Annotated in this window: 49 protein-coding genes, 2 tRNA genes and 2 pseudogenes (1 of these 53 running past the window's edge); 11 read left to right on the top strand and 42 right to left on the bottom strand. The window is 70.9% G+C overall.

All coding sequences use genetic code 11. From position 1 onward, the window contains the following. Positions 1–29 precede the first annotated feature (29 nt). A tRNA-Ala gene (locus tag ACFXI4_RS37370) sits at positions 30–102 on the bottom strand. Between the two features lie 113 nt (positions 103–215). Here ACFXI4_RS37370 and ACFXI4_RS37375 point away from each other — a divergent pair. Further along, on the top strand, positions 216–1,427 hold the full coding sequence (locus tag ACFXI4_RS37375; protein ID WP_384999915.1) for a glycosyltransferase 87 family protein: 1,212 nt from the start codon (positions 216–218) through the stop codon (positions 1,425–1,427). Here ACFXI4_RS37375 and ACFXI4_RS37380 read toward each other — a convergent pair. The 3 genes from ACFXI4_RS37380 to ACFXI4_RS37390 all read right to left on the bottom strand — a co-directional run bounded on the left by ACFXI4_RS37380 (position 1,406) and on the right by ACFXI4_RS37390 (position 3,354). Next, positions 1,406–1,639, bottom strand: coding sequence for a hypothetical protein (locus ACFXI4_RS37380; RefSeq protein WP_362714679.1), 234 nt, complete (start codon positions 1,637–1,639; stop codon positions 1,406–1,408). The two genes, ACFXI4_RS37375 and ACFXI4_RS37380, sit on opposite strands and share 22 nt — an antisense overlap. 3 nt (positions 1,640–1,642) lie before the next feature. Next, positions 1,643–1,816, bottom strand: a complete 174-nt coding sequence (locus tag ACFXI4_RS37385) for a hypothetical protein (protein ID WP_351319477.1) — start codon at positions 1,814–1,816, stop codon at positions 1,643–1,645. A gap of 68 nt (positions 1,817–1,884) precedes the next feature. Continuing rightward, entirely contained in the window at positions 1,885–3,354 is a 1,470-nt protein-coding gene (locus ACFXI4_RS37390; RefSeq protein ID WP_384999918.1) for an MFS transporter, read from the bottom strand. A gap of 94 nt (positions 3,355–3,448) precedes the next feature. Between ACFXI4_RS37390 and ACFXI4_RS37395 the strand changes: the two genes are divergently transcribed. Next, on the top strand, positions 3,449–4,390 hold the full coding sequence (locus tag ACFXI4_RS37395; RefSeq protein WP_385000019.1) for a helix-turn-helix transcriptional regulator: 942 nt from the start codon (positions 3,449–3,451) through the stop codon (positions 4,388–4,390). Between the two features lie 60 nt (positions 4,391–4,450). Here ACFXI4_RS37395 and ACFXI4_RS37400 read toward each other — a convergent pair. The 7 genes from ACFXI4_RS37400 to ACFXI4_RS37430 form a co-directional block, all read right to left on the bottom strand. Continuing rightward, a tRNA-Ala gene (locus ACFXI4_RS37400) sits at positions 4,451–4,523 on the bottom strand. A 137-nt stretch (positions 4,524–4,660) separates the two neighbouring features. Further along, positions 4,661–5,329: a histidine phosphatase family protein gene (locus tag ACFXI4_RS37405; RefSeq protein WP_362714682.1), complete on the bottom strand. Its 669-nt coding sequence runs from the start codon at positions 5,327–5,329 to the stop codon at positions 4,661–4,663. Then, positions 5,329–5,772, bottom strand: a complete 444-nt coding sequence (rsfS, locus tag ACFXI4_RS37410; protein ID WP_362714685.1) for a ribosome silencing factor — start codon at positions 5,770–5,772, stop codon at positions 5,329–5,331. The genes ACFXI4_RS37405 and rsfS overlap by 1 nt, the downstream gene beginning before the upstream one ends. A gap of 102 nt (positions 5,773–5,874) precedes the next feature. Beyond that, positions 5,875–7,599 carry a LytR C-terminal domain-containing protein gene (locus ACFXI4_RS37415; protein ID WP_384999923.1) on the bottom strand — a complete coding sequence of 575 codons (1,725 nt, stop codon included), beginning with the start codon at positions 7,597–7,599 and terminating at the stop codon, positions 5,875–5,877. Between the two features lie 16 nt (positions 7,600–7,615). Further along, a complete protein-coding gene (gene nadD, locus ACFXI4_RS37420) occupies positions 7,616–8,308 on the bottom strand; it encodes a nicotinate-nucleotide adenylyltransferase (RefSeq protein WP_362714691.1) in 693 nt (230 codons plus the stop codon). A 70-nt stretch (positions 8,309–8,378) separates the two neighbouring features. Further along, positions 8,379–8,546, bottom strand: a complete 168-nt coding sequence (locus ACFXI4_RS37425; RefSeq protein WP_362714724.1) for a hypothetical protein — start codon at positions 8,544–8,546, stop codon at positions 8,379–8,381. Positions 8,547–8,722: 176 nt separating this feature from the next. Then, positions 8,723–8,884: a hypothetical protein gene (locus tag ACFXI4_RS37430; protein ID WP_384999927.1), complete on the bottom strand. Its 162-nt coding sequence runs from the start codon at positions 8,882–8,884 to the stop codon at positions 8,723–8,725. A 101-nt stretch (positions 8,885–8,985) separates the two neighbouring features. Between ACFXI4_RS37430 and ACFXI4_RS37435 the strand changes: the two genes are divergently transcribed. Continuing rightward, positions 8,986–10,134 carry a M48 family metallopeptidase gene (locus ACFXI4_RS37435; RefSeq protein WP_385000022.1) on the top strand — a complete coding sequence of 383 codons (1,149 nt, stop codon included), beginning with the start codon at positions 8,986–8,988 and terminating at the stop codon, positions 10,132–10,134. An 87-nt stretch (positions 10,135–10,221) separates the two neighbouring features. Here the strand turns inward: ACFXI4_RS37435 and ACFXI4_RS37440 are convergent, their stop codons facing one another. From ACFXI4_RS37440 to proB, 5 genes are all read right to left on the bottom strand, one after another. Further along, positions 10,222–11,292 (bottom strand): hypothetical protein, encoded by a 1,071-nt coding sequence (locus tag ACFXI4_RS37440; RefSeq protein ID WP_384999930.1) that lies wholly within the window; start codon positions 11,290–11,292, stop codon positions 10,222–10,224. An 89-nt stretch (positions 11,293–11,381) separates the two neighbouring features. After that, entirely contained in the window at positions 11,382–11,984 is a 603-nt protein-coding gene (locus tag ACFXI4_RS37445) for a hypothetical protein (protein ID WP_384999933.1), read from the bottom strand. A 124-nt stretch (positions 11,985–12,108) separates the two neighbouring features. Further along, the gene (locus tag ACFXI4_RS37450) at positions 12,109–13,395 is read right to left on the bottom strand and encodes a glutamate-5-semialdehyde dehydrogenase (RefSeq protein WP_362714700.1); all 1,287 of its coding nucleotides are present in this window, start codon (positions 13,393–13,395) and stop codon (positions 12,109–12,111) included. A gap of 87 nt (positions 13,396–13,482) precedes the next feature. Continuing rightward, on the bottom strand, positions 13,483–13,911 hold the full coding sequence (locus ACFXI4_RS37455) for a hypothetical protein (protein WP_189261483.1): 429 nt from the start codon (positions 13,909–13,911) through the stop codon (positions 13,483–13,485). Positions 13,912–14,035: 124 nt separating this feature from the next. Beyond that, a complete protein-coding gene (proB, locus tag ACFXI4_RS37460) occupies positions 14,036–15,142 on the bottom strand; it encodes a glutamate 5-kinase (protein WP_385000025.1) in 1,107 nt (368 codons plus the stop codon). A 257-nt stretch (positions 15,143–15,399) separates the two neighbouring features. Between proB and ACFXI4_RS37465 the strand changes: the two genes are divergently transcribed. Further along, the gene (locus tag ACFXI4_RS37465) at positions 15,400–16,797 is read left to right on the top strand and encodes a polysaccharide pyruvyl transferase family protein (protein WP_384999936.1); all 1,398 of its coding nucleotides are present in this window, start codon (positions 15,400–15,402) and stop codon (positions 16,795–16,797) included. Between the two features lie 27 nt (positions 16,798–16,824). Here ACFXI4_RS37465 and ACFXI4_RS37470 read toward each other — a convergent pair whose 3' ends face one another. The 7 genes and pseudogenes from ACFXI4_RS37470 to ACFXI4_RS37500 all read right to left on the bottom strand — a co-directional run. Further along, the gene (locus ACFXI4_RS37470) at positions 16,825–17,985 is read right to left on the bottom strand and encodes a glycosyltransferase family A protein (protein ID WP_362732299.1); all 1,161 of its coding nucleotides are present in this window, start codon (positions 17,983–17,985) and stop codon (positions 16,825–16,827) included. Positions 17,986–18,365: 380 nt separating this feature from the next. Continuing rightward, positions 18,366–20,447, bottom strand: a complete 2,082-nt coding sequence (locus tag ACFXI4_RS37475) for a hypothetical protein (protein WP_385000028.1) — start codon at positions 20,445–20,447, stop codon at positions 18,366–18,368. A 182-nt stretch (positions 20,448–20,629) separates the two neighbouring features. Beyond that, entirely contained in the window at positions 20,630–22,129 is a 1,500-nt protein-coding gene (locus ACFXI4_RS37480; protein WP_362729219.1) for a bifunctional cytidylyltransferase/SDR family oxidoreductase, read from the bottom strand. Positions 22,130–22,457: 328 nt separating this feature from the next. Then, a complete protein-coding gene (locus tag ACFXI4_RS37485; protein ID WP_384999940.1) occupies positions 22,458–23,234 on the bottom strand; it encodes a hypothetical protein in 777 nt (258 codons plus the stop codon). Between the two features lie 609 nt (positions 23,235–23,843). Next, entirely contained in the window at positions 23,844–25,394 is a 1,551-nt protein-coding gene (locus ACFXI4_RS37490; RefSeq protein ID WP_384999943.1) for an alkaline phosphatase D family protein, read from the bottom strand. A 244-nt stretch (positions 25,395–25,638) separates the two neighbouring features. After that, positions 25,639–25,878: a hypothetical protein gene (locus ACFXI4_RS37495; RefSeq protein ID WP_385000032.1), complete on the bottom strand. Its 240-nt coding sequence runs from the start codon at positions 25,876–25,878 to the stop codon at positions 25,639–25,641. Between the two features lie 559 nt (positions 25,879–26,437). After that, positions 26,438–26,617: pseudogene (locus ACFXI4_RS37500) on the bottom strand (LysR family transcriptional regulator); the annotation flags it as partial. A 116-nt stretch (positions 26,618–26,733) separates the two neighbouring features. Between ACFXI4_RS37500 and ACFXI4_RS37505 the strand changes: the two are divergent. After that, positions 26,734–27,042: pseudogene (locus ACFXI4_RS37505) on the top strand (NAD(P)H-binding protein); the annotation flags it as partial. 377 nt (positions 27,043–27,419) lie between these two features. Here ACFXI4_RS37505 and ACFXI4_RS37510 read toward each other — a convergent pair. The 7 genes from ACFXI4_RS37510 to ACFXI4_RS37540 all read right to left on the bottom strand — a co-directional run bounded on the left by ACFXI4_RS37510 (position 27,420) and on the right by ACFXI4_RS37540 (position 36,287). Then, positions 27,420–27,602, bottom strand: coding sequence for a hypothetical protein (locus ACFXI4_RS37510; RefSeq protein ID WP_384999946.1), 183 nt, complete (start codon positions 27,600–27,602; stop codon positions 27,420–27,422). Positions 27,603–27,660: 58 nt separating this feature from the next. Beyond that, positions 27,661–29,103: a GTPase ObgE gene (gene obgE, locus ACFXI4_RS37515; protein ID WP_362728491.1), complete on the bottom strand. Its 1,443-nt coding sequence runs from the start codon at positions 29,101–29,103 to the stop codon at positions 27,661–27,663. A gap of 157 nt (positions 29,104–29,260) precedes the next feature. Further along, entirely contained in the window at positions 29,261–29,515 is a 255-nt protein-coding gene (gene rpmA, locus ACFXI4_RS37520) for a 50S ribosomal protein L27 (RefSeq protein ID WP_020940020.1), read from the bottom strand. Between the two features lie 14 nt (positions 29,516–29,529). Continuing rightward, on the bottom strand, positions 29,530–29,850 hold the full coding sequence (rplU, locus tag ACFXI4_RS37525; RefSeq protein WP_007381993.1) for a 50S ribosomal protein L21: 321 nt from the start codon (positions 29,848–29,850) through the stop codon (positions 29,530–29,532). Positions 29,851–30,118: 268 nt separating this feature from the next. Continuing rightward, positions 30,119–34,300, bottom strand: coding sequence for a ribonuclease E/G (locus ACFXI4_RS37530; protein ID WP_384999951.1), 4,182 nt, complete (start codon positions 34,298–34,300; stop codon positions 30,119–30,121). Positions 34,301–34,577: 277 nt separating this feature from the next. Next, positions 34,578–35,342 (bottom strand): TIGR03936 family radical SAM-associated protein, encoded by a 765-nt coding sequence (locus tag ACFXI4_RS37535; protein WP_362728277.1) that lies wholly within the window; start codon positions 35,340–35,342, stop codon positions 34,578–34,580. A 108-nt stretch (positions 35,343–35,450) separates the two neighbouring features. After that, the gene (locus ACFXI4_RS37540; RefSeq protein WP_384999954.1) at positions 35,451–36,287 is read right to left on the bottom strand and encodes a hypothetical protein; all 837 of its coding nucleotides are present in this window, start codon (positions 36,285–36,287) and stop codon (positions 35,451–35,453) included. A gap of 187 nt (positions 36,288–36,474) precedes the next feature. On the opposite strand from ACFXI4_RS37540, the gene ACFXI4_RS37545 reads away from it, so the two are divergent. Then, positions 36,475–36,828 carry a DUF805 domain-containing protein gene (locus ACFXI4_RS37545; protein WP_362728273.1) on the top strand — a complete coding sequence of 118 codons (354 nt, stop codon included), beginning with the start codon at positions 36,475–36,477 and terminating at the stop codon, positions 36,826–36,828. Positions 36,829–36,880: 52 nt separating this feature from the next. Here ACFXI4_RS37545 and ACFXI4_RS37550 read toward each other — a convergent pair whose 3' ends face one another. Beyond that, the gene (locus tag ACFXI4_RS37550; protein ID WP_384999958.1) at positions 36,881–37,384 is read right to left on the bottom strand and encodes a hypothetical protein; all 504 of its coding nucleotides are present in this window, start codon (positions 37,382–37,384) and stop codon (positions 36,881–36,883) included. A gap of 87 nt (positions 37,385–37,471) precedes the next feature. Further along, positions 37,472–37,708: a DUF6400 family protein gene (locus ACFXI4_RS37555; protein WP_384999961.1), complete on the bottom strand. Its 237-nt coding sequence runs from the start codon at positions 37,706–37,708 to the stop codon at positions 37,472–37,474. A gap of 205 nt (positions 37,709–37,913) precedes the next feature. Between ACFXI4_RS37555 and ACFXI4_RS37560 the strand changes: the two genes are divergently transcribed. Continuing rightward, on the top strand, positions 37,914–38,525 hold the full coding sequence (locus ACFXI4_RS37560) for a DJ-1/PfpI family protein (RefSeq protein ID WP_384999964.1): 612 nt from the start codon (positions 37,914–37,916) through the stop codon (positions 38,523–38,525). A 25-nt stretch (positions 38,526–38,550) separates the two neighbouring features. Here the strand turns inward: ACFXI4_RS37560 and ACFXI4_RS37565 are convergent, their stop codons facing one another. The 3 genes from ACFXI4_RS37565 to ACFXI4_RS37575 all read right to left on the bottom strand — a co-directional run bounded on the left by ACFXI4_RS37565 (position 38,551) and on the right by ACFXI4_RS37575 (position 41,438). Continuing rightward, positions 38,551–39,774 carry a cytochrome P450 gene (locus tag ACFXI4_RS37565; RefSeq protein ID WP_384999967.1) on the bottom strand — a complete coding sequence of 408 codons (1,224 nt, stop codon included), beginning with the start codon at positions 39,772–39,774 and terminating at the stop codon, positions 38,551–38,553. A gap of 216 nt (positions 39,775–39,990) precedes the next feature. Further along, positions 39,991–40,608: a VOC family protein gene (locus ACFXI4_RS37570; protein WP_384999970.1), complete on the bottom strand. Its 618-nt coding sequence runs from the start codon at positions 40,606–40,608 to the stop codon at positions 39,991–39,993. A gap of 71 nt (positions 40,609–40,679) precedes the next feature. Beyond that, a complete protein-coding gene (locus ACFXI4_RS37575) occupies positions 40,680–41,438 on the bottom strand; it encodes an SDR family oxidoreductase (RefSeq protein ID WP_384999972.1) in 759 nt (252 codons plus the stop codon). 701 nt (positions 41,439–42,139) lie between these two features. Here ACFXI4_RS37575 and ACFXI4_RS37580 point away from each other — a divergent pair. The 4 genes from ACFXI4_RS37580 to ACFXI4_RS37595 all read left to right on the top strand — a co-directional run bounded on the left by ACFXI4_RS37580 (position 42,140) and on the right by ACFXI4_RS37595 (position 45,662). Next, positions 42,140–42,844: a hypothetical protein gene (locus ACFXI4_RS37580; RefSeq protein WP_384999975.1), complete on the top strand. Its 705-nt coding sequence runs from the start codon at positions 42,140–42,142 to the stop codon at positions 42,842–42,844. Further along, positions 42,783–43,988, top strand: a complete 1,206-nt coding sequence (locus tag ACFXI4_RS37585; RefSeq protein ID WP_384999978.1) for a cytochrome P450 — start codon at positions 42,783–42,785, stop codon at positions 43,986–43,988. Before ACFXI4_RS37580 ends, ACFXI4_RS37585 begins: the two co-directional genes overlap by 62 nt. 180 nt (positions 43,989–44,168) lie before the next feature. Beyond that, positions 44,169–44,846 carry a GAP family protein gene (locus ACFXI4_RS37590; RefSeq protein ID WP_384999981.1) on the top strand — a complete coding sequence of 226 codons (678 nt, stop codon included), beginning with the start codon at positions 44,169–44,171 and terminating at the stop codon, positions 44,844–44,846. A 126-nt stretch (positions 44,847–44,972) separates the two neighbouring features. Beyond that, on the top strand, positions 44,973–45,662 hold the full coding sequence (locus tag ACFXI4_RS37595) for a DUF899 domain-containing protein (protein WP_384999984.1): 690 nt from the start codon (positions 44,973–44,975) through the stop codon (positions 45,660–45,662). Positions 45,663–45,705: 43 nt separating this feature from the next. On the opposite strand, the gene ACFXI4_RS37600 is transcribed toward ACFXI4_RS37595, so the two are convergent. From ACFXI4_RS37600 to ACFXI4_RS37630, 7 genes are all read right to left on the bottom strand, one after another. Then, on the bottom strand, positions 45,706–47,682 hold the full coding sequence (locus ACFXI4_RS37600) for a TIGR03960 family B12-binding radical SAM protein (protein ID WP_384999987.1): 1,977 nt from the start codon (positions 47,680–47,682) through the stop codon (positions 45,706–45,708). A gap of 101 nt (positions 47,683–47,783) precedes the next feature. Beyond that, a complete protein-coding gene (locus tag ACFXI4_RS37605) occupies positions 47,784–49,289 on the bottom strand; it encodes a CHAD domain-containing protein (RefSeq protein WP_384999990.1) in 1,506 nt (501 codons plus the stop codon). Between the two features lie 164 nt (positions 49,290–49,453). Next, on the bottom strand, positions 49,454–50,653 hold the full coding sequence (rodA, locus tag ACFXI4_RS37610) for a rod shape-determining protein RodA (protein WP_362718448.1): 1,200 nt from the start codon (positions 50,651–50,653) through the stop codon (positions 49,454–49,456). Positions 50,654–50,681: 28 nt separating this feature from the next. Continuing rightward, the gene (gene mrdA, locus ACFXI4_RS37615) at positions 50,682–52,931 is read right to left on the bottom strand and encodes a penicillin-binding protein 2 (RefSeq protein WP_384999993.1); all 2,250 of its coding nucleotides are present in this window, start codon (positions 52,929–52,931) and stop codon (positions 50,682–50,684) included. A gap of 94 nt (positions 52,932–53,025) precedes the next feature. Then, the gene (mreD, locus tag ACFXI4_RS37620) at positions 53,026–53,703 is read right to left on the bottom strand and encodes a rod shape-determining protein MreD (RefSeq protein WP_384999996.1); all 678 of its coding nucleotides are present in this window, start codon (positions 53,701–53,703) and stop codon (positions 53,026–53,028) included. Between the two features lie 15 nt (positions 53,704–53,718). Then, the gene (gene mreC / locus ACFXI4_RS37625) at positions 53,719–54,744 is read right to left on the bottom strand and encodes a rod shape-determining protein MreC (protein WP_384999999.1); all 1,026 of its coding nucleotides are present in this window, start codon (positions 54,742–54,744) and stop codon (positions 53,719–53,721) included. Positions 54,745–54,907: 163 nt separating this feature from the next. After that, positions 54,908–55,754, bottom strand: the 3' portion of a protein-coding gene (locus ACFXI4_RS37630) for a rod shape-determining protein (protein WP_004001297.1). The gene runs 173 nt beyond the window's last position; 847 of the gene's 1,020 nt are visible here — the last part of the coding sequence; its start codon lies beyond the right edge, outside the window — the gene reads right to left on this strand; it ends in the stop codon at positions 54,908–54,910.

The raw sequence follows: 55,754 nt of genomic DNA on the forward strand, positions 1-55,754 counted from the left end.
ACGTCCGGATGGTCCGCCTTCGACTTCTGTGGAGCTAAGGAGAATTGAACTCCTGACCTCCTGCATGCCATGCAGGCGCTCTACCAACTGAGCTATAGCCCCGCGTTTCGCTCCGCCCGGCTTCCCTGGCGGCGACGCCAACATTACACGGTCGACAGGGTGCACCACCAAATCGTTTCCGTTCTGTGTGGATACGGGCACTAGTGTCGGTCTTCGTGACCGTGATCGCGTTCTCCGAGACCCGGCGCCGGATGCCGGTTGCCCTGGGGGCCTGCCTCTTGTCGTTCACGGCGTTCTGGGCGGCTCAGCGAGCCGCGCACGTGTCGATGATCGACCTGATGGTCTACCGGGCGGAGGGCGCGACCGTCCTGGCGGGCGGCGACCTCTACGCGCTGCGTACGACGGCCGCTCATCTGCCGTCCACCTACCCGCCGTTCGCGGCACTGCTGTTCACCCCGCTGACGCTGCCGGACGTCACGACCATGCGGGCGCTGGCGACGGCCGGGAACCTCGTTCTCCTGGTCGTGTTCGTGGCGCTGTCGCTGCGGCTCGCCGGGCACGCGCGCGTGGAGGGTGTGCTGTGGGTCGCGGCGGCGGCGGTCTGGTGCGAGCCGGTGTGGACGACCGTGCGCTACGGGCAGGTCAATCTGCTGCTGGCCGTGCTGGTGCTGTGGGATCTGTCACGACCCTCGGCCGAACGTCCGGGACGCTGGGCGGGGGTGGGTGTCGGGCTCGCGGCCGCGGTCAAGCTGACGCCCGCCCTGTTCGCGGTGTTCCTGCTCGCCACGGGCCTGGTGGCGCGCCGCGGGGGCCGGGACGGCGGGCCGTGGCTGCGGCACGCGCGCGGGGCGGCCGTCACCTTCGCGGGGGCGACCCTGCTGGCGGCGGCGGTCCTGCCGTACGACTCGTGGCGGTTCTGGACGGGGATGGTGTTCCGGACGGGGCGTGTGGGACGCGCCGAGGAGACCGCGAATCAGGCCCTGCGCGGTGTTCTGGCGCGGTTGCTGCACACACCCGAGCCGGGAGCGCTCTGGACCGCCGCAGCGGCTCTGACGGCCGTTCTGGGGCTCGCGGTGGCGGTCGCGGCGGAGCTGCGCGGCCGGCGGGGGTGGGCGGTCACCGGGTGTGCGGTGACCGCGCTGCTGATCAGTCCGGTGTCCTGGTCGCATCACTGGGTGTGGTGCGTGCCCGCGGTCATGCTGCTGTGGACGCGCGGACACCGGGCGGCGGCCGTCGGCACCGCGCTGGTCTTCTGCTCTTACGCCCTGTGGTGGGTGCCACACCAGGAAGGGCGGCCCGAATTGCACCAGAACGCGGTCGACTTGACGCTGTCGGCTCTCTACACGGTCACCGGGGTGCTGTTCCTGGCGCTCGCCCGGACATCGTTGCCGAAGCCGGGCGCCGCTCAGGCCGTGACGAACGAGTAGAACCGTTTGAGGGTGCAGTGGTCCTCGAGAAGACGGCCGTAGATCGGCTCGCCCTCCAGCTCACGGTAGGTCTCGATCGGGTCGCCTTTTATGATCAGCGCCCGCGCGCATTCCTCGCACCAGTACTGGTAGTCGGGGTTGATCGGCTCCATGTCGCGGACGATCGGGGTGCCACTTCCGCACCAGTCGCACTTCCGCCTGTGTGCACCCATCGATCAGCTCCAGCTGTGGCCGCAGGCCGTGCACACGTAGGAGATCCCGCCGTTGTCGCCCAGTACTTGGGCCACATGTACGGAACCGCAGGAAGGGCAGAGCAGCCGGGTGGTCGTGTCCTGTATCAACGCCGCACCGAGGAGGTGGCCGCCCTCCTCAAGGATGCTCGCAGGCATCGCTACTCCTCCCGTCGGGCCGCGCCCCCTTCCGGCCGTTTGATTCTGCCACGGCCGGACCAATACGGTCAGCGACGCCTCAGTACCAGTCCGGACACGGCGCCCGCGGCCGCCGTCGCGGCAAGCGCCCATGCGCAGGCTGACAGCGCCTCCGCAGAGGTATACGCCCGTGGTGCCCCAAGTGACTCAAGCCGGTTCAAGAACAGTGTGCCGAATGCGGCGATGCCTATGAGCTGGCCTAGCTGGGTGACGGTCGCCAGGAGACCGCTGGCGTCCGCCGCGTCCTCGGGACGCACCGTTGCTAGCGCCGCGGTGAGGGTGGGACTGAAGGCGAGTGCGAGCCCCGCGCCCACGCCGGCGTACACCACATAGAGCCATGCGCCCCCGTCGCCGCCGCCGTGGAAGACGAGCCCGACGCCTGCGACGGACACCGCGGTCAGGGCGAACCCGGCCGGGGTCAGCACCCGCTGCCAGGCCCTGGGCCACCTGCGCCAGGTGAGGGCGACCGCACCGAAGACCACGGCGGTCGGCGCGAAGGTGAGTCCGGCGCGCTGTGCGCCGTAGCCGAGACCGCTCTGGACGTGCAGAGTGAGGGTGAACAGGAGCCCCGCGTTGACGGCCATGACGGCGAGGATGCGGAAGACGGCCAGGCCCATGCCGGGGTGGCGCAGCACCCGGGGTGCCACGATCGGGGCACCGCCCCGCCGGGCGAGCCGCATCTCATAACCGCAGAACAGCGCGAACACCAGCACGGCGGCGGTCAGGGACAGCCACGACCACAGCGGCCAGTCCTCCTCCTGGCCGAGCACCAGCGGAATCGTGAGCAGCGACACAGCGGCCCCGAGCAGGACCAGGCCGGGCAGGTCCAGGCCGCGCGCACGTTCCGGCCCGGATCCGGTGTCCCGGGGCAGGACTCGCCTGCCGAGGACGAGGAGTACCGCACCGACCGGCACGTTGACGAGGAACACCGGCCGCCAGCCGGTGCCGAACAGGTCCGCGCCGACCAGGACGCCCCCGATGATCTGGCCGGCCGCGGCGCCGACCGCGAGGACCGCCGAGTAGGCGCCGAGCGCGCGGACGCGGGCCTCGCCGGTGAAGGTGCGCTGGATGATGCTGAGGACCTGCGGGATCATCACCGCCGATCCGGCACCCTGCACCAGCCGGAACACGATGAGCTCGGTGGCGCCCTGGGCCAGGCCGCAGGCGAGCGAGGCCCCCGTGAACAGCACCAGTCCGGCGAGGTGGACGCGGCCGTGGCCGAGCCGGTCGCCCAGGCGGGCGCCGGTGATCAGCAGCACGGAGTAGGTGATGGCGTAGCCGGCCACGACCAGTTGCAGGTCGGCGCCGGAGGCGTGGAGTTCTGAACCGATGGTGGGGGCCGCGACGTTCACGATGAAGACGTCCAGCACGGCCATGAACAGGGCCGCGAGGACGACCGCGAGGAGCAGCCGGGGCCGGGTGTCAGTGCCGGGTGCTTCACTTTTCGCAGGGGTTCGAGCGGGTGTGGGACCTGGTCCCGTCCGGGATGTCGTCGTCATGGTGTCGAGCGTGGCGAGCATCCGGTACGGGTGCGGAGAGCCCGCCGATGCTGGTACTGGCAGCACCTGGCAGGCGGCGGGTGCTGCGCCCACGATGGAGGACGTGACGACGGGGGACGTGACGATGACGACGACAGCACACCGCCGCAGGCCTGAGCTGGCCGCTTTCCTGCGCAGCAGGCGGGCCCGGGTGACACCGGCCGACGTGGGGATGCCACCGGGGCTGCGGCGCCGTACTCCGGGGCTGCGCCGGGAGGAGGTCGCCCAGCTGTCGGGCGTGGGGGTGACCTGGTACACGTGGCTTGAGCAGGGCCGGCCGATCAACGCCTCGCCGCAGGTGCTGGACGCGGTGGCACGCACGCTGCGGCTGGACACGCCGGAGCGGGAGCATCTGTACCGGTTGGCGGAGGTGCCGTACGCGGCGGCGCCCGAGGGACTGTCCCGGTCGGTCGGCGCGGAGGTGCAGGGCATCATCGACGCCTTGGATCCGCTGCCCGCGGTGGTGTACACGTCGCGGTACGACGTGCTGGCCACCAATCCGGCCTACCGGGATCTGTTCCTGGTGCCGGAGACGATGCGGATCGGGGTTCCGAACGTCCTGTGGACGTTGTTCACGGTGTCGGAGGAGGCCTGCCCGGTGGTGCACCGGGAGCGTGAACTGCCGGTGATGGTGGCGACCCTGCGCTCCAGTTACGGCAGACATGTCGGCGAGCCGGCCTGGGAGGAGTTCATACGGGCGTTGTCCGGGACGAGTGCGTACTTCGCCCGGTTGTGGGCGAGCGGCGCGGTGGCGCAGCCGGGGCCGCGGGTGAAGACGTTCCGTCATGAGGCGGTGGGCGAGCTGCGGATGACGTCGCAGTCGCTGTCGATCGACGGGATGCCGGAGTCGCGGATCGTGGTCTACACGCCGGAGAACGAACGGACGCGGGAGCAGATCGCGTTGCTGCGGGAGCGCCGACAGCGGCTGTGGCCGGTGACGGACGACGAGGCCGCCGAGATCATTCGGGAGTGGAACACGAAAAATCCCGCCCCGTGAAGAGGGCGGGATTCTCTCGTCGATCTTTGACAACTCGACAGTGTGTGGAGTGTCGATCTGTGGAGCTAAGGAGAATTGAACTCCTGACCTCCTGCATGCCATGCAGGCGCTCTACCAACTGAGCTATAGCCCCTCGCGTTCTTCCCGTGTTTCCTCTCGGCGGGCCGAACAAGAAGAACTTTAGCCTGCGACCTGCCGGAAAGTGAAATCCGGGTCCCGGCACGGAGTGCGCGGGCCGGACGGTCACCGGCCGGCGGCCGGAAAGGGCTCTCAGTCGTCGTCGCCGAGGACGGGCTCCGGGAGGGTGCCCGCGTTGTGCTCCAGGAGCCGCCAGCCGCGGGCGCCCTCGCCGAGCACGGACCAGCAGCAGTTGGTGAGACCGCCGAGGCTCTCCCAGTGGTGGGAGTCCAGGCCGAGCAGTCGGCCGATGGTGGTGCGGATGGTGCCGCCGTGGCTGACGACCACGAGGGTGCCGTCCTCGGGGAGTTTCTCGGCGTGCCGGAGCACGACGGGAGCGGCCCGGTCGGCGACCTCGGTCTCCAGTTCGCCGCCGCCGCGGCGGACCGGCTCGCCGCGCTTCCAGGCTGCGTACTCGTCACCGTGGCGGGCGATGATCTCCTCGTGGGTGAGGCCCTGCCACACGCCCGCGTAGGTCTCGCGCAGCGCCTCGTCGCGGATCACGTCGAGGCCGGTGAGCTCGGCGAGCTGGGCGGCCGTGTCGGAGGCGCGCCGCAGGTCGGAGGAGACGATCGCGTCCGGTCCCAGGGAGGCGAGCAGCCGGGCCGCGCGGCGGGCCTGGCCGATCCCGGTCCCGGTGAGCTCGACGTCGGTGGAGCCCTGGAAGCGGCGCTCCACGTTCCAGGAGGTCTGGCCGTGCCGCCACAGGATGATGCGGCGGCCGCGTCCCGTGCGGTCGGTCACCTCGCCCGTGGCGCTCATCACCACTCCCTGCCCGGCTCGCTGTCGGTTTCAGCGGCCTGCAGCTCGGCGTGCTCGGCGGCCTTGCCTCGGGTGGCCTTGGCGTCGGCGGGCAGCTCGATCTCGGGGCAGTCCTTCCACAGCCGTTCCAGGGCGTAGAAGACCCGCTCCTCGCTGTGCTGGACGTGGACGACGATGTCGACGTAGTCGAGCAGGATCCAGCGGGCCTCACGGTCGCCCTCACGGCGCACCGGCTTGACGCCGAGGTCCTTCTGGAGGCGCTCCTCGATCTCGTCGACGATCGACTTGACCTGGCGGTCGTTGGGCGCGGAGGCCAGCAGGAAGGCGTCCGTGATCGACAGGACGTCGCTGACGTCGTAGGCGATGACGTCGTGGGCGAGCTTGTCGGCGGCCGCCTGGGCGGCGGCGGTGATGAGCTCGAGGGAACGGTCGGTGGCGGTCACTACTTGGCTTTCCGTCGGCGGTCGATTGACCTCAAGGGTCTCACGGACCGCCGGGCGCACCCCACGTGATTACCGCGTCACGTGGGGTGCGGCGGGCCCGGCTCAGGAGGAGGACGGTTTGTAGTCCTGGCCGAGGACGACCGATACGTCGGCGCCCGAGCCGACCGTGCCCTTGGTCACGGCTCCGGTGCCGAGGCCGAGGGTCTTCGCGACCTCGGTGGCCTTCTCCTTGTCGGCGGCGTCGGAGTACAGCACCTTGGAGGCCGCCTGGGTGCCGGACGCCGTGCCTCCTTCCAGGAAGGTGTAGCCGCCGTTGACGAGGACCACGCGGGCCTTGTCGGTGTTGTCCTTGACGCCGGTGGCGTTCTGGACGGAGACCCGGACCGCGGAGTCCGCCGAGGGGCTCTTGGCGGTGCCGCCGAGGATGTCCTTGACCACGCTGGCACTGGTCTGGGCGCTGAGGGTGCCGTCGCTCTGCACGGGCAGCAATGCGGTCTTGTAGTCGCCGCCCTTGGCGAGGTCGGCGAGCCTGGCGAGGAAGGTGCCGAGGTCCTTGTCGGTGAGCGAGGGGTCGAGGATCTGCGCGAGGGTCTGGACGGTGACCGTGGCGGCCGAGGAGTCGGAGGACATCTTGCGCAGCACGCCCTGCATGACCTGTCCGAACCGTTCCAGCTGGGCGTTCTGTGCCTCGCCGGACGCGCGGTAGGTGGCGTAGGCGACGGCGGCCTTGCCGCTGAGGGTCTGGTCCTTGCCCTTGTGGACCAGGGGGGCCTGGCCCTTCTTCTCGGCGTCCGGGTCGGGCACGTCGGCGTTGGTGTCGATGTCGATGTTGCCGACGAGTTCGACCAGGTTCTGCAGGTAGGGGGTGTCCAGGCGCCAGGTGCCCTCGATGTTGGTCCCGAGGACGGTGTCGAGCTGGTCGCGGGTCCCGGAGGAGCCGTCGTCGGCGACGGACTTGGCGAGGGTCGTCGTGGTGCCGTCGTCGTCGGTCATCCCGAGCGAGTTGGGCAGCAGCACGGTGGTGCCCTGCTTGGTGGTGGTGTTGTCGACGAGCAGCGCGGTCGAGGTGCCGCCGCCGCTGGTGTTGTGCAGGTGGACGACGACCACGTCGCGTTTCTGCGCGGCCGCGGACGTCGTCGTACCGCCCTTGGCGGCGGAGGAGGACAGTCCGGGCAGCTTTCCGGCGTACCAGAGGTAGCCGGCGCCGCCCACGGCGACCAGGGCGAGGACGACGACCAGGGCGATCATGCGGCTGCGGGCTCGGCGCTTGGCCTCTTCGCGGCGTTCGGTGCGGTTCTCGGTGAAGTTCAGCCAGTCGATGACGTCCTCGGAGTCACCGTCCGGGGCCTCGACGAACGCGAACTGCCCGGTGTGGTAGTCCCGTTCGTCGCCGGGTACTTGCCGGGGGTCGGCGGGTTCGTGGACGGGTCCGGCCTGCTGCGGGATGTGCGCGGTCTGCTCGGCGACCCGGGGCTGCCGTCCGCTGGTGGCAGCCTGCCCGTAGGGGTCGTAGCCGGGCCGGCCGCCGGTGCCGTACGGGTCGTAGGCGGGCGTGACCGGTTGCTGCCCGGTGTCGTGGACGGGGGGCACGGGGGCCTGCTGCCCGGTGTCGTACGCCGGTGGGCCCTGCCGTGCGGGGTCGTACGGGGGCGCGCCCTGCCGGCCGTCGTCGGCGTACGGGTCGTACCCGTAGCCCTGTCCGGCGTACGGGTCGTACGTCTGCTGTTGTTGTGCGGGGATCTGGCGGTACACCGGCTGCCCGTACTCGTCGTACCCGACGAGTTCGTACTGGTCGCTGCCGTAGCCCGCGTCGTATCGGTCGTTCACCGGTGCCCCTCTCGGCTCACTCGCCGCGGTACAGCTCGCGCTTGTCGATGTAGCGCACGACTCCGTCCGGCACCATGTACCAGATGGGGTCGCTCTTGGCGACTCTCGCACGGCAGTCTGTGGAGGAGATGGCGAGTGCGGGAACCTCCACCAGCGAGACGCCGCCCTCCGGGAGACCGCGGTCGGTCAGTTGGTGCCCGGGCCGGGTGCAGCCGATGAAGTGGGCAAGGGAGAAGAGTTCCTCCGAGTCGCGCCAGGTGAGGATCTGGCCGAGGGCGTCGGCGCCGGTGATGAAGAAAAGGTCGGCGTCGAGGTTGAGGGCGCGCAGGTCGCGCAGCGTGTCGGCGGTGTAGGTGGGGCCGCCGCGGTCGATGTCGATACGGCTGACGGAGAACTGCGGGTTCTCCGCGGTCGCGATCACCGTCATCAGATAGCGGTCCTCGGCCGGTGAGACCTTGCGGTGGGTCTTCTGCCACGGCTGCCCGGTGGGCACGAACACCACCTCGTCGAGGTGGAACTGGGCCGCGACCTCGCTGGCCGCCACGAGGTGTCCGTGGTGGATCGGGTCGAACGTCCCGCCCATGACACCGAGGCGGCGTTTGCCGGTCGGCGCGGGGCCCGCCGGTGTGTACCGCGGGGTCGTCACCGTGTCGTCGGCGGCGTCGGCCGCGTCGTTCGCCGGACCGGTAGGCATGTCCTGCTCTCCCATGCGTGCAGACCCTACCGGCCCGGTCCGTGGGCCCTGCCCCCGAGGACGGGTGCCGGGCTCGGCCGCCGGCTCAGCGGTCGCGGTTGAAACGGGTGGTGATCCACAGCAGGAGCATCAGGACGATGAACGCGCCACCACCGGTGACGAGCGGGTTGAGGCTGTTGTGGTTGCCGCCGTGCTCCTCGCCTTCGGCGGCGAGGGTGACGAACTGGGCAGCGGCGCTGTGAAGATTCATCATCTGCGGCAGGACCTATCGCGTGTGGACGGGATAAAGACGTCGGCCCATCGTATGCGGGCAGCCCGGCGACGATCACGCCGACTCCTCCGTCGGGCCGACTCGCCGGTTCCGTCGTGCCGGCTCTTCGGTCGCGGCGGCTCCGTCGGTCACACGGGGCGGGGAACGATCCCCGCGGCTCAGTCGTCCTTCTGTCTGTACCCGCGCAGCAGGAACCAGGCGGTCAGCACGCAGCCCAGGAACATGACGATCAGGACGACCCGCAGCAGGTCGCCCGAGCCTTGTTGCTGAGCGGCGCTCGCGGCCTGGGGGAGCCAGGCGGCTGGGGGGTTGTGCTCCATGAGGCACTCCTTCGGCTGTACTGCCCGACCACGGTATCTCCGCCTAGGCTGGGCCCTGCTTCGGGGGCATGGTGAGCACACTCACGCACATGGGGGATGACATGTCCGACGACGGCCACGAGCGACACGGGCACGAGCGGGTGCCGGGCAGGCAGCGCAGGCGGTTCCCGGGGATTTCCTCGCGCGCGTACGAGCATCCGGCCGACCGTTCGGCCCTGGTGGCGCTGCGCAAGCTGAGCGGCTTCGACACCGTCTTCAAGGCGCTCAGCGGGCTGCTTCCGGAGCGCAGCCTGAGGCTGCTGTTCCTGTCCGACTCGGTCCGCGTCTCGGACCAGCAGTTCGCACACCTGAACGACATGCTGCGGGACGCCTGTTACATCCTGGACCTGGAGAAGGTCCCCCCGATGTACGTCAACCAGGATCCGCAGCCCAACGCCATGTGCATCGGCCTGGACGAGCCGATCATCGTCGTCACCACCGGACTCGTCGAGCTCCTCGACGAGGAGGAGATGCGGGCGGTCGTCGGGCACGAGGTGGGACACGCCCTGTCCGGGCATTCGGTGTACCGGACGGTCCTGCTGTTCCTGACGAACCTGGCGCTGCGCGTCGCCTGGATCCCGCTGGGCAATCTCGCGGTCATGGCGATCGTGACGGCGCTGCGGGAGTGGTTCCGCAAGTCGGAGCTGTCCGCGGACCGGGCGGGGCTGCTGGCCGGACAGGACCTGCGGGCCTCCATGCGCGGGCTGATGAAGATCGCGGGCGGCAACCATCTGCACGAGATGAACGTGGACGCGTTCCTGCAGCAGGCCGAGGAGTACGAGGCCGGGGGCGATCTGCGCGACTCGGTGCTGAAGATCCTCAACGTGCTGCCGCGCTCGCACCCCTTCACCACGGTCCGCGCGGCCGAGCTGAAGAAGTGGGCCGAGTCCCGCGACTACCAGCGCATCATGGACGGTCACTATCCGCGGCGGGACGCGGACAAGGACACCTCGGTCGGCGACTCCTTCAAGGAGTCGGCGGCGAGCTACGCGAGCGACGTGAAGAGTTCCAAGGATCCGCTGATGAAGCTGGTCTCGGACATAGCGGGCGGCGCCGGCGGCCTGGGTGGCCGGGTGAAGCGCGGCTTCGACGGGTTCACGAGCCCGGCGCCCAGCAAGGATGCTTCCGCGAAGGACGCTCCCCCGCGGGACACTCCGGCGCGGGACGAGGACGGTCCCGCGCAGGACGCTCCGCCGCGTGACGGGGAGTAGACGCTCCGCCGCGTGACGGGGAGTGGCGCAGGACGAGGTGCGGCGCGGGACGGGGTGCGGCGACCGACGACGAGCAGGGCGGGCTCGTCAGACCGTCGGTTCGGCTTCGGCCGCCAGCGTCCCGCACAGGGCGGCGGCACTGTCCGTGGCGTACGGGTCGGTGCCCGCCGGGCCGCCCGCCCTGGCCGTCTCGCCGGCCAGCAGCGGCCGCAGGTGATCGGCGGAGTCCTCGGCGCAGGACAGCGGCCCGGCCTGGACGTAGGAGGCGGTCAGCTGGGCCTGGCGCAGCCGCAGGTCGTCCCGGTCGAAGCGGAAGGTCAGCTCGCGGCGGACGGTGAACAGGGAGACCTGGGAGCCGGCCGGTGCGCCGGTGGCCCGCAGCGCGTAGACGAGGGTGTGGTCGGCGGTGACCTCCAGGGTGGCCGAGTCGGTCTCGGCGGCCTGCATGCTGCCCTGGACGCGGATCCTCGGATCGGCGAGTTGGGCACGGGTGGGGTCGAAACGGACCAGCCATCCGGTGGGCGCGTGCCGGCCGTCGGACGCGGGGTGGTCGAGGCTCTGGTCGAACTGGTCGAGCTGTCCGGGGTCGAGCAGGACACGGGCGGGCCGTACCTCGCTGCTGTCGAGGACCTCGGGGTAGAGCGCGGAGCGGACGATGTAGTCCTTGGCCGTGGTCAGGGCGGTGACGACCTGGCTGTCGGAGAAGTGCGAGGTGCTGCGGACGGCCGGCAGCGGTATCCCCTCGGCGCCGACCTCGTACTTCGCGGCGGGGCTGTGCGCGAACAGGGTCTCGGCGTCGGCGGCGCCGGGCACTTTGCCCCGGGGAGCGAGCGGGACGACGGTCATCCGCAGCGGCTCGACGGGCTGCTGGGCCTCCTGGGTGCCGTAGGGGTGGCGGACACCCATGTAGACCGCGGTACCGAAGGCGACGAGGATCAGCAGGACGAGGATCAGGGCCTGTCGTGTGAGGCCCCGGCGCAGGGGCGGGCGGCGGCGTACGGCGGGCGCGTGGTCGGACATGCGTTCGCGCGCGGAGGACTCCTGGAGGCGGGCAGCGCGGACGAACGATTCGTCGAAGACGACGGATCGGTACTCGTCCTCTCCACCCACGGGGCCGCCCTCGGGTGTCCCCTCAGGTGGGTCCGCAGGCCCGCCCATACTCTCAGAGTAGGTCTCGGGAGCCTCAGGTAAACGCCCTGCTACACGACAACTTCTGACAGGTTCTCACCAGAACGGGCAATGGCCGCTCAGGGGGTGTGCGGGACCGCGGAGACCGCCGACTGGGCCGGACGGGAGTACTCGGCGGACGCGGAGGGTGCCGCCGCGGTGCCTTGCTGTTCCAGGCCCGTGGAGGGGGGCCGGGGCACCTGGTCGCGGCTGCCGCCCGAGGAGGCGCCGCGGTAGACCGCCGCGAAGGCCAGCGCGACCATGCCGATGCCCATGACGACGGCGAGCACCCAGGCGACGGGCCGGTGCCAGCGGACGTGCTTGCCGTACGCCCCTGGGGCGCCGTAGCGGTGTTCGAGTACGTCGCCGTCGTCCAGGTCGTCGAGATCGGCGCTGTGGCCGACGTCGTGGCCGTCGGGGCCGTAGCGCTCGCCTGTGGCGCGGGCACGGCGGGCCTCGGCCTCGGAGGCCTCGGCTCTGGCCTGTGCTGCGGCCAGGAGACGCTCGACGGCGGTCGGCTCGTGGATCACGGCCGCCTTGATGAAGGCCTCGTCGAAGACCACGGCGTCGAACTCTTCGTCCGACATCCCGCGGTCATGGTCGTCGTCGGGCTCCCAGCCGTCAGGGAACGGCGTGCCCCCCACGTCCTCCGGCACGGGTCCAGAGTAGACCTGGGGGGTCAATTTGGGCAGACGGTATGGAAATTCGTAGGCCCCGTGAGACACCCCTCACGCCCGCGGGGGGCCGCGTACGCCCCCTCCGCGCGCCCGCACGCCGTAGAGCGAGCGCGGTTGGGCCGTACGGGTGTCAGCGGCGGATGTGACCGTCGCCGGTGACGATGTACTTGGTGCTGGTCAGCTCCGGCAGGCCCATGGGGCCGCGGGCGTGCAGCTTCTGCGTGGAGATGCCGATCTCGGCGCCGAAGCCGAACTGGCCGCCGTCGGTGAAACGGGTGGAGGCGTTCACGGCGACGGTGGTGGAGTCGACCAGCTGTGTGAAGCGGCGGGCCGCCTGCTGGGAGGTGGTGACGATCGCCTCGGTGTGCCCGGAGGTCCACAGCCGGATGTGCTCGACGGCCCGGTCGAGGGAGTCGACGACGGCGGCGGCGATGTCGTACGACAGGTACTCGGTCTCCCAGTCCTCCGGGACGGCCTCGACCACGGTCGCCTTGGAGTCCTTGGCGTGGGCGAGGACGCGTTCGTCGCCGTGCACGGTGACGCCGGCCGCGGCGAGGGCCTCCAGCGCGCGCGGCAGGAATTCGGCGGCGATGTCCTGGTGCACGAGGAGGGTCTCGGCGGAGTTGCAGACGCTGACCCGCTGTGCCTTTGAGTTGATCAGGATGTCGATCGCCATGTCGATGTCGGCGTGCGCGTCGACGTAGACGTGGCAGTTGCCGGTGCCGGTCTCGATGACGGGGACCTTGGACTCCATGACGACGGTCTGGATGAGGGAGGCGCCGCCGCGCGGGATGAGCACGTCGACCAGGCCGCGGGCGCGCATCAGCTCGTGGACGGACTCACGTCCCTCTCCGGGAACCAGTTGGACGGCGTCGGCGGGCAGCCCGGCGCCGCCGACGGCGTCGCGCAGGACGCGGACGAGGGCGGCGTTCGACTCGTAGGCGGAGGCGGAGCCGCGCAGCAGGACGGCGTTGCCGGACTTGAGGCACAGTGCGGCCGCGTCGACGGTGACGTTCGGGCGGGCCTCGTAGATGATGCCGACGACGCCGAGCGGGACGCGGACCTGGCGCAGGTCGATGCCGTTGGGGAGGGTGGAGCCGCGGACCACCTCGCCGACCGGGTCGGGCAGCTTCGCGACGTCACGGACGTCGGAGGCGATGGCACGGACCCGCTCCGGGGTGAGGGTGAGGCGGTCGACGACGGACTCGCTGGTGCCGTTCTCGCGGGCCTTGGCGATGTCCTTGGCGTTGGCCTCGACGATCTCGCTCGTACGGACCTCCAGCGCGTCCGCGATGGCGAGCAGCGCGTCGTCCTTCGCGGCACGCGGCAGCGGCGCGAGGTCGGCGGCGGCTGCCTTGGCACGGTAGGCGGCCTGGGTGACCGGGGACATGGCGTCGTACGGCGAGAGCGTGGTCATGGGGGAAGGGTAGTGCGCGCGGGCGGCCCGTTCATGGGTTGTTCCACACCGCGAGACGGGATCAAAAGGGGGCATTCACGGTCATCGTCAGAACGGGTGGATACCGACCGGCGTCGCCGGTGGCGGACCGTAGCCCTCGGCGATCCGCTGGTGGTAGGTGGTGCGGTCGATGACTTCGAGGCCGACGATCTCCCAGGCCGGCAGTCCGGCGGTCTGGCGGTGCTCGCCCCACAGGCGCAGGGCCACGGCGGCGGCGTCGTGGAGGTCGCGGGCCTCTTCCCAGTAGCGGATCTCGGCGTGGTCGCACGCGTACCGGCTGGTGAGGAGGAACGGGTGGTCGTGGGCCAGTTGCTCGAGGCCGCGGCGCAGTTCCGGCAGGGGGACCTCGGCACCGCAGACGCTGAGGGTGACGTGCCACAGACGGGGCAGGTCCTTCGGCTCCTCGTAGGTGTCCCCGGCCGCGACGCTCGTCAGAGCACCGCGGGACGCCGCAGCCCCAGGGCGCACTCGTCTCACGACGGCCTCCTTCAGCTGTGCTCGTGCGGAACGTGGTCCTGAGACAAAGTTGAGCAGGCCGCAAGAGTTCGCGTGGCGGTTTTACGGAACGTCCCCCACCGGGGTCCGTCGTTATGCCCCGTTTTTACGGGTGGAGGATCACCAGGTCGTCCCTGTGTACGACCTCCCGCTCGTACGCCGGGCCCAGTTCGCGCGCCAGCTCCCTGGTCGAACGCCCGATCAGCTGGGGGATCTCCTTGGCGTCGAAGCTGACCAGGCCCCGGGCGACCGCGCGGCCCCGGGCGTCGCGCAGTTCGACCGGGTCACCCGCGGCGAACTCGCCCTCCACGGCGGCGATCCCGGCGGGCAGCAGTGATTTCCGGCCTTCGACGACGGCACGGACGGCGCCGTCGTCGAGGGTGAGGGAGCCCTGCGGGGTGGAGGCGTGCTGAAGCCACAGGAGACGGTCTGCGGACCGTTTGCCGGTGGGGTGGAAGTAGGTGCCGGTGTCGCCGCCGCAGAGCGCGTCGGCGGCGTGCACGGCGTTGGTGAGGACGACGGGGACGCCCGCGGCGGCGGCGATCCGGGCGGCTTCCACTTTGGTGACCATGCCGCCGGTGCCGACGCCCGCCTTCCCGGCGCTGCCGATCTCGACGCCCGCGAGGTCCTCCGGGCGCCTGACCTCCGCTATCCGCGAGGTGCCGGGCCTGCTCGGGTCACCGTCGTAGACGCCGTCGACGTCGGAGAGCAGCACCAGGAGGTCGGCGTGGACGAGGTGGGCGACGAGGGCGGCGAGACGGTCGTTGTCGCCGAAGCGGATCTCGTCGGTGGCGACGGTGTCGTTCTCGTTGACGACCGGGAGGGCGCCCATCGCCAGGAGTTTGTCGAGGGTGCGGGAGGCGTTGCGGTGGTGGGCGCGGCGGCTCATGTCGTCGGAGGTGAGCAGGACCTGGCCGACCCGGACGCCGTAGCGGGCGAAGGAGGCGGTGTAGCGGGCGACGAGCAGTCCCTGGCCGACGCTGGCGGCGGCCTGCTGACGGGCCAGGTCCCTGGGCCTGCGGCGCAGGCCGAGCGGGGCGAGGCCGGCGGCGATCGCTCCCGAGGAGACGAGGACGACTTCCTTCTCCCCGCCGCCGCGGCTCTTGGCGAGGACGTCGACGAGTGCGTCGACCCGGTCGGCGTCGAGGCCGCCGGAGGCTGTGGTCAGCGAGGAGGAGCCCACTTTGACGACGATCCTGCGGGCCTCGCTCACGGCCTGCCTTGCGGTTGCCACGTCCTGTACCCACTTCCTTGCGCGTGGCAGCAATCTACGCGAACGGGACCGTCGTCCGGCCGCCCCGTCCAGCCTCCGGACACGGCACGGACGCCGTCCGGACGTCACGACGGCCACGGCGGTGCGTAGTCCTATGATCACGTACCGAACACAGCAAAAAAGTTGTGTTGACTGTCCATGGAAATTGAAACGAACTTAAAGTTAACTTGAAGTTTGTGTCATCTAAAGATCGCAGCGTGAAGCGCATTCTGCTCAGGTCGGGCAAAAGTCCCTACGACGCCATCAGCGTCGAGGAAGCCCTGTACCGGGACGTCATAGCCACCAACTCGGGCAACCTGATCTTCAGCGATGCCGCGCACAAGATTCTCGAGACTCCGGGCACCGAGGTCGTCTCCAACGGCATGCCCTCCGATGTCTCCGCCGCCGGACGGATCAACGAGGAGTACGACGCCTTCGTCATCCCGCTGGCCAACGCCTTCCGCCCGTCCTTCGAAAGCGCGTTGAAGCGGATGACCCGGCTGATCTCGAAGCTGAAGATCCCGGTGGTCGTGCTCGGCGTGGGCGCGCAGACCGGAGTCGGCTACAACCCGGACCGGCTCAAGCGCATCGAGCCGACCGTGCGGGACTTCTGCGCGGCGGTACTGGAGCGCAGCGCGTCGATCGGTGTACGGGGCGAGTTCACCGAGCAGTACCTGAAGGACATGGGATTCAAGGACGTCGAGACCATCGGCTGCCCTTCCCTGTTCCTGTACGGCGACCAGCTTCAGGTGCACAAGAAGGCGCTGGAGTTGACGCCGGAGTCGCGGATCGCGATCAACGGCTCGCACAGCGCGGTACGCGCGCAGGGCCTGGACCGGATCATCACACGCACCCACGAGCGCTACCCGCACCTGCGGTTCGTGGGCCAGAACCTCAGTGACGCGCGGCAGTTGCACTGGCGGGACCTGTCGGACCCGAACGCCGCGGTGACCGCGATGCCGACGCACCCGGACCACCCGATGTTCCGCGAGGACAAGGTGCGGGTCTACGTCGATCCCATCACCTGGATCGACGACCTGCGTTCCTTCGACTTCTCCTTCGGTTCGCGCATCCACGGCAACATCGCGGCGCTGCTCGCCGGCACGCCGGCCACCGTGCTGTGCGGTGACTCGCGGACGCTGGAGCTGTGCCGTTACTTCGAGATTCCGCACCGACGGCTGGACCAGGCGGTCAAGGACCTCGATTCGGCGGACCCGGCGAAGCTGTACGCGGAGGCGGACTTCGGCGGGCTGGTCGGCGGCCACCGGGAGCGCTTCGAGCGGTTCACCGGGTTCCTCGACCGCAACGGTCTGCAGAACACCTTCACGCACGGCGACGGCGGCGCCGCCTTCGACGAGCGAATGCGCGCGCTGGCGTTCCCGGCGGGTATCCGCCCCTGGAACGAGGCGGACATCGCCTCGCTGAGCGGGCGGTTCGGCTGGCTGCACAGCCGTATCGACGAACTGTCGCTGGACAACGCCCGGCTGCAGAAGGAACTGGCGCGCTCGGGAGCCCGTGCCAAGGCGGCCGCCGTGCCGCCGCAGGCCTCGGTCTACCGGCGGGCCCGGCGGGCCGTGGGCAGGCCGATACGGCGGGCGCTGGGGTCGGGCCAGTAGGCGCCGGGCCGGACGCCCGGCGCCCGGTCAGGCCGCCGCCGCTTTGACCTCCCGGGTCGGCAGCGATCTGCGGAGCCTGCGCAGGGCGCGCCGCAGGAAGGTGTTGGCCGCGTCCTCGCGGTAGCCCGCGACGGTGCGGGCCTCGCGGGGCTCGGCGAGGTAGATCCAGTCGGGAACGCCCGCCGCCCTGGCGCGGAAGTGCGGGTAGGCGAAGTAGACGCGGGTGCCGCGCTTCTCCACGAGGGCCCCGGCCTGCTTCTTGGCGCGTACGAACTCGACGACGTCCAGGAGGAGGTCGGGGCGCTGTACGGCGACCAGGTGGAGCCGCAGCCGTTCGTGGACCCTGAGCCGGCGGGCGATCTCCGGATTCCAGTGGGCGTCCATCAGCGGCTTGGCCAGCTCCATTTTCCTGCCGCGCACTTCGTCGCTGTCCTTGAGGAACCTGGGGCCGAACTGCGGGAGCAGGGTGACCAGGAAGGGCCGGACCATGAGTGCGTCACGACGCGGTCCGGCGGGGACCATGTCGGCGATCAGGTTCATCAAGGCGCGTGCCGAGTCGAAGCGGAGGGTGTAGCTGCCGCTCTTGGTGACGTGTTTGCCGTCCTCGCGGCCGACCAGGTAGTAGCAGGGGTAGTCGGCGACCACGGAGACGCCGTCGGCGCGCAGGTAGGCCTCCATGGTGAACAGCGCGTCCTCGCCGGTCCACAGGGACTCGTCGAAACGCATGCCGTGCTGTTCGAGAAGCGCGCGGCGGAACAGCTTCTGCGCGCTGAGCGTGAACTTGACGTTGGAGGAGAAGACGTCGGTACGGTCGAGCGTCTTGCCCCACATGGACCGCGGGGGTTTGCGGTTGATCCCCTCGACCTTGCCGAGGACGACGTCCGTGCTGTTCTTGTCGGCCATGGCGACCATGCGCGCGAGGGCCTCGGGGCCGAGCCGGTCGTCGGCGTCCAGGAAGAACACGTACCGGCCGGCCGCCTTGCCGAGGCCGACGTTGCGGGGGCCGCTGGGGCCGCCGGAGTTCTCCTGCCGGATCACGGTCACCGGCATGGCCGCGCGGGCCGCGAACTCCTCCAGGTACTCCCCCGTGCCGTCGGTCGAGCCGTCGTCGACCGCGATGACCTCCATGCGTGCCGGGTCGAGGGTCTGGCGCTCGACGGAGGCCAGGCATTCGACGAGATACGGCATCGCTTCGTACGCCCCGATGATCACAGTCACATCAGGCTGCGTAGCCACGGTCACGTTTCCCCCTAGTCAATGATGCGTTCCCCCTGCGTCATCTCGATCGCAACGTGTCAGATGACCGACCGGCGCAACCGGTTGCCTTGGGGCGCCTCTCCAGTGATACACGTCACATGACGGGCAGCAAGCCGTGCGGTGTACAGCGGGTTACGTCGGACAGTACGGACGCCCGGTAAGAGCTGCTCACCGAAGACTGCGAAGCATGGGTAAGAAGAACGGCGCCCATGACTAAGCAGAGGTAAGACGTGACGCCCGGAGAAATGCCGACGGGCTCGGTCCCGGGATTCCTCCCGGGACCGAGCCCGTCGGCGGCGTGGTGCGAGCGGTCAGCCGGTCGGCGTGCCCTCGGCCTCTCCGGCGGCCTTCACCGGGTCGCCGGGCAGCACCTCGGCGAGTTCGGCCGCCTCGGGGTCACCGGCCGCGATCCGGGCCTCCTGGCCCAGGTTGCGGGTCTCGGCCTTGCGGGCGAGCGCGGCGACCGCGGCGTTGAACTGTTCGATGGAGGTCGGCTCGTCCGGTCCCAGCAGGTACTGCTTGAGTTCGTCCCGTTCCAGTGCCAGGGGATCGGCCGACGGGTCGCGTACGGCGTCCAGCAGGGCGTCCAGTTCCCTGGCGCTGTTGGAGAGGATCACGGCGGCGCGCACGGCGGTGTTCGCCAGCTTGAACTCCTCCTCGCCGACTTCGGCGGAGTCGGTGACGGCGTACGGCTTGCCGCTGGCGATGAAGTCGGAGACGACGCTGGAGATGTCGGAGACCATCGCGTCGGAGACGTTGAAGCAGTCGTACAGGTGCGGTTCGGCGCCGGTGACGACCCGGTGCTGGTGGTCGGGGAAGGAACGCCAGTGGGCGTCGTTCCACTCGGCCCGAAGCCGCGCGATCTCCTCGTGCTTCTGCAGGTCGACGACGTCGTCCCGGCTGGCCTCGGCCTCGTCGCGCTTCTCGCCGCCGACGCCGGCCAGCTCGGCCAGGCGGGCCTCGATCCGCGTCAGGTCGGCCTGTGCCGCCGTCTGGGCGGCCGTGTCGGCGGTGAAGCGGGGGTCGGTGGCGCGCTTGGCGGCGGCCTTCTCCAGGAGGGCGGTGACGCGCCGGTGGGCGGCGCCGGCCTTGGCGCTGACGGTGCCGGTGAAGGGGTGCGGCTTGTAGAGGACGCGGACCGGCGGGTCCGCCTTGACCAGCTTCTTCACGATGTTCTCGCCGGCGAGAACCAGGGAGGTGTTGCCGGGGTTGCCGTCCCAGCCCTCCCAGGTGGGCGCGTAGAGGATGGTGGGGCAGCGGTCCTCGGCGGCGGCCGGACGGCTCTGGATGGGGGCCAGCTGCGGGCGGCCGACCTCGACGATGTCGTCGTCGCGGACACCGACGTCGGCGATGGCGTAGCGGTCGCGGCCCGCGCGGCCCGCGGTCCACACCTCGTCGTAGACCTTGCTGAACGGGTTGACGCTGGCCAGCTTGTCGCTGTCGCCGTGGCCGATGAAGACGTGCTTCATGGTGGGCACGCGCAGCAGGTGGATGTTCTTGCCGACGTTGGCCGCGTAGAGGGCGACACGGACCGTGGCGAGGTCCAGGTTCATCAGGTGCACACCGCCGGGCACGCAGATGACGGGGACCGTGGTCGGGGCGAGGTTCTGCAGGATGACCCGCTCGCGCAGCAGGACCAGCGGGCGGGAGTCCAGCTGTTCCATGGTCTCCAGCCACATGTTGACCTGGTAGGCGGAGTCCTTGGAGCCGGAGAAGTACAGCACGGTCTCCGGCTTGTACTGGCTCATCCAGTCGTCGACGGCCGCGAGCACCGCGTCCGCGTCCGGCGGGGTCTTGCGGCCGCGCACGTACGGCATCAGCACCAGGACGTACAGGCAGCCCAGGGCGAGGGTGAGGCCGATGCCGACGAAACCGGCGATCGCGTTGTCCGTGATCGCCGAGACGAGCAGGCCGACGACGGCCGCGAGGTCGAGGTGGAGCATCTTCTCGGCGGAGCGGTCCAGCAGTCCCTGCGGCGGGGCGTCCGGGATCCGGATGCGGGACTTCAGGTCGACGTTGCGGGTGGCGACCGGCATCCGGCGGCGGTTGCGGATCAGCTGGACGAGCGCGCCGTGCGGGGCCTGCAGGCCGTAGAAGGCGATGAAGCAGGCGATCGCGCCGTAGAAGATCAGGTCGTTCGACAGGGCCATCCGGGCCAGCAGCAGGATCAGCAGCAGCTGCCGGATCAGGAACCGGATCGACAGACCGGCCCGGACCTTGCTCAGGCGGTTGATGAGGTAGCTGCCCTTGCGGTGCAGGTAGTGGTCCGCCAGGTACGTGACGGCGGCCGCGGCCGCGAAGGCGTAGACGCTCGGGACGAGCGCGGCGACCATGAGGACGGGGAAGCCCAGCATCATGAGTGCCGCCGCGGCCAGCTCGGCCGCGCTGCCCACCCGGGCGACGCGAATAGCGGTGGATATCACGGAGAACCTTTTGCTGACAAAAAGGCCGGAATTGACCTTGCGGGCAATCTGGATGGTCGTCGATCGGGGATTCTTACGGTTCAGGCCCCTGTGATTGCTCCGCGAACGCGCAGCCACAGAGGCCTGAATTACAGATGACTAAGGGACGTCGATTATGCCACGCCGTCCTGTCGGTCCAGGACACTGGCCAGCGCCTGCTCGAACCCGGAGGCCTGACCGGCGGCGGCCGTCGGGTCCTGCTGCCGGACGTCGATGACATGGCCGGTGAGTTCGGACAGCAGCACGTCGAGGGAGGTGCGGGCGACGGCCTCGGAGGAGAGCAGCGAGCCCGACGGCTCCTGACCGAACGCCTTGGTGCGCATCGGGGTGGCGGTGCGCTCGGGGTTGATGCAGTTGACGCGGATGGCGTCGCCGGCCCACTCGTCGGACAGCGCCTGGGTGAGGTTCACCATGGCGGCCTTGGTCGAGGAGTAGAGGCTGTACTCGGCGCGGCCGCGGGTGTAGCTGCTGGAGGTGTAGAGCAGCAGCTGACCCTTGGTCTCGGCGAGGTACTTGTAGCTGGAGCGGGCGATCTGCACCGGGGCCAGGTAGTTGACCTTCAGCGCCTCCTCGATGGTGGCGTTGTCGGTCTCGGCGAGCTTGCCGATGCGCAGCACGCCCGCCGTGTTGACGACGTAGTCGATCCGGCCGGTCTCGGCGTACGCCTTGGAGAGCGCGTCGTCGACCTCCTCCGGGTTCTCCACGTGGGTGCCGGTGGTGGAGCGGCCCAGGGCGTAGACGTTCGCGCCGTAGGACTCGGCGAGTTCGCCGATGTCCTTGCCGATGCCGTACGAACCGCCGAAGATCACCATGGTCTTGTTGGTGAGCAGCGCGCGGTAGTCGTCCTCGCCGTTCTGCTCGGGCGCGGCCGTGGAGGCGAGCTGGAAGAGCTTGTCGGCGATGAAGACGTCGACGGGCTGAGTGACCTTCATGTTGTACTCGTCGCCCGCGACGACGTGGATCGGCACGTCCGGCAGGTACTTGAGGACGACGGAGCAGTCGTCGGTGGCCTGGAAGTTCGGGTCGCCGTCGGCGACCTGGTAGGCCCGCTTGATCGTGGACAGCTTGAACGCCTGCGGAGTCTGGCCGCGGCGCAGCCGGGAGCGGTCCGGGATCTCGGTGATGAACTCGCCGTCCTGGCCGTGCGTCCGCGTGACGATGATGGTGTCGGCGGACGGGATGGCGACGTCCACGGCCTGGTAGCGCTCCAGTGCGGCCACGCAGTCGTCGATGACGCGCTGCGACAGCAGGGGGCGTACGGCGTCGTGGAAGAGGACGTTGAGGTCGTCGCCCTCGGCCAGGCCCTCGCCGAGGGCCGCGATGGCGCGCTCGGTGGTCTCGTTCCGTGTGTTGCCGCCCTCGATGATCTTCTTGATCTTCGTGAACCCGGCCTTGGCGACGATCTTCTCGACGTCGGGGACGTAGCCCGGCGCCATCAGCACGATGATGTCGTCGATCGAGTCGGCCTTCTCGAAGGTGGTCAGGGTGTGCTCGATGACTGCCTTGCCGGCGATCTTCAGCAACTGCTTGGGGATCGACAGACCCACCCGCTGGCCGGTGCCACCGGCCAGGATCACTGCGGTGGTTCGGGGCTTGGCTATGTGCTGTGACACAGGTGACCTACCTTGAGGCATCAGGGAACCTGGAAATGGTCCCACTTCCGGTTACCGGTGTGCAAGGTGAGCGCCGTCCGGTGCATATGTGCCCGCAACCTTTCATTCACCTTGCGGCGCTGGTGATGGGCGTCGCCCCTCAGGCATACAAGAAAGTTCCGTGAATTTGCTGTGAGTAACTGCACAAGTCATTCCGATTGCTGTGAGTGATGCGTGGCACGTCACAGCGGAGCTAAGACGTGCAGCGTGCACGCCTTAGCGCAGCTGACTCGACCCGCTCGGGACCCTTTGCCGTGCCGCAACCAGGCTGTCCGCGCACAGGACCGGCTCAGCCCCGTCGCAGCTTCTTCAGACATCGGTGCCCCAGCACCCGTATGAGTTCCTTCGACGACGTCTGGTGCACCGTGCGGGATTTCGCCTCTGCGGTGTGGCGCACCGGGGCCGCGGCCGCCGCGGCGAGTGCGCCGTACAGGGCCTGGGCGGCGGCCTCCGGCGCGATGCGGGCCTCCGCGACGGCCGGGCCGGCGGTCCCTGTGCGCTGCCGGGGATCGGCGGAGAGCAGGGACGGGTCGCCGACGACGCGGACGCCCGTGGCGCCGATGTGTTCCACCATCTCCGCGCCGATGCGGCCGGCGGCCTCGACGGCCCAGTCGGGGGTGGAGATCTTCACGTCCTCGGCGGTGGGACTGCACGTGTTCTTCATATGCATGACGGCACCGTTGCGGACGAGCTTGGAATAGAGCTCGTCCGGCAGCCCATTGCCACGGAATTCCACGTTGAGCTTTCGCAGCATTTCCGTCTCGGCGAGGGTCAGGGAGCGGTTCGCCGTGTCCGGGACGGGCCGGAGGAGGTTTTCGGGCAGGCCGAGCAGCGCCTCGAAGGTGCGCATCAGGCCGTCGCGGTCGCGGTCGTCGACCACGACGACGGTGAGCCGGTCGGCGCCGACCGCCCGGATCCAGCGTTCGACGAGCCGGTCGTGCCGGTGCCGGCGCCAGAAGCTGGGGGTGGGCTTCTCGTAGGGGGCCTTGCGCAGCATGTGGTCCAGCCAGCCCTCGTAGCCCATGCGCAGCCCGTTCTGCACGTACTGCTGCCACTGCGAGGGCATGATCCGGGCGATCGGGCGCAGGGTGACGAGGACGTGGACGCGGTCGCCGCCGAGCTGCTCGACGACGCGGGCGACGGTCTCGTCGTCGCAGGCGTCGGCGAAGAACTCGCTTACTGATCACGGAGGACCGGGAGCCGGTGGCCTCGACCTGCCCGATCAGTCGTGTCCAGTGCTTCTCGGTGGGCGCGATGTCGCCCATCATCGCGGGCCGGGCGCAGGCGGCCAGGGCGGCCTCCATGGGGTGCCGGCTGGTCGCCGGGAACTCCACGCCGTGCTCGGGCAGCTTGCCCTTCGCGGCGAACAGGGCGCCCTGGACGGCCGTGGTGCCGGTCTTGTGCGGGCCGATGTGCAGCAGGCGGGTGCCTGCGGGCACGGCGACCAGGGGACCGGTGGGGCTCACGGGGCCTAGGGGGCCTAGGGGGGCGTTGTTCACCGGGCTTCGCCTCTCGTGCAGTCCGTCTCCATGGTCAACGAAAGGTAAGAGGTTCACCTTGGGTTCACCTGAGAGAAGCCTGGGACACAGATGAGTCCCAGGCTCCCGTTTCCACGGACTTCACTGTCGGCGCGCCCGGTTCACCCGTCACAGGGACCGCATGCCGGACGCGCCCGTCAAACGACCTGTACGGCCGGCTCGTCCGACTCGACACGCAGGGACGCGAAGGTGCTCGCGGTGGCCTGCGGCCTGACGACGGTGTCGACGACCCGCACGCGCGCGTCGATGCCGTCGCGGCGGATGTCGAAGAGGTGGTAGCCGCGGTGGGCGTCGATGACCTTCCAGTGCGGGTTGTCGGGCTTCAGCGGGTCGAACTGGGCGTGGAAGGCGGCCTGGTCCTGGTCGCCGTTGCTGGAGACGGAGGTGCCGACGAACTCGGCGCCGACCACGTCCGACGACGGGTCGGCGAAGTCCTTCTTCAGGTCGCTGATCATCGTGAGGTGCCGGTCGCCGCTGAGCACGACGGGATTGCGGATCGAGGCGAACTCGCCCAGCAGGGCGTTGCGCTCGGCCTGGTAGCCGTCCCAGGCGTCGTAGTACCAGAGCTTTCCGTCACCGGGCAGGATGTCGGTCTCGGCCATCATGATCTGCGAGGCGATCAGGTTCCAGCGGGCCGGTGAACGGTGCAGACCGTCCAGGAGCCATCGCTTCTGCGCGGCGCCGAGCATGGTGAGGGAGGGGTCCTCGGCGGCCGCCTGGCCGGTGACCTGGTCGCTGCGGAACTGCCGGGTGTCGAGGACGTTGAGCCGGGCGAGGCGGCCGAACTCCAGGCGGCGGTACATCTGGATGTGCGGTCCGTCGGGGATCGCGGTGGCGCGGACCGGCATGTGCTCGTAGTAGGCCCGGAAGGCGGCGGTCAGCCGGGCGACGAACGCGTCGTGGGACTGCTTGTCGGGGTCCTGCGGGACCTGGCCGGCCCAGTCGTTGTCGACCTCGTGGTCGTCGAAGGTGACCACCCAGGGCGCGTTCGCGTGCATCGCGGCGAGGTCGGGATCGCTGCGGTACTGGGCGTAGCGGTTGCGGTACTGCGCCAGCGTGTAGGGCTCTCCGGTCCCCTCGTGGCGGCGCGGGCCGGCCGAGGACGGTGTGGACTCGTAGATGTAGTCGCCGACGAAGAGGACGACGTCGGGGTCCTGGGCGAGCATGTCGGCGTACGGGGTGAAGTAGCCGTGCTGCCAGTTCTGGCAGGAGGCGAGGGCCATGCGCAGGGAGCCCCCGGCGGCGTGGGGGTGGGGTGCGGTGCGGGTGCGGCCGGCCGGGGAGATCCGGCCGCCGGCACGGAAGCGGTACCAGTAGGTGCGGCCGGGACGCAGTCCTCGTACGTCCACGTGCACGCTGTGCCCGTACTCGGGCCGGGCGTGGGCGGTGCCCCGGCGGACGGCCCGGCGGAACCGCTCGTCCTCGGCGACCTCCCAGGCGACGGGGACGACGGTGTCGGGCATGCCGCCGCCGTCGAGGGGGTCGGGGGCCAGCCGGGTCCAGAGCACGATGCCGTCGGGGAGCGGGTCGCCGGAGGCGACACCCAGGCTGAACACGCCGTCGGGCAGGGGGGTTTCGGCCGCCTGTGCCGAGGCGGGCAGCCAGAGCTGGGCGGATGCGGCGGCCGTGAGGACGGCGGCACCGGCGGTCAGAAAGCGGCGACGGTCGGGCGATGGTGCTCCGGTCATGCGCGGACTCCCTTGCCACAGTGGCCTCGTGAACGGTCTGGCCTTCGGAAGCTCCCACGGGCGGACGTCCCCCGCGCTGAACGAAAGCATTCGTGCGCATGACAACTAGGGGGACAGCGGGCGACCCCGCTGCCAGAGGAACAGGCCTCTGGAGCCTCGAAGCTGACGCCGTCTCGGCCGCGTCACCTAACGTCGGTCCCCGTCGCCCCGCGCGGCCGAGACCCTGGCGACCCGTCACCCCAGGTCAGCCGCAGCGGGGGACGGCCTCCGTGGGGACGGTGGCCGTGACCGCCGACGCCAGCCGGTCGCGGAACCAGCGGTGGCCTGGGGCGGCCGAGTTGCGCGGGTGCCAGGCCATGCCGAAGTAGAGGGGATCCAGGTCGAGCGGGATCGGGAAGGTGCGCAGGCCCAGCGCCTCGATGGTGTCGTCGAGCCAGCCGGCGACGGTGAGCGCGACGAGGTCGGTGGTGCGGGCGAGCATCATCGCGCTGAAGTGGCTGGGGACGACGACGGCGATACGGCGTGGGAGGCCGAGTCCGTCGAGGGCGCGGGATGGGGCCGAGGCGTCTGCCGTGCCGGGAGATGCCGATGTGACCGGCGGCGGCGAACCGGCGGACGGTGATCCGCCCCTGGAGAAGCGGGTGTCCGGCGCGGGCGACGCCGACCAGGGTCCTGCGGGTGAGCCGGCGGGTACGGATCTTGGGGTCCAGGTGGCCGAGGACGCCCAGTTCGACGTCGGCCAGGCCCTGGCGCAGCGCGGGACCGCCCTCCAGCGCCTCCGGCACGAAGACGACGTCCACGTGCGGGGCCTCGGCGTGGACGTGGTCGGTGAGGGTGCCGGCCAGGCCCACGAGGAGCGGTTCGGTGGTCTGCACGGTGAAGGTGCGCCGGAGATGGACGGGGCCGAAGCCGGCGCCCGGCCGCAGGACGTCGTCGAAGCCGCGCGGCAGCTCGGCGACCTGGTCGCGGAGTTCGAGGGCGCCCGGGGTGAGGACAAGGGCCTGCCCTGCACGCACCAGCAGCGGGTCGCCGACAGCCCGGCGCAGCCGGGCGAGGGTGCGGCTGACCGCCGCGGGCGAGGTGCCGAGGCGCTCGGCGGCCCGCGTCACGCTGTTCTCCTCAAGCAGGGCGCCCAGGACCGCAGCAGACTGAGATCGATCAAAGTCGCCCTCCTGAGCTGCGTCTTTGCGCATGCGGCAAGGATTTGCTGCTCGTCCTTGCATGGCCTCGGGACGGTGTGCCGCGGACAGTGGTGCTCGCCGGCGGGAGCGGGGGCGGCGGACCGGCCCCGGGCGAGCTCTCCGCGCACCATCACGACGAGAGGCATGTACGTGGAGGCATGTACGTGTACGTCATCACCGCACCCACCGGCACCATCGGCCGTCTGATCGTCGACGACCTGCTCGGCCGCGGGGAGAAGCCGTGTCTGGTCACCCGGGACGCCTCGCGGCTCGCCCCCCGGGGTCGGGAGCGGGCCGAGATCGTCGAGGGCTCGCACGGGGACGAGGCCGTGATCGACCGGGCCTGCGCGGACGCGGAGGCGGTCTTCTGGCTGGCGCCGGACGACGCGGACGCACCGACCGCCGACGCGGCCTATGCCGACTTCACCCGTCCCGCGGCGCGGGCGTTCGCCCGGCACGGCGTCCGGCGGGTCGTCGCCGTCACGGCGCTGGGCCGTGGCACACCGCTCGCGGAGCACGCAGGTGCGGCGACCTTCTCGCGGGCGATGTGCGACCTGATCGCCGCGTCAGGAGTGAACTTCCGGGCGGTGGCCTGCCCGGAAGTTCACGCACAACCTGCTCGACCAGGTCGGGGCGATCAGGGAGCAGGGCCTGTTCTTCATGATGGCCGACCCGGATCCGAAGGATCCGGCCGTGGCCGCCCGGGACACGCCGCGGCTGCCGTGCGGCTGCTGTTCGACACCACCTGGACGAGGTCCGGCGACGTCGCCTGCCTCGGTCCCGAGGACCTGTCGCCGAACGACATGGCCCGGACCGTCTCCGCGGTGCTCGGCACCGAGGTCGGCTACCGGCAGATCACCGGCGCGGCGTTCAGGGAGCGCGTGACCGGCTTCGGGAGCGAGGGGACGGCACAGGCTCTGGTCGACATGTTCGAGGCGAAGAACAGGGGCCTGGACAACGCCGGGCCGCGCACCCCCGGGTCGACGACGCCGACGACGTTCCGGCAGTGGTGCGAGGAGGTGCTCAAGCCGGCCGTGACGGGCTGGACACCCGCGGCCGCCCGGCGCCTCCCCGCCCGCTTCCCGTCACTCCTCGAACGGGTCGAAGTCGTCGTACTCGCGCAGCGACTCGTCGCGCTCCGCCTGGCGGTCGCGGCGGCGCTGCACGGCGGGGCGCTGCTCCTCGAAGCGGTGGTCCTCGCCGCGGCGGCCGAGCATCTCGGCGCCGGACATCATGGTCGGCTCCCAGTCGAAGACGACGGCGTTGTCCTCGGGACCGATGGCGACGCCGTCGCCGCTGCGGGCGCCCGCCTTCATCAGCTCCTGCTCCACACCGAGGCGGTTGAGGCGGTCGGCGAGGTAGCCGACGGCCTCGTCGTTGTTGAAGTCGGTCTGCCTCACCCAGCGTTCGGGCTTCTCGCCGCGTACCCGGAAGAGACCGTCCTCCTCCTGGGTGACGGTGAAGCCGGCGTCGTCAACGGCCTTGGGCCGGATGACGATCCGGGTCGCCTCCTCCTTGGGCTTGGCGGCACGGGCCTGGGCGACCAGGTCACCGAGCGCGAAGGACAGCTCGCGCAGGCCGAGATGGGCGACCGCGGAGACTTCGAAGACGCGGTAGCCGCGGGCCTCCAGGTCGGGGCGGACCATGTCGGCGAGGTCCTTGCCGTCGGGGACGTCGGTCTTGTTGAGGACGACGATCCGGGGCCGGTTGTCGAGGCCGCCGTACTGCTTGAGCTCCTCCTCGATGACGTCGAGGTCGGAGACGGGGTCACGTTCGGACTCCAGGGTGGCGGTGTCCAGGACGTGGACGAGGACGCTGCACCGCTCGACGTGACGCAGGAACTCCAGGCCGAGGCCCCTGCCCTGGCTGGCGCCGGGGATGAGTCCGGGGACGTCGGCGATGGTGTAGACGGTCGAACCGGCCGTCACCACACCGAGGTTGGGGACCAGTGTGGTGAACGGGTAGTCGGCGATCTTCGGCTTGGCGGCCGACAGCACCGAGATCAGCGAGGACTTGCCGGCGCTGGGGTAGCCGACCAGGGCCACGTCGGCGACGGTCTTCAGCTCCAGGACGACGTCCTGGAGGTCACCGGGCTCGCCGAGCAGGGCGAAGCCGGGGGCCTTGCGGCGGGCGCTGGCGAGGGCCGCGTTGCCGAGGCCGCCGCGGCCGCCCTGGGCGGCGACGTACGAGGTGCCGTGGCCGACGAGGTCGGCGACGACGTTGCCGGCCCGGTCCAGCACCACGGTGCCGTCGGGCACCGGCAGGACGAGGTCCTGTCCGTCCTTGCCGGCCCGGTTGCCGCCCTCGCCGGGCTTGCCGTTGGTGGCCTTGCGGTGCGGGGAGTGGTGGTAGTCCAGGAGGGTCGTCACGGACTGGTCGACCGTCAGGATGACGTCGCCGCCGCGGCCGCCGTTGCCGCCGTCGGGGCCGCCGAGCGGCTTGAACTTCTCCCGGTGTACGGAGGCACAGCCGTGGCCTCCGTTACCCGCGGCGACGTGCAGCTCGACGCGGTCCACGAAGGTGGTCATGGTGGTGTGCCTCCAGTTACTTACGGGGTGATACCTATGTCAACACGCGAAAGGCGGACCCGCCTTCCCGATCGGGAAGTGAGGTCCGCCTCGCGATACGTCGGGTCTGAGCCGTCCAGTCGCAGGACTGGGAGCCGTCAGGTCAGAAGACCGGGACTCAGGCGACCGGAACGATGTTCACGACCTTGCGGCCGCGGTGGGTACCGAACTCCACCGCGCCGGGCTGCAGCGCGAACAGCGTGTCGTCGCCGCCACGGCCGACGCCCGCGCCGGGGTGGAAGTGGGTGCCGCGCTGACGGACCAGGATCTCGCCCGCGTTGACGACCTGACCGCCGAAGCGCTTCACGCCGAGGCGCTGAGCGTTGGAGTCACGACCGTTACGGGTGGACGATGCGCCCTTCTTGTGTGCCATCTCTCCTCAGTCCCTTACTTCGCAGCCGCGGGGATCTCAGTGACCTTGATCGCCGTGTACTGCTGGCGGTGGCCCTGACGACGGCGGTAACCGGTCTTGTTCTTGTAGCGAAGGATGTCGATCTTGACGCCCTTGTGGTGGTCCACGACCTCGGCCTGGACCTTGATGCCGGCCAGGACCCACGGGTCGCTGGTCACAGCGTCGCCGTCGACAACGAGCAGGGTCGAGAGCTCGACCGTGTCGCCAACCTTGGCGGTGGAAATCTTGTCAACCTCAACGATGTCGCCGACAGCAACCTTGTGCTGGCGACCACCGCTGCGCACGATGGCGTACACGCGGATCTCACTCTCTCGCTCGGGAACGGCACCCCCGCAGTCCAGCCGTCCGGCACGCGGGCGGCCTCTCCGGAACACCGTGTGCTCCGGAGGAAGAGGTTTACGGGGATGTGGCACGTCCTCATATCCATGGACACGCCGACGGTCAAGGGTACGGGGCGGTGGCCGAGGGGGTCAAACCGGGCCCCGAGAGGTGTGGGGCCGGTCACTCGGAGCAGGCCCCACGAAGGACGGGACCGGTCACCAGGACCGGTCCCGTACCCGGGTGTCAGGCCTCGTCGGAGGCGGCGACCGTGGTGGTCTTCTTCGCCGTCGACTTGGCGGCGGCGGTCTTGGCGGTCTTGGCCGCCTTCTTCGCCGTCGTCTTGGCCGTCGTCTTCTTGGCCGCGGTCTTCTTGGCGGCCGTCTTCTTCGCCGCCGTCTTCTTCGCGGCGGTCTTCTTGGCAGCCGTCTTACGGGCCGTCTTCTTGGCCGGAGCGGCCTCCTCGACGCCCTCGGCCGCGACCTCGGCGACCTCGGCGGCCTCCGGGACGACCGGTGCCTCCGACTGCTCGGGGGCCTCCGCCGACGGTACGACCACGACGGCCGTCTCCTCCGACGCGGCCGGCGCGGTGGCCTTGCGCACCGCGCGGCGGCGCGGGCGGGCCGGTGCGGCGCTCTCGGCGGGCGCGGCCGCCTCGGGCTCCGCGGCCGTCTCCACCGCCGGTTCGGCCACCGCTTCGGCCGCCGGAGCGGTCTCGGCGACGACGGTCACCACGGCCTGCTCGGACCCTGCCGGGGAGCCGGCGGGCGCCGACACCTTCCGGGTGGCCCGGCGACGGGTACGGCCCTGGGGGGCGGTCTCCTCGGCGGCCGGGGGCTCCGGCGCCTCGGGGGCCTGGACGACCGGGTCCTCCACGGCGACCGGTTCGGCGTGCGCCTCGGCGGCGGGTTCCGGCAGCACCTCGGGCTCGGCCTGGGCGGCCGACGTCTCGGACTCCGTGCCCCGGTTGCGGCCCGCGCGTTCCCTGGGCGCCCCGGCCGGAGCGGAGGCCCGGCGGCTCGCCCGGCGGCGGCTACGGCCGCGGCCGGCCGCGGCCTCCGCCTCGGCGACGCTGCTGTAGAGCTCCTCGTCCGGTGCGAAGTCGGGGGCGGGCAGCGCGACGGGGACGGCGGCCTCGGCCGCGACCTCCGCCGCCGTCTCGACCGCCTGGACGGCCTCGGCGTGCTCGACGGCCCCGTCGGCCACGGCCGTGTGGGTCTCGTGCAGGTCGTGGTCGTGCTCGTGCCCGTCGCCGCCACGGCCGCGCTTCTTGCGCTTGCCACCGCCACCGCCACCGGAGCTCGGCTGCTCCATGTGGACGATGACGCCACGGCCGTTGCAGTGCACGCAGGTCTCGGAGAAGGACTCCAGCAGGCCCTGTCCGACGCGCTTGCGGGTCATCTGGACGAGCCCCAGCGAGGTCACCTCGGCCACCTGGTGCTTCGTACGGTCGCGCCCGAGGCATTCGAGCAGGCGGCGCAGCACCAGGTCCCGGTTGGACTCCAGGACCATGTCGATGAAGTCGATGACGATGATGCCGCCGAGGTCGCGCAGCCGCAGCTGGCGGACGATCTCCTCGGCCGCCTCCAGGTTGTTCCTGGTGACCGTCTCCTCGAGGTTGCCGCCCTGGCCGGTGAACTTGCCGGTGTTGACGTCGACGACGACCATCGCCTCGGTCCGGTCGATGACGAGCGAACCGCCGCTGGGCAGCCAGACCTTGCGGTCCAGGGCCTTGGCGAGCTGCTCGTCGATCCGGTAGGTGGCGAAGACGTCGACCTCGGAGGTCCACCTGGACAGCCGGCCGGTGAGGTCGGGGGCGACGTGCGCGACGTAGCCGTGGACGGTCTCCCAGGCGTCGTCGCCGCTGACGACGACCTTCGAGAAGTCCTCGTTGAAGATGTCGCGGACGACCCGGACGGTCATGTCGGGCTCGCCGTACAGCAGCGCCGGGGCGTTGCCGTTCTTCGACTTCTTCTGGATCTCCTCCCACTGCGCCTGGAGCCGTTCGACGTCACGGCGCAGCTCGTCCTCGCTCGCGCCCTCGGCGGCGGTGCGCACGATGACACCCGCGTCCTCGGGGACGATCTTCTTGAGGATGGTCTTCAGCCGGGCCCGCTCGGTGTCGGGCAGCTTGCGGCTGATGCCGGTCATCGAGCCCTCGGGCACGTACACGAGGTAGCGGCCCGGCAGGGAGACCTGGCTGGTCAGGCGGGCGCCCTTGTGACCGATCGGGTCCTTCGTCACCTGGACGAGGACCGACTGGCCGGACTTGAGGGCGGCCTCGATGCGGCGCGGCCCGTTGGCCATGCCCAGGGCCTCGAAGTTGACCTCGCCGGCGTACAGGACGGCGTTGCGGCCCTTGCCGATGTCGATGAAGGCGGCCTCCATCGAGGGCAGCACGTTCTGGACCTTGCCCAGGTAGACGTTGCCGACGTACGAGGTGGCCTGCTCCTTGTTGACGTAGTGCTCGACGAGCACGCCGTCCTCCAGGACGCCGATCTGGGTGCGGTCGCCGTGCTGGCGTACGACCATCACGCGCTCGACGGCCTCGCGGCGGGCCAGGAACTCGGCCTCGGTGATGATCGGGACGCGTCGGCGGCCCTGCTCGCGGCCTTCGCGGCGGCGCTGCTTCTTGGCCTCCAGACGCGTGGAGCCCTTGATGGACTGCACCTCGTCGGACGGCTCGGACGGCTTGCGGGGCTCGCGGACCTTGACGACCGTGCGCTCCGGGTCGTTCTCGCCAGGCTCGGCGTCGCCGGAGCTGTCCCCGGCGCGACGCCGGCGGCGACGGCGGCGACGGCTGCTGGAGGAGGAGCCGCCGGCCTCGTCGTGGGCCTCCTCGTCGTCCTCTTCCTCCTGGTCGGCGGTGTCCGTGGCGTCCTCGTCGGCCTGCTCGGCGGCGAGTTCGTCGCCGTCGGCGTCGCCGCCCTCACCGTCACCGGCGTCGCCACGACGGCGGCGGCGGCCTCCGCGGCGGCGACGGCGGCGGGATCCGGCCTCCTCGGCCTCGTCCTCGCCGTCGGCGGCGTCCTCGGCCTCCTCGGCGGACTCCTCCGGCTCCTCGGTCTCGTCCTCGGCGGCGGGCCGGGCGGCCGGGGTCTCCTCTGCGGCACCCCGGCGCCGGCGACGGCGGCGCGAACCGGTCTCGGCCTGCTCGGCCTGCTCGGCCGGCTCCGGCCGGTACGGGGCGCTCTCCTCGGATTCCTCGGATTCCTCGGGCTCCTCCGCGACCGCGGCCACGGCGGCCGCTTCGGCGGCGGCCCGCTCCGGGGTCTGGAACTTCGGCTCGGTGAACACGGGCGCCTGGAACACGGCCACGGCGGGCCGGGCCGGACGGCGCTGGGCGTCGTCCTCGGCGGCCGTGGCGGCGGGCTCGGAGAACCCGATGGCGGCCTGGCGTACGACCCGGCGCCGGCGCCGCGGGGACTCGGTCTCCGGCTCCTCGACGGCGGGGGTCTCGGTGGTGGAGGTGACGGCCGGGGCCTCGACGGCCTGCGGCTGCGCCGCGGCGGGGGTCTCGGCGGCGCTCTCGGGCGCACCGGCGGGCGCGGCGACCCGGCGGGTGGCGCGGCGCCGGGTGCGGGGCGCGGGCGTGGTGGGCTCGGCCTCGGGGGCGGGGGTGCCCCCGCCGGTCCCGGTGGTCTCGGCGGCGGCCGCGGGCTCCTCGACAGCCTCGGCGGCCGCGACGGCCTCGGTGGTACCGGTGGTGTCGGTGGCGGTCTCGTCCGTCACCGGGGCACCGGCGGGCGCGGACGCCCGGCGGGAGGCCCGACGGCGGCCACGCGGAGCGGGCACCGTCTCCTCGGCGGACTCGGCGGCCGCGGGGGCCTCGGCGGACTCAGGGGCCTCGGAAACCGCGGACGCCTCGACTGTCTCCACGGCTTCGGCGGCCGTTTCCTTCTCGGCCGCCTCGGTGGGCGTGGAGACGCGACGCGTGGCACGCCGGCGCGTCCGGCGCGGCGCGGCCTCCTCGTCGCTCTGCACGGCGGTCTCGACGTCGGCCGCGGGCGCGGCGGACTCGGTGGCGGCCGCGGTCGCGGCGGACTCGGTGGCGGCCGCGGTCGCGGGAAGGACGGTCTCGGCCGTCTCGACGGCCGCGGCTCCCGTCGGGGCACCGGCGGGCGCGGACGCCCGGCGGGTCGCCCGACGGCGGCCACGCGGAGCGGGCGCGACGTCCTCCGCGGTCTCTGCGGTCTCGACGGTCTCGGCCGCTGCCAGGGTCTCTGCCGTCTCCTCGTCGGCCTCTGCGGGCTCGGCGGGGAACGACTCGGCGGCCGGCACGGCCGGCGTGGTGATCTCGGCCACGGCCTCGGTCGCGGCGGGCGGTCCCGCCGGGCGGGACGCGGCACGGCGACGCCTGCGCGGCGGCAGGGTGTCGCTGGGGGTGTTCGGTTCGGAGCCCTCGATGGGCTCAGTCGGTTCGAGCATGCGGGCGGTTCTCCCGTCAGGCTCCCGGGCGCCGCGCCTGGTCCGGCGTCGATCGGTTCGAGCGACCGCCGGTGACGTCCGCGGCTCGCGCGATGCGCGGTGCCGCCGTGTGGGGCGCGGGCGCCGCACAGGAGCTCTCTGTGTCCTGTCTCGCCGGTTCCGTACGCCTTGTCGCGGACGGCCTGGCGAAAGTCTTCTGGTCGGTGCGCCGCCCGACCCAGGTGGCTCCCGAGTACAAGGGCTGCGCGTACGACGTCCGTCCTTCGCGGGACCTTCCTTACGCCGGCGCCGTCGCGGCGGCGGCGGGTTCGGCCTTCGAGAGGGCCGCCACTGCCTCGCGGTCGGGCGCGAGCGGGTCGGTCACCGTGCCGGTCTCTTCATCGAGCAGCCCCTGCGCCAGCCTGGTCACCGCTGCGGGGACCGGCGGCGCCAGGTCGGCCACGGCGCGGAGACCGGACAGGACGTCGTCGGGTCGTACGGCAGGCGTCACGTGCCGAACAACCAGCCGCAGTATCGCACAGGGCTGGTCGCTCGGCCTATCAGCCGTTTCATTGTGCGTTTCAAGTTGTACGACCGCGGGGCGGGCGTCGAAGGTCCGGACGCCGTTCTTGGTCATGCGCTGGACCTCGACGGCGTCGGCCGCGTTGAACGCGGTGACGGCCTGCGCGGCCCGTTCCGGGTCCAGTCCGGCCAGCCGCAGCTCCCACACGGAGGCGGTGAGCCGGTCGGCCAGCCCGGACGTGCGGGCCTCGACCGCGTCGACGATGTCGAGCCCGGCGGGCAGGGACTCGTCGAGGAGGATCCGCAGGCGCTCCGGGTCGCGGGGCGCGGTGAGCGCGATCTCCAGGTACTCGGCCTCGCTGCCGGTGCCGGTGGGTGCGGCATTGGCGTACGACACCTTGGGGTGCGGTGTGAACCCCGCCGAGTACGCCATGGGCACCTCGGCGCGGCGCAGCGCACGCTCGAAGGCGCGCTGGAAGTCACGGTGGCTGGTGAACCGGAGGCGGCCGCGCTTGGTGTAGCGCAGTCGGATGCGCTGCACCGCCGGTGCGGGCGGCGGGCCTTCGGGCTGTCGCTTGCCCAGTGTCGTCAGTCCTTCGTGGTTCTGGTGAGAGCAGCCGTGCCGCGGGGGCCGTGCTGCCGTGTCCTGCTATCCATCAAGAGTACGTGTGTCGCGGCCGACGGGTTCCCGCCGGTCCACGGCCTGCGGGCGGGCCGGCTCGCCGAACAGGGCGCGGCGCAGGTCGGCGCGGGCCTGCCGGACGGCGCGGGAGACGGCCCGTGCGACCTGGGCGGCGGGGTGCAGCACGAGGTCGCGCACGACGTGTCCGACCGGGGTGAGGACGGTCCGGTAGAGCAGGCGCGCGGGCTCCAGGAGGATCCACCGGAAGAGGGTCCCGAGAACCCGCCCGAGGGCCCGTGCGACGTGTCCGGCGGCCCGCCAGGCGTGGCCGAGGGCGTCCAGGATCTCCCTGAGGACGATGCCGAGGACGTGGCCGACCGGGGTGAGGATCCAGCGCCACAGGGCGACGGCGGGCAGCACGAGGAGGATCCGCGCGGTCCAGTACAGGGCGGTGGCGAGCTGCCCGGTCATCCAGGCGAGGGCTTTGCCCACGGGTGCGAGGAGCCGGAGCACCGCGTGCCCGACCGGGGTGAGCACGCGCGCGTAGAGCCAGGCGAGGCCGTGACCGAGGGGGGTGAGCAGGTAGCGGTACAGCCAGGTCAGCGGGACGACGAGGAGGACGTGCAGGAGCCAGGCGACGGCCCGGCCGGCCGGGGTGAGGACGTACCGCCAGAGGAATCGCGAGACGGCGACGACGAGGTGGCGCCACAGGAACCGGGCGAAGGCGTCCCAGAGCAGCCGTACCGGCAGGACCACGAGGAACACGAAGACACGGACGGGGATCCTGATCGCGACGACGAGGCACCCCTCGGGCTGCGGTGTCTGCGGTTGCGGCTGCCGCTGCGGCTGTTGCTGCGTGTTCATGGCCATAGCCATACAGACGCTGTCGCGTGCCGCGCGGATGCGATCGGCCGCCCTTGATCACCGAACGGCGGCGACACGGTAACGGTTGACCCGCACACGCCAATCTGGATGGAACCGGCCACCGCGGCTTGATTTGCTGGGCGCCAGCCACAACTTGAGCCTTTCTTGGATCCTTGGGGGACGAGCAATGAACTGGTACCTGGACGTACTGAAGAAGTACGCGGTGTTCAGCGGCCGCGCGCGCCGGCAGGAATACTGGATGTTCTTCCTGTTCAACGCGATCATCAGCATCGTGCTGCTGGTCGTCGGGCGGGTCATCGGGTTCGCCGCCCTCGGCCTCATCTACGACCTCGCGGTCTTCCTGCCCGGCCTGGGCGTGGCGGTCCGCCGGCTGCACGACACCGGCCGTTCCGGCTGGGCGGTCCTGGTCGGCATCATCCCGCTGGTCGGCTGGATCATCCTGCTGGTGTGGCTCGCCTCCGAGGGCAAGCCGGAGCAGAACCAGTACGGCGACAACCCGAAGTACTCGCCCGCCGTCTGAGCCGCCGTCACCCCGAAGGCCCGCCGGATCCGTCCGGCGGGCCTTCGGCCGTCTACGAGGCGGCGGACGCCTTCTTGTTGCGTTCGGCCTGGAGGTACAGGACCAGGAAGAGGACACGCAGGAGGTCGTCGGGGAGCACGGACAGGTCCTTGGGGAGCGCGACGCGACGGGGGCGTGTGCCGAGGGCGTCGTACGACAGGACGAGCGGGCCGACCGCCTTCGCCCGGCCGCTGAGCCTCGGGTGCTGCACCGCGTAGGGCCCGACGCTGCGCGGGATCCCGGACCAGGCGGCGCAGTCGACGTCCCAGGTACCGAACGTTCTCGGAACGGTGCCCAGGCGGCCGTACCCGATCTCGATGTCGCCGATCCACCGCAGCCGGCTGCCGAGCATGTCGTACTCCAGCGGATGCGGTCCGAGCGCGTGCGGCCTGCCGCCCCACCGGCCGTAGGTGACAGGAACGTCCCCGATGGAGCGCAGCCTGCTGCCCAGCAGGTCGTAGCCGAGTTCCAGTTCCATGCCCGCCAGCTCCCCCGTGTCGCACCGGCCTTCGGTCATCCCGATTGTGCGGCCTGTCCGTGCGCCTGCCATGGCGGTCGTGTCACGGTTTCGTCGCCGGCGGGGGGCGCGGGGCCGGCAGTGGGGTCAGCGGCGGGGCAGTACCCCGGCGGCGACGAGCGAGTCGTACAGCCGCTGCTGCTCGTCGTCGAGCCCGGAGTACAGCATGTCGTACGCCTCCTCCTCGCCCCGCAGCGCCGCCACGGGGTCCCAGTCGGCGCCGAGGGCGGCCATGACGTGGGCGCGCCGGGTCATCTCGTGCCCGGTGAGATCGACGGTGAAGTCGACCGGTCCGGCGGGAAGGGGGGCATCAGAACTGGACATATGACCGAATTTAGGCAGCCGGGTCCACGTGGGACAAGAGTCCGTGGGACACCTCACAGCAGCTCATCGAGCAGGTCGCCGGAGGGGCGGCCTCGGTAGGGTGTCCGCGAACGGCCACCGGATGCGGATCGGCCCGCGGCCCGGTCCCGGGCCTGCTGCGAGGTTCGCGCCCCCGTTCGCCCCCGTTGCGCTCCGAGGAGACGCCATGCAGGTAGCCGTACTCACCTTCGACGGATTCAACGAACTCGACAGCTTCGTCGCCGCCGCGCTGATCAACCGGTGCCGCAAGGACGGCCTGGAGGCCTTCATCACGACACCGACGCCGGTGGTCACGTCCATGAACGGCGTCGAGGTGACCGGGCAGCGCCCGATGGAGTTCGTGACCGAAGCCGATGTGGTGCTGGTCGGCAGCGGGGTGAAGGCACGGGAGGTGGTCACCGACGACCGGCTGGTCTCCCGGCTGCGGCTCGACCCGTCCCGACAGCTGGTCGGCGCGCAGTGCTCGGGCGCGCTGGTGCTCGCGCGGCTCGGTCTGGTGGACGCCATGCCCGTCTGCACGGACCGCAGGAGCCGGCCCTTCGTCGAGGCGGCCGGGGTCACCGTCCTGGACACGCCGTTCCACGCCGAGGGGAACATCGCGACGGCCGGCGGCTGCCTGGCGTCCCAGTATCTCGCCACCTGGGTGATCACCCGGACCCTCGGCGAGGACGCGGCACGCGGGGTCCTCGACTACGTGGCCCCGGTGGGCGAGAACCAGGAGACCGTCGACCGCGCCCTGCGCGCCGTCCGCACGGCCGAGACCGCGGCTTCACGCTGACGGCGGCCGGGCGCCGCCGGCGTGCTCAGGCCGTGAGGCCCGCCGTCGCCACGGGGAGGTGGCGGGGGCCGCGCAGCACGGCGTTGGCGCGGTACGGCGGCGGGTCTTCGAGCAGCCGGAGGCTCCCGACCCGGCGGAACAGTTCGGGCAGCGCGAGGTGTGCCTCGACCCGGGCGAGCGGGGCGCCGAAGCAGTAGTGGACGCCGGTGTAGAAGCCGAGGTGTTCGTTGTCCCCACGGTCCGGATCGAAGCGGTCGGGGTCCTCGAAGCGGCTTGGATCGCGGTTGGCCGCGGCCACCATGATCCAGACCGGCGAGCCCTTGGGAATGATGGTGCCGGCGAGCTCGATGTCGGCCAGGGCGACGTTGAACGGGACGAACTGGACCGGCGGTTCGTAGCGCAGCATCTCCTCGATGAGCGGCACGGCCAGGCCCGGTTCGGTCCTGAACCTCTCCAGGACGTCGGGGTGGCGCAGCAGGGTGAGTGTGGTGTTGGTGATCAGGTTGACGGTGGTCTCATGGCCCGCGACCAGCAGCAGTACCGCGGTGGCCACGAGATCTCCGGGTGTCAGGCTGCCGCCCGGCTCGGTCTGCGGCGCGAGGGCGCTGAGCAGACCCGGGCCGGGATGCCGGCGTCTGGTCTCGATCAGCTCGGCCAGGTAGGTCCTCAGTTCCTGGCGCGCCGCCAGGATCTCCTCCTGGCCGAGTCCGCCGCGCTGCGGGTCGATGCCGGAGGCGACGGCGTCGGCCCAGCCGTGGAACCGCGGCTCGTCCTCGCGGGGCACGCCGAGGACCCGGCAGATGGCGGTGACGGGCAGGGGGTAGGCGAAGTCCTCGACGATGTCGACCTGGTCCTTGCCCTCGAAGCGGTCCAGCAGCCCGCTGACCACCGCGGCCAGCTCGCCGCGCAGGCTGTCGACGAACCCGGGGCTGTGCGGGGGCCCGAACGGCCGGTTGAAGACGGCGCGCAGCCGGTCGTGTTCGGGCGGGTCGGTGAAGATGAAGCTCGGCGGCAGCCCTGTCTCCTCCTCCGGCTGCGCGGGCCGGTCGTAGCCGGCCGGGCGGTTGCGCGCGTCCTGGCTCAGCCGCGGGTCGTTGGCCAGGCTGCGTGCCTCGTGGTACGTGCTGACCAGGTATGTGCCGTCGTCATCCCGCATGACCGGCGTCCTGCGCAGCTCCGCGTAGAGCGGGTAGGGGTCGGCTCGGTTGGCGGGGTCGAGGATCTGCGCGGAGAGGGTGCCGGGCTTCATGGTGTCTCCTGAGGGGGTCTCCTGGGGATGTCTCCTGGGGCTCCGGGCGGGCCGGACGGGCGGTACCGGGGCTCGTCTCGGCGGCCACAGGGGGCGGGCCGCGGGGGTACGCCGGCGTCGCTCCCGGCGCGTGACCACGGGGCCTCCCGGCGTCCCGGCTCCCGCCCGCGCGGGATCCCGGGGACGTGTCCCCGGGATCCTTTGCGGCGTCCCGGCTCACGTGGGTGGTTCGGTCCCGGCCTGCTCGCTCGCCATGTACCGCGCGTACCAGTCGGGCCAGTCAGGGTCCGCCGCGCCGGTGCGTGCCTCGTGCTCGCCGTGGGCGGCCTCGGCCCGCCGCAGGGCGCTCGCCAGGTCCTCGGCCGAGGCGAACGAGGTGACCGCGGGATCCAGCCGCCCCGGCAGCCGGTCGGTGACCTCCTGGAGGAGCCAGCCGTTGCCGTCCGGGTCGCTGAACGACAGGAAGGAGCCGTAGCTGTCGTGCTGCGGTGCGGGACCGGACACCCGGGCGTCGCCGTCGGCGTGGTGGAAGACACCGCCGGCGTCGTGGAACACCTCGCTGGGGTGGGCGCCGTGCCGTGCCAGCTCGTCGTGCGCGGTGTCGATGTCGTCGACGATCAGGTGCAGTCCCCGGGCCGAGCCGGGCGCCTGCTCGGTGACCGACTCACCGAAGATGACCGACGCCGGGGAACCCGGCGGGGTCACCTGCACCACCCGGAACTCCCCGTCGGTGGCGACGTCCGCGTCGAGCCGCCAGCCCAGCGCCGTGTAGAAGTCCTTGGCCCGGTCCACGTCGGACACCGGTACCACGACGACCTCGAGTTTCATGTCCATGGTTCGCACTTCCCGTCTCGGAGGGAGCACCGGCGACGGCCGGACCCGCGACAAGGCGCGCACAAGGGGCCTCAGTGCGCGAGGAGCTGCTGGCCGCCGTCGATGTCGTAGGTGGCGCCGGTGAGGGCGTCGTTGACCATGAGGTGCACCGCGAGGGCGGCGACGTCGGCCGGACCGACGACCCGCCCGATGGGCAACGTCTTCCTCAACTCCTCGCGCCGCGCGTCGATTCGGTCGCCCAGCAGGGAGGCCGACAGCGGTGTGTCCACGAAGCCGGCCGCGATGAGGTTGACCCGGACCGGGGCGACCTCCAGCGCCAGGTTGGCGATCAGCGCGGGCAGCGCCGCGGTGAGCGCGCCGGTCACCGCCATCCCGGGCGCGGGCCGCCGGCCGCCGGTGCCGCCGATGAACAGCAGCGCCCCGCCGGCCCTGACCTTCCCCCTGCTCCCCCGCGCCACCGCGAGCACCATGGCGAGCCGCCCGCCGAAGTCCCTTCCGGCGTCGGTCAGATCAAGTTCGCCGAAGGGCGTGTACGCCGGGCTGCCCGCCGTCACCAGCACGTGGTCGGCATGCCCGGGCAGCTCTTCGAAGAAGCGCTCCGTACGGGCGGTGTCGAAGGCGTCGAACACGGCCGTACTCCGCGGGTGCAGTTCGTCCGCGGCCCGCTGGAGACGCTCGGCGTTGCGCGCCACGAGCACCAGTTCACCGCCGGCCGCCCGTACCTGCCGCGCGGTCTCCAGGCCGATGCCCGCGCTGCCGCCCACCACCACGACCGTCTGCCCGGCCAGTTCCCCGCGTGCGCCGCCGCGCTCGCCACCGTCACCGCTCATGGCCACCGCCTCCACTGCGTACAGGGGCCGGCGCCCCGGCTGTCCTCGGAGAGGAAGTCGTCGCAGGGGCCGGCGGGGCGGAAGTGCGGGACGCGGCGCGGGAGATGAGACCGGCGGCCGTCCGCATGGCCGCCGCGACCCAAGGCCCGCGTAACACTCCGTCACAGGCCCGCCGGCTCGGAAGAACCAGTCTGTCACTCCCCCGGCCGAACGGCATCCGGGCCGCCGAGCGCCCGCGAACTGGCGCCGGCCCGGGGGTACGTCAGCCGAGCGACGGCGGCGGCGTGATCGGTTCCAGGAGCCGTCCCGGCCTGTTGAGCGCCTCGGAGACGGCGTCGTCGTCGGAGTCCGCCCGGTTCGCATCCGGGTCCGTTCTCCAGCACGGTCTCCGGGACCGGCACGGCCGCGCCGCACTCCGACCGGCGCCTGCGCCTGGACGTCACCGGCCAGGACACCGTCGACCGGGCCGTGCGCCAGGCCCCGGCGAGGTCGACGTACTGGTCAGCAACGCGGGCACCACCGTCCGGGCACCGCCGTCCGGGCACCGCCGGAGAGCGTCCCGCTCCCGGAGGCCGAGCGGCTCCTCCCGCTCAACACCCTGGGCGCGCTGCGCGTGACACGGGCCGTGCTCCCGGCGATGCGGCAGCAGGCAGCGGGGAGCGGGCCGCCTGGTCGTCGTCTCCGGCATCCAGGGACGTCTGGTGCTCCCGCTGACAGGCCCCTGCAACGCCGGCGAGTGGGCGCTGCAGGCCCTCGCCGAGACGCTCGCCGCCGAGACGGGCCGGTTCGGCGTCAGGGTGAGCATCGTCCAGCCCGGCGTGGTCTCCTCGGGCGGCGCCGAACGCGCCAAGGTGTTCCTGCGCCAAGGTGTTCCTGAAGGAGAACGACCCCTGCGCCCCGCTGTACGAGGCGCTCGGCACCCTGCGCGGCGAGGCGGTCACCCCTCAGGACGGCCGCCACGGCGGCGCAGACCATCGAGCGGCCCGCTCCGCCGCCGCGCGTACCGGCGGGCCCGCCCGCCGAACGCGTCCTGCGCGCCCGCAAGGCCGCCCCCGAGGACAGGCCCTTCCTCCCGGCCGGGATCCACTGGTAGCGGGCCGGGGGCCGGGCAGTGCACCGGGACCATTACCGCATTAGCCCACCTGGCCGGGTACAACTGTGCCGATCAGCTGTCGACGCGCACTCTCGTGCTTGCATCCTGCGAGGAGGCCGATGACATGACCGACGAGACAGAGCAGGGCACACGCTCCCGACACACCGCGTCCCGGCGTCGCGTGCCGGACGTGATCACCGTCCAGGTCCAGCCTGTTCTCGCGGTACCCATTCCTGGAGGAGAGCCTGCTGATGGCCGCAGACAACGAGACAACCGCCTGTTCGTTCCGCTTCAGCGAAGCGCTCGACTTTGACCCCGAGCTCGCGGACCTGATGAGCCGCCGTTCCCCGGCACGCATCCGGCTCCCCTACGGCGACACCGATGCCTGGCTGATCACCGGCTTCGACTCCGTCAAGCAGGTGACCACCGACGCCCGGTTCAGCCGGGCGGGGATCATCGGCCACGACTACCCCCGGATGACACCGGAGCCCATCGTCTCGCCGGAATCGATCAACGTGATGGACCCGCCGCAGAGCAGCCGCGTCCGTCACCTGGCCTCGCAGGCCTTCACACAGCAGCGGGTCGACTCCATGCGGCAACGGATCAGCTGGCTCACCGACCGTCTCTTGGACGGCATGGAGAAGGAGGGACCCCCGGCCGACGTGGTCAAGCACCTCTCCGACCCGCTCCCCCAGCACGCCATCCTGGACCTCCTCGGTGTCGAACGGGAGGAATGGCCCCGGATCGGGGAGTCCGTGCACCAGCTGCTGGTCGTCGGCGCGGGCAACAAGGAGGCCGCCGCGACCGCCAAGGCCGATCTGATCGCCTACTTCGGCAAGCTCGTCGACCAGCGCCGCGACGCGCCCGGCCCCGACCTCATCAGCGCGATGGCCGAGGCGCGCGAGGACGAGGACCACCTCGACGACAAGGAACTCGCGGTCATGGCGCTCACGCTGGCGCTCAGCGGCCAGGACACGGCCACCTGCCAGATCAGCGACATCGTCTACCTGCTCCTGACCCAGCCCGAGCTGATGCAGGGCCTCACCCGCCGCCCCGAGACCCTGACGGACGTCCTGCACGAGCTGCTCCGCTGCATCCCGTTCCGCAAGGGGGTCGGGATCCCCCGCGTGGCGCTCGCGGACGTGGAACTGGACGGCGCGCTGATCAAGGCCGGCGACTTCGTGCACGTGTCGTACCTGACGGCCAACCGTGACGCGAACCGCTACGCGGCACCCCATGTCATCGACCCCGAACGCCCCAGCGCCCCGCACATGACCTTCGGCTGGGGCGGACACCGCTGCATCGCGATGCCGTTGGCCATGGCGGAACTGGAAGTGGCCATCGGCCGCCTGGTGGAGAGATTCCCCGGCCTGCGCCTCGCCGTGCCCCCGGAGGAGCTGCGCTGGGACACGGAGACGATCAGGCGATTCCCGCTGGAACTGCCGGTGATCTGGTAGGAACCGCCGCGCCGGGCCCGGCCCCCTCCCGGCCCGGCGCCCCGGCGTCGGGCCCGGCCGCCAGGCCCGGTCGGAGGACTCACGCGCGTGGGCCGGGTCGCGAGGTGCGGCCCGCTCGGCACCGCAGGAACATGGGACACAGGCTTGAGGGGTCCGCCGGTCCCCCACCTGGAGGCAACCATGGGCAAGGTTCTCGGTGACGTGCTGGGGCTTGCGGCCGGCGTCGCGGTCAGCCCGCTCCCGATCATCGCCGTCATCCTCGTACTCGCCACGCCCCGGGGACGTCTGAACGGAGTTCTCTTCACCGTCGGCTGGATCCTCGGGCTGGCGGCACTGGGCGCGGTCATGCTGGCGATCGCCTCCCCCGCTCGGGCCTCCGCCCACAACCACCCGGCCACCTGGGTGGGCGCCCTCAAGCTCGCCATCGGCCTGTTCCTCGTCGTCTTCGGGGCCCTGCAGTGGCATCGACGGCCGAAGGATCCCTCCCAAGCCCGGCTGCCGAAGTGGATGAGCGCCATCGACCGCCTCACCCCGGTCAAGGTCTTCGCACTCGGACTGGCCCTGGCCGCGCTCAACGCCAAGAACGCCCCGCTGACCATCGCCGCGGGCGCCGCGATCGGCTCGGCCGGACTGCCGCTCGGGCAGCAGATCGCGTCGCTCGCGGTCTTCGTCGTGATCGCCACCCTCGGTCTGCTGGCCCCCCTTGGGGTCTTCCTGCTCGGGGGAGCGCGCGCCAAGGCCACGCTCGGCAACTGGAAGGACTGGGCGGCCCGGCACAACGTCGCCGTGATGGCGGTCCTGTTCTTCGTCCTCGGGCTGAAACTGCTCGGGGACGGCATCGGCGTCCTCGTCTCCTGACGGACCGCCGCCGCGGCCCGCGTTCGGCGCCCTGCGCCGCGTGCCCGGCCGACCGATGAGTTCCGGAGCCCCGTGGAGTCTGACCCCGCACAAGCCCAATCCGTGCACGAGACCTGTGAGGGGACCATGACCGTCCACGCGCTACCACCCGTCGTCGACGCCACGACCTGGGAACAGCGGCTTGAGGCACTGCGCGCCCGGGAGAAGGCCGCGACCCGCGAGCTGGACGCCATCGCCGCCGAGCGTCGCCGCCTGCCGATGGTCGAGATGCCCGACTACACCCTCGAAGGGGAGGACGGGCCCGTTCGGCTGGCGGACGTCTTCGACGGCAGGAGGCAGCTGATCGTCTACAACCACATGTGGTTCACCGGCAAGGAGTGGCAGTGCCCGGGGTGTACGGGCTTCACCTCGCAGTACACCCGCCTGGAGTTCCTGGACGCCTACGACGCGCGATTCGTCGTCGTCACCCAGGGCCCGATCAAGGAGGCACTCGCCTACCGGCAGCGGGTCGGCAACCGGATGGCGTGGTACTCGACCGCGAACAGCCCGTTCGGATCGGACGTCGGCGCACCGCCCGACGGTGGATTCGCGGTCAACGTGTTCCTGCGCGACAACGACACCGTCTACCGCACGTGGCACACCGACGGCCGCGGGACCGAACAGCTCAGCCACAGCTTCGCGCTGATCGACCTGCTGCCGTACGGACGCCAGGAGGAATGGCAGGACTCACCCGAGGGCTGGCCCCAGTCCCCCACCTACAGCCGGTGGTCGTCGTCCCAGAACATCGCCGCGCTCTACGGCCCGTCTTCCGGTTGACCGCACCCGACGGCCCACGGCGCCTCCAGGAGCGTCGCCCGCCTCAGTGCGCGTGTCCTCCGGAGGCGGCCGCGGCGTTCTTGACCGTCAGCGGCAGCAGCTTCTTGCCGGTCGGGCCGACCTGGATCTGGGTGTCCATCGCCGGGCAGACCCCGCAGTCGAAGCACGGGGTCCAGCGGCAGTCCTCGACCTCCGTCTCGTCGAGGGCGTCCTGCCAGTCCTCCCAGAGCCAGTCCTTGTCGAGGCCGGAGTCGAGGTGGTCCCAGGGCAGGACCTCCTCGTAGGTGCGCTCGCGGGTGGTGTACCAGTCGACGTCCACGCCGAGGGCGGGCAGGGTCTTGTCGGCGCAGGTCATCCAGCGGTCGTAGGAGAAGTGCTCGCGCCAGCCGTCGAAGCGGCCGCCGTCCTCGTAGACCGCGCGGATCACGGCGCCGATGCGGCGGTCGCCGCGGGAGAGCAGGCCCTCGACGATGCCGGGCTTGCCGTCGTGGTAGCGGAAGCCGATCGAGCGGCCGTACTTCTTGTCGCCGCGGATCTTGTCGCGCAGCTTCTCCAGGCGCGCGTCCGTCTCCTCGGCGCTCAGCTGCGGGGCCCACTGGAAGGGGGTGTGCGGCTTGGGGACGAAGCCGCCGATCGAGACGGTGCAGCGGATGTCGCCCTGGCCGGAGACCTCGCGGCCCTTCTGGATGACGTTCATCGCCATGTCGGCGATCTGGAGGACGTCCTCGTCGGTCTCGGTGGGCAGGCCGCACATGAAGTAGAGCTTCACCTGGCGCCAGCCGTTGCCGTAGGCGGTGGCGACCGTGCGGATCAGGTCGTCCTCCGAGACCATCTTGTTGATGACCTTGCGCATGCGCTCGGAGCCGCCCTCGGGGGCGAAGGTGAGACCGGAGCGGCGGCCGTTGCGCGTGAGCTCGTTGGCCAGGTCGACGTTGAAGGCGTCGACGCGGGTGGAGGGCAGGGAGAGGCCGATCTTGTCCTCGGTGTAGCGGTCGGCGAGGCCCTTGGCGATGTCGCCGATCTCCGAGTGGTCCGCCGAGGAGAGGGAGAGCAGGCCGACCTCCTCGAAGCCGGTGGCCTTGAGGCCCTTGTCGACCATCTCGCCGATGCCGGTGATGGAGCGCTCGCGCACCGGGCGGGTGATCATGCCGGCCTGGCAGAAGCGGCAGCCGCGGGTGCAGCCGCGGAAGATCTCGACGGACATCCGCTCGTGGACGGTCTCGGCGAGCGGGACCAGGGGCTGCTTGGGGTAGGGCCACTCGTCCAGGTCCATGACGGTGTGCTTGGAGACCCGCCACGGGACGCCCGACCTGTTGGGGACCACGCGGGCGATCCGGCCGTCGGCGAGGTACTCCACGTCGTAGAAGGCCGGGATGTAGACGGAGCCCGTCTTCGCCAGGCGGAAGAGGACCTCCTCGCGGCCGCCGGGGCGGCCTTCCGCCTTCCACTCACGGATGATCTTCGTCATGTCGAGGACGGCCTGCTCGCCGTCGCCGATGATCGCCGCGTCGATGAAGTCGGCGATGGGTTCCGGGTTGAAGGCCGCGTGGCCGCCGGCCAGGACGATCGGGTCCTCCAGGCCGCGGTCCTTCGACTCCAGGGGGATGCCCGCCAGGTCCAGGGCGGTGAGCATGTTGGTGTAGCCCAGCTCCGTGGAGAAGGACAGGCCGAACACGTCGAAGGCCCGCACCGGGCGGTGGCTGTCCACCGTGAACTGCGGGACGCGGTGCTCGCGCATCAGCGCTTCCAGGTCCGGCCACACGCTGTAGGTGCGCTCGGCGAGGACGCCCTGCTGCTCGTTGAGCACCTCGTAGAGGATCATGACGCCCTGGTTGGGCAGACCGACCTCGTACGCGTCGGGGTACATGAGCGCCCAGCGGACGTCGCACTCCTCCCACGGCTTGACCGTGGAGTTGAGCTCTCCGCCTACGTACTGGATCGGCTTCTGCACATGCGGGAGCAGAGCTTCGAGCTGCGGGAACACAGACTCGGCGACCTGGGCGGCGGCTTCGGCAGGCATCTCGCGGACCTTTGTGAGCTGACTGGGACACCCCCGGCCGGAGGCTGGGGGAGGGTGGTCATCCAGCGTAGCGCGCCCGGCGGTGTCCCCCGTACGCGCGTTCAGACGGGCGCATCCTCCTTGATCTCCTGCCAGGCGCCGGGCGTCCTCGCCTCCACCGCAGCGGCCCGCCGCTCCTCGCGGCCGTACAGCAGGCCGTAGGTGAACGCGCTCTCCCCGGCCGCGTGCGCCACCGCGGACAGTTCGCGCAGGGTTTGGCGGGCCATCACGCTGTCCTGGTGTTCGCCGAGCAGGGACTGGAGCGACTTCATGGACTTGACCAGGGATTTCGCGGGGCCGCCGAGGGCGGGACGGGCTGCTTCGGCGGCGTAGCGGGTGCGTTTGGCCTTCTTGCGGGCGTCGTGCAGGCCGAGGTCGCGGTCGTGGCCCGGGGGCTCGGCCATGGCGGTCTCGAGCAGGTCGGCCACCTTCGCGAAGTCCTTGCGCACGGCCTTGGCGAGGACCTTCGCCGGGTTCCCGGCGGCCGCCTCGCGCAGCGGCGGGTCGGCGGCCAGGGCGTCCAGGGTGTCGAGCAGGGCGAGGTAGCGGTGGGAGTTCAGCACGCCGAGGAGCCGGCCCCGGGAGCCGCGCTCACCGGCCTCGGCCCAGGCCCGCAGGCGGTCGTGGACCGGGCCGGAGACGAGGCGGCCGGGGACCTCGTCCAGGGCCGTCATCAGGCGTTCGGCCAGGACCTCCTGGTCACGGCCCACGCCCAGTTCCCCGGCCAGCCACTTCAGCTCGTCGGCGACCGGGTCGGTGACCTGGCGGTCGAGGACCTTGCCGAAGGTGCGGAAGGTGCTGCGCAGCCGGCGGGTGGCCACCCGCATGTCGTGGACGCCTTCCTCGGTGTCCAGGCGCACGGCGGGGTCGAGCTCGACGATCGCGTCCCGCTGGGCGCGGACGTAGGCCAGGACGTGGTCGCCGGCCGTGACGGGTCTGCCGGAGCCGGACTTGGGCGGGTGCGGTTTGCCGCCCTTGGTCTCGGACAGGGCCCGGTCCAGTTTCGAGGCGGACTTCGACGGTCGTACGCCCGCCTTGCCCAATCGTTTCTCCACCTTGTCGAGGAAGGCCGGGTCGCCACCGTCGGCCAGTTCCACCTCGATCTCGGTCCACTGGGCCTTGCCCGCGCCGCCGAAGAGCCGCTCGGCCCGGACACGGTCGACGCTCACCTCGGCGAGCAGGGCGCCGTCCGCGTCGACGAGGTGACGGATGTCGCGGGTGGTGCGCAGGCGGATCACCGGGACCAGCTGGCCCTCGCGGACCCGGGAGCGGGCCAGGCCGGCGAGTTCGTCGGGGAGAGCGTCGGAGAGCGGGGCGTGGATCTCGTCGCGGATGCCGGGGGCGACCGGGAGTTTGAGGTGCCAGCCGGCGTCGGTGCCTCCGGTGCGGTGGCGCAGGGTGACCCTGGCCGAGGCCAGGCGCAGGTCGGAGGTGTCGTGGTAGGTGGCGTCGAGTTCGGCGGTGCCCTTGTCCACGACGTTCGCCACGCCGGCGACGCCGGTCAGGTCGGGCAGTCCGCTCTCGTCGGATTCGTACTTGCGCTCGATCTCACGCTTCGTATCCGCCATGAACCGAATCTAATGGCCCCGGCGCCGCGGGGACAGCGGGCGCAATGGGCGAATCAGAGGTGGCACAAAAACGAGGGTGAGGTGAACAAGCGGCAAACGGCCCGTTTGCCGGATACGACGTGTTCAGCTCACCCTCGTGACGTCTCGCCCTCCCGACGTCCCGGTCAGGCCGACATCGGGCGCTGCACCCTGATCGACTGCAGCAGTCCCACCGCCACCCACACCGCGAACATCGACGAGCCGCCGTACGACACGAACGGCAGCGGCAGGCCGGTGACCGGCATGATGCCGAGGGTCATACCGATGTTCTCGAACGCCTGGAACGCGAACCAGGCCACGATGCCCGCCGCCACGACCGTGCCGTACAGCTCGGTCGTCTCGCGGGCGATCCGGCAGGCGCGCCACAGGACGACGCCCAGGAGCACGATGATCAGGCCCGCGCCGGCGAAGCCCAGCTCCTCCCCCGCCACCGTGAAGACGAAGTCGGTCTGCTGCTCGGGGACGAACTGGCCGGTGGTCTGCGAGCCGTGGAAGAGGCCCGCGCCGGTCAGCCCGCCGGATCCGATGGCGATCCGGGCCTGGTTGGTGTTGTAGCCGACGCCCGCGGGGTCGAGGTCGGGATTGGCGAAGGCCGCGAAGCGGTTGATCTGGTACTCGTCCAGGATGTGCAGCTGCCAGACCGCGATCGCGCCCAGCAGGCCGGTCGCCAGCAGGCCGAAGATCCAGCGGTTGGAGGCGCCGGAGGAGAGCAGCACGGCCAGGATGATGATCACCATGACCATGACCGAGCCGAGGTCGGGCATCAGCAGCACGATCAGGATCGGAACCGAGGCCAGGCCCAGCGACTGCAGGACCGTGCGGTGGTCCGGGTACTTCTTGTCGCCGGCGTCGACCCGGGCCGCCAGTATCATCGCCATCCCCAGGATGATCGTGATCTTGACGAACTCGGACGGCTGGAGCGAGAAGCCCCCGCCGAGCACGATCCAGGAGTGCGCGCCGTTGACGGTGGAGCCCAGCGGGGTGAGCACGGCCAGGATGCCGAGCAGCGACAGGCCGTACAGGATCGGCACCGCGTTGCGCAGCTGGCGGTGGCCGATCCAGACCGTGCCGATCATCAGGGCGAGTCCGATGCCGGTGTTCATCAGGTGCCGGAGCAGGAAGTAGTACTGGTCGCCCTGGTTGATCTCGGTGCGGTTGCGGGTCGCCGAGAACACCAGCAGCGAGCCCAGCAGCGACAGCGCCAGGGCCGCCGCCAGCATCGGCCAGTCCAGGCGGCGGGCCAGCGAGTCCCGGGCGAAGACCCGGGTCCAGCCGCCCCGCGCGGGACCGTATCCGGAGACGGAGAAGCTGTTGGCACCGGTCATGCCGGGACCCTCCCGCCACACACGTGCGTCACGTCAGCATCCTCCGGCTTCCCCTCTTGCGCGCCCGCCTTCGGGTGTCACGGTTGCCCGCCGACGGCGAGGACGTGGTGGCCGGGGTCTGCTGGCCGCCGTCCTGCTTGTCGCCCTTCTGGGTCGCCTGGAAGTCCTTCACCGGGTCCTTGGAGACCTTCGGCGAGTCGATGGTGCCATCCGTGCGGACCTTGGGCAGGCCCTGCTGCGGGGTGTAGAGCAGCGCCTTGTTCTTGTCGATGGAGCCGTCGGCACCGACGCCGTACAGCGCGCTGTAGATGTTGCGGACCGCCTCACCGGAGGCACCGGAACCGGTACCGGCCTGGGCGATGGTCATGATGACCGTGTAGTCCTTGCTGTAGGTGGCCAGCCACGACGTGGTCTGCTTGCCGTAGACCTCGGCCGTACCGGTCTTGCCGTGCAGGGCGATCTTGTCCTGCGGCCAGCCGCCGAACTTCCAGGCGGCGGTACCGCGGGTGATGACGCCGGCGAAGGCGTCGTCCATGCCCCTGAGGGTGGCCTGGCTGACGGGCAGCTTGCGCACCGCCTTGGGCTTGATCTCCTGAACGGTCTTGCCGTCGGCGCTGATGACGGCCTTGCCGATGGTCGGCTGGTACTCGGTGCCGCCGTTGGCGACCGCACCGTAGATCATCGCCTCCTGGATCGGGGTGACGAGGGTGTCGCCCTGGCCGATGGAGTAGTTGATCTCGTCGCCCTCACGCATCTTGTTGCCTTCGAGGCAGTTCTCGTACTCGATCTTCTCGACGTAGGAGCCGTCCTTCTTGCCGGACTTGCACCAGGCGTCCTTGTTGGCCTTCCAGTAGTCGAGCTTCCACTGGCGGTCGGGGACCCGGCCGGTGACCTCGTTGGGGAGGTCCACGCCGGTCTCCTTGCCGAGGCCGAACTGGTGGGCGGTCTTGAAGAACCAGTCCTTGGGCTCGCCCTTCTTCGGGTTGATGCCGCCGTCCTTCTTCCACTCGCGGTCGGCGAGGCCGTAGAAGACGGTGTCGCAGGACACCTCAAGGGCGCGGCCGAGGGAGATCGGGCCGAAGTTCTCGCCCTCGAAGTTCTTGAAGACCTGGCCGCCCACCGAGTACGAACTCGTGCAGGGGTAGCCGCCGTCCCACACGTAGCCGGCCTGGACCGCGGCGGCCGTGGAGACCACCTTGAACGTCGAACCGGGCGCCGCCTGACCCTGTATGGCCCTGTTGAGCAACGGGTAGTCGGAGTTCTTGCCGGTGAGGGCCTTGTAGTCCTTGGCGGAGATGCCGCCGACCCAGACGTTCGGGTCGTAGGTCGGCGCGGAGGCCATCGCGACGATCCGGCCGGTCTTGGCCTCCATCACGACGACGGCGCCGGAGTCGGCCTTGTAGTTCTGGCTTGTGATCTTGTCGTACTGCTGGCGGGCGACCTTCATCGCCTTGTCCAGCTCGTACTCGGCGACCCGCTGGACCCGGGAGTCGATGCTGGTGACCAGGTTGGCTCCGGGCTGGGCGGCGTCGGACTTGGCCTTGCCGATGACCCGGCCGAGGTTGTCCACCTCGTAGCGGGTGACGCCGGCCTTGCCGCGCAGTTCCTTGTCGTACTCGCGCTCCAGGCCGGAGCGGCCGACCATGTCCGAACGCAGGTAGGGCGAGCTGGTGTTCTGCGCCTGCTGGATCTCGTCGTCGGTGACCGGCGAGAGGTAGCCGAGGACCTGGGAGGTGTTGGCCTTGCCGGGGGCCGGGTAGCGGCGCACGGCCTCGGGCTCCGCGGTGATGCCGGGGAAGTCCTCGGCCCGCTCACGGATCTGCAGGGCCTGCTTGGCGGTGGCCTCGTCGGTGATCGGGATCGGCTGGTAGGGGGAGCCGTTCCAGCAGGGCTGCGGGGTCTTGGCGTCGCAGAGGCGGACCTTCTGCATGACGTCGGTGGGGTTCATCCCGAGGACGCCGGCGAGCTTGGTGAGGACCGCCTTGCCGTCGTCCGCCTGCTTGAGCAGGTCGGTACGGGAGGCGGAGACCACCAGCCGGGTCTCGTTGTCCGCGATGGGGACTCCGCGCGCGTCCAGGATCGAACCGCGTACGGCGGGCTCCACGACCTGCTGGACGTGGTTGCCGGAAGCCTCCTTCTGGTACTCGGCGCCCTCACGGATCTGCAGGTACCACAGGCGGCCGCCGAGGGTGCCGAGCAGGGAGAGGACCAGGATCTGGATGACGACGAGACGGATCTGGACCCGTGGGGTCCGACCGGTCTCGGGAATGTTGGTCACTGGGTTGCCTCCCCCTCTCCGTGGCGTACGTCTGTGTCATATACGACGAAGCTGTGGGCGGCGCCGCCGGGTCGCCGGGTGAACTCCCCTGCCCTCACAGACGCTTGACCCCCTTGATGCGGCCGACGCGGACGTTGCGGGTGCGGGCCCTTGCCCTCAGGGAGCCGAGACCGCTGCGCTGGCCGCCGATGCGCAGGCCGGTGCCGGAGGAGAGCCAGCCGGAGGAGATGTCACCGGCTCTGCCGCCGGAGTTGGCCTCCGCCAGCGGGTCGCTGTCGGCACGGCGGGCCAGCCACATGATGCCGGGGACCACGAACGGGGCGAGCAGCAGGTCGTAGAGGGCGGCGGTGACCAGCAGGCTGGTCATGCCGACGTGCCGGGCGGCGGTGTCGCCGACCAGGGCACCGACACCCGCGTACAGCAGGGTGGAGCCGATGGCGGCGGCAACCACGACGAGCATCGGCCCGGTCGCGGACTTCAGCCGGCCGTTCTCCGGCTTGATCAGGCCCGCGCAGTACCCGACGACGCAGAGCACCAGGGCGTAGCGGCCGGCCGCGTGGTCGGCGGGCGGGGCGAGGTCGGCGAGGAGTCCGGCGCCGAAGCCGACGAGGGCGCCGCCCACATGGCCGTACACCATGGCCAGGCCGAGGACGGTGAGCAGCAGCAGGTCGGGGACGGCGCCCGGCAGGTGGAGGCGGGCGAGGACGCTCACCTGGATCACCAGGGCGACGACGACCAGGGCGGAGGAGAGCAGGATGCGGTTGACACGCATGAAGGGATTCAGCTCCTACCGCTGCTGGTCGTTGGTGTCGGTCTCGTCGGTACCCGAGTTCGTGCCGGTGCCCGAGTTCGTGCCGGTGTCCGTACCCGAGCCGGTGCCCGAGTCCGATCCCGTGTCCGCGCTCGCGGACGGGGTGACCGTGACGGTCACCGTCGGGATGGGCGTCGGCTTCGGCTTCGCCGGGAGCACCTCGTCGCGCGGGTCCTTCTTCGGTGCCTCGACGACCACGCCGACGATGTCGAGCTTGGTGAAGGACACGAACGGCGTGACGTAAAGGGTGCGGGTGAGGCCGCCGTGGGACGGGTCGACGCTGGAGACGGTGCCGACCGGGACGCCGGGCACGAAGGGCCGGTCCGCCTCGGAGCCGAAGGTGACGAGCCGGTCGCCCTTCTTCACCTCGGCCTTGCCGTTGAGGAGCTCGACACGCAGCGGGCGGTCGCCCTGTCCGGAGGCGAAGCCGAGCTCGTCGCTGCCCTCCATGCGGGTGCCGACGGTGAAGTCCGGATCGTTGGCGAGCAGCACGGTGGCCGCGTCCGGGCCGACCGTGGTCACGCGGCCGACCAGGCCGCTGCCGTTCAGCACGGTCATGTCGCGTTTGATGCCGTCGTTGGCGCCGACGTCGATGGTGATGGTCCAGGAGAAGCCCTGCGCCGACCCTATGGCGATGACCTGCGCGCCCTTGATGCCGTACTGGCCCTCTCCGGCCATCTTCAGCATCTTGTCGAGCTGGTTGAGGCGGCTGCGGTTGCGGTCGTCGCTGCCGAGCTTCGCCTTGAGGGTCGCGTTCTGCTTCTCCAGCCAGGCCAGCCGGTCGTGCCGTTCGTCGGAGTCGCGGACGGCGGAGACGGCGTTGCCCACCGGGTCCACCACCGTCGACATGCCGTTCTCGATCGGGCCGAAGGCCGCGGCCGCGGCCTGCCGGGCGCCGTCGACCGGGGAGTTCCTGCCGCCTCGGATGTCCACCGTGATCAACGCGAACGCGATGGCGATCAGCAGCACCAGGAGCAGCCGGCTCTCTTTCGTGTCCCTCACGTGCGGCGGCCGTGCCTTCCTCAATAGGAACTTGACAAGAACTTGCGGGAGCTTGTTTTTGTGAGTCGGGGGGCGGAGCTCGTGCGGGCGAGCCTATGCCTCCATATCAACGATCCGCCGCACGAGAGGGGATCATCTCGTACGGCGGAATCGAAGAGTTACGTCATCTGCGCGGCTGGGCGTCCAGGACCTGCTGGAGCGCCTCGAATTCCTCGACGCACTTGCCGGATCCCAGCGCCACGCTGTCCAGCGGGTCCTCGGCGATGTGGATCGGCATGCCGGTCTCACGGCGCAGCCGCTCGTCCAGACCGCGCAGCAGCGCTCCGCCTCCGGTCAGCACGATTCCCCTGTCCATGATGTCGCCGGAGAGCTCCGGCGGGCACTTGTCCAGCGTCGTCTTGACGGCGTCCACGATCGCGTTGACGGGTTCCTCGATCGCCTTGCGGACCTCGGCGGCCGAGATGACCACGGTCTTCGGCAGCCCGGACACCAGGTCCCGGCCGCGGATCTCGGTGTGCTCGTCGGAGTCCAGGTCGTACGCCGAACCGATCGTGATCTTGATCTGCTCGGCCGTCCGCTCACCGAGGAGGAGGCTGTACTCCTTCTTGATGTGCTGGATGATCGCGTTGTCCAGCTCGTCGCCGGCGACGCGGATCGACTGGGCGGTGACGATGCCGCCGAGCGAGATGACCGCGACCTCCGTGGTGCCGCCGCCGATGTCCACCACCATGTTGCCCGTGGCCTCGTGGACCGGCAGGCCGGAACCGATGGCGGCGGCCATGGGCTCCTCGATGATGTGCACCTGGCGGGCACCGGCCTGCGACGACGCCTCGATCACCGCGCGGCGCTCGACACCGGTGATACCGGAGGGCACGCACACGACGACCCGCGGCCGCGCCAGGTAGCGCCGCTTGTGGATCTTCAGGATGAAGTAGCGGAGCATCCGCTCGGTGATCTCGAAGTCGGCGATCACGCCGTCCTTCAGCGGCCGTACGGCGACGATGTTGCCG

The sequence above is a fragment of the Streptomyces sp. NPDC059224 genome (assembly GCF_042754285.1).
Taxonomy (GTDB): domain Bacteria; phylum Actinomycetota; class Actinomycetes; order Streptomycetales; family Streptomycetaceae; genus Streptomyces.

Excerpts from the sequence above, each read along its gene's own strand:
- ACFXI4_RS37380 (WP_362714679.1), bottom strand. The coding sequence starts at position 1,639 with ATGGGTGCACACAGGCGGAAGTGCGACTGGTGCGGAAGTGGCACCCCG.
- ACFXI4_RS37385 (WP_351319477.1), bottom strand. The coding sequence starts at position 1,816 with ATGCCTGCGAGCATCCTTGAGGAGGGCGGCCACCTCCTCGGTGCGGCG.
- ACFXI4_RS37390 (WP_384999918.1), bottom strand. The coding sequence starts at position 3,354 with ATGACGACGACATCCCGGACGGGACCAGGTCCCACACCCGCTCGAACC.
- ACFXI4_RS37395 (WP_385000019.1), top strand. The coding sequence starts at position 3,449 with ATGGAGGACGTGACGACGGGGGACGTGACGATGACGACGACAGCACAC.
- ACFXI4_RS37405 (WP_362714682.1), bottom strand. The coding sequence starts at position 5,329 with ATGAGCGCCACGGGCGAGGTGACCGACCGCACGGGACGCGGCCGCCGC.
- nadD (WP_362714691.1), bottom strand. The coding sequence starts at position 8,308 with ATGGGAGAGCAGGACATGCCTACCGGTCCGGCGAACGACGCGGCCGAC.
- ACFXI4_RS37425 (WP_362714724.1), bottom strand. The coding sequence starts at position 8,546 with ATGATGAATCTTCACAGCGCCGCTGCCCAGTTCGTCACCCTCGCCGCC.
- ACFXI4_RS37430 (WP_384999927.1), bottom strand. The coding sequence starts at position 8,884 with ATGGAGCACAACCCCCCAGCCGCCTGGCTCCCCCAGGCCGCGAGCGCC.
- ACFXI4_RS37435 (WP_385000022.1), top strand. The coding sequence starts at position 8,986 with ATGTCCGACGACGGCCACGAGCGACACGGGCACGAGCGGGTGCCGGGC.
- ACFXI4_RS37440 (WP_384999930.1), bottom strand. The coding sequence starts at position 11,292 with ATGGGCGGGCCTGCGGACCCACCTGAGGGGACACCCGAGGGCGGCCCC.
- ACFXI4_RS37450 (WP_362714700.1), bottom strand. The coding sequence starts at position 13,395 with ATGACCACGCTCTCGCCGTACGACGCCATGTCCCCGGTCACCCAGGCC.
- ACFXI4_RS37470 (WP_362732299.1), bottom strand. The coding sequence starts at position 17,985 with ATGCCGTATCTCGTCGAATGCCTGGCCTCCGTCGAGCGCCAGACCCTC.
- ACFXI4_RS37485 (WP_384999940.1), bottom strand. The coding sequence starts at position 23,234 with ATGCCCTCGCAGTGGCAGCAGTACGTGCAGAACGGGCTGCGCATGGGC.
- ACFXI4_RS37490 (WP_384999943.1), bottom strand. The coding sequence starts at position 25,394 with ATGACCGGAGCACCATCGCCCGACCGTCGCCGCTTTCTGACCGCCGGT.
- ACFXI4_RS37495 (WP_385000032.1), bottom strand. The coding sequence starts at position 25,878 with ATGATGCTCGCCCGCACCACCGACCTCGTCGCGCTCACCGTCGCCGGC.
- obgE (WP_362728491.1), bottom strand. The coding sequence starts at position 29,103 with ATGACCACCTTCGTGGACCGCGTCGAGCTGCACGTCGCCGCGGGTAAC.
- rpmA (WP_020940020.1), bottom strand. The coding sequence starts at position 29,515 with ATGGCACACAAGAAGGGCGCATCGTCCACCCGTAACGGTCGTGACTCC.
- ACFXI4_RS37530 (WP_384999951.1), bottom strand. The coding sequence starts at position 34,300 with ATGCTCGAACCGACTGAGCCCATCGAGGGCTCCGAACCGAACACCCCC.
- ACFXI4_RS37540 (WP_384999954.1), bottom strand. The coding sequence starts at position 36,287 with ATGAACACGCAGCAACAGCCGCAGCGGCAGCCGCAACCGCAGACACCG.
- ACFXI4_RS37545 (WP_362728273.1), top strand. The coding sequence starts at position 36,475 with ATGAACTGGTACCTGGACGTACTGAAGAAGTACGCGGTGTTCAGCGGC.
- ACFXI4_RS37550 (WP_384999958.1), bottom strand. The coding sequence starts at position 37,384 with ATGACCGAAGGCCGGTGCGACACGGGGGAGCTGGCGGGCATGGAACTG.
- ACFXI4_RS37555 (WP_384999961.1), bottom strand. The coding sequence starts at position 37,708 with ATGTCCAGTTCTGATGCCCCCCTTCCCGCCGGACCGGTCGACTTCACC.
- ACFXI4_RS37560 (WP_384999964.1), top strand. The coding sequence starts at position 37,914 with ATGCAGGTAGCCGTACTCACCTTCGACGGATTCAACGAACTCGACAGC.
- ACFXI4_RS37565 (WP_384999967.1), bottom strand. The coding sequence starts at position 39,774 with ATGAAGCCCGGCACCCTCTCCGCGCAGATCCTCGACCCCGCCAACCGA.
- ACFXI4_RS37570 (WP_384999970.1), bottom strand. The coding sequence starts at position 40,608 with ATGGACATGAAACTCGAGGTCGTCGTGGTACCGGTGTCCGACGTGGAC.
- ACFXI4_RS37575 (WP_384999972.1), bottom strand. The coding sequence starts at position 41,438 with ATGAGCGGTGACGGTGGCGAGCGCGGCGGCGCACGCGGGGAACTGGCC.
- ACFXI4_RS37585 (WP_384999978.1), top strand. The coding sequence starts at position 42,783 with ATGGCCGCAGACAACGAGACAACCGCCTGTTCGTTCCGCTTCAGCGAA.
- ACFXI4_RS37590 (WP_384999981.1), top strand. The coding sequence starts at position 44,169 with ATGGGCAAGGTTCTCGGTGACGTGCTGGGGCTTGCGGCCGGCGTCGCG.
- ACFXI4_RS37595 (WP_384999984.1), top strand. The coding sequence starts at position 44,973 with ATGACCGTCCACGCGCTACCACCCGTCGTCGACGCCACGACCTGGGAA.
- ACFXI4_RS37600 (WP_384999987.1), bottom strand. The coding sequence starts at position 47,682 with ATGCCTGCCGAAGCCGCCGCCCAGGTCGCCGAGTCTGTGTTCCCGCAG.
- ACFXI4_RS37605 (WP_384999990.1), bottom strand. The coding sequence starts at position 49,289 with ATGGCGGATACGAAGCGTGAGATCGAGCGCAAGTACGAATCCGACGAG.
- rodA (WP_362718448.1), bottom strand. The coding sequence starts at position 50,653 with ATGACCGGTGCCAACAGCTTCTCCGTCTCCGGATACGGTCCCGCGCGG.
- mreD (WP_384999996.1), bottom strand. The coding sequence starts at position 53,703 with ATGCGTGTCAACCGCATCCTGCTCTCCTCCGCCCTGGTCGTCGTCGCC.